Genomic DNA, 56,266 nt, shown 5'->3' with positions numbered 1-56,266 from the left:
CGCCTGATCAGACCCGACGAATGAGCCGAACGTCAATTTTTCCGACGTCGGCCGAGTGAATCACGACCGTCACCACACGACCGGCCAGCACCATTGCAGTACCCGTGAAATCGGAGGCCGTCACGACGATGGCCGGCAGTGCCGTGTCGTCAACGATCAGGTTCGACCGGTGCGCCAGCGCGAGCTCGATCTCCGCCTGCTGTTGCGTGTGCCGTTCAGCCCAGAGTTCAGACCCGAACTCGTAGGGATTCTTGGCATAGTTCATCACGATGTACTGCAAATGCTGGTTGAGCGCGTCACGAATGGGGTCTCCGCCGCGATTCGTTGAACCCGGCACGTCGGTGAAGACGAACCCGCGCAATTCGGCGATTCCAATCGGGCCGACCGGAGAATCTTCGAACCAGAACTTACCCGAGGGATCGGCGAGCCAGTAGTGGGCCTGTGCTTCGAGCGTGCGGCCGTGATTACCGTACCAACTCCAGCCGCGTTCCTGAAGACGCGGCTGTGGCACGAAGCCGAACACCGGCGGGCCGAACAGGGCGAGGCGCGCCGCGTCATCTGGCGGCTTCGACTTGGCTCCCGGCGCGAGGTGCATGTCTGGAGAATACACCGGCGGCCACCGTCGAGGGAGGGCCCGGCGGCAATTCCCTTTTGGGGATTATGCGCCGTGCCGCGTTCTCGTCTGAGTGACCTCGGGATGCCGTCGTGTGACTTTCAGGAACTGGCCGCGATCGTTATTCTCTGTAAATTCAGCGCGAGAAATTTTTGCTCCTCGACGCTCAGGGTCACGATGATGGCGAGCTCGGTCTCTTGGTGTTCCGGCAGAGCCATCTCAATGAGATCGTGCCGGGAATCGGTCAGCGCGACGAGTACGCCACGCCCGTCGCCGTCAGGACCACGTGGCCCGTCCTCGAAGCGGTTCAACCATCCCACGGACCATGACTTCCACCGGCAGTGATGGGCGGCCCCGACCCGACACGAATAATTTCGCGAAGGCGTCGTCGGGCAAGAACTTGTGCCGGTGTTCGGCTAGGAATGCCCCACGACCGATTAGACATCGCAAGTGACCGGTTCACCGTCATCACGTCCGTGCAGCACTAATTCTCAACACGCCTTGGCTCACGGGTGCCGTGTCGAGGCGCAAGCTGTCTGGGATGCTGTTGAGCGGCCGTCAATGTCAACGGTTGACCCGTGGCCGCTCATTAAATACCTTGAGTTCGGCGGGCAATTCGCCTCCGATGACGGTAGAGCCGATTGGGTTGTCAACCTTTACCGCGCGGCGCTCGTACTCTGGAATGCCAGGGTCATACCGCCGGACGTCTCTTTTGATGTTTTGATTGCCATGCGTTCCGCAGTCGTAGCGCTCGAAATGCGTATTTCTCCTCCTGGCACTCTTCCCCACGATCAGCGAGTTCTCGCTGCCTGGGGCTTCGGACTAAAACGTCAGGCGTCGCCACTCCTGGAAGATTCGAGTTATGAGTCGAGCGAATTGCAGCGGGTACTTTCGAAATTGCCCACACGCACAATCACCCCCAGCACTCCGCCTCCGGCCGCGCGCACACGGATGGGCAGGCCGTGTAGGGAGCGCGCGCGGTTGAGGGCATCCACGCCTGACCGCTCAGTGAAATCCACTAGGCCGCGCAGTCGCGTTGGCCTGCCGCGAAGTGATGACACCGAACGATATGGGACTAGATGCGACTGGCCTCATTCGTGGGGGCGTGTTCCGGCGTGTCGGCCGTGATGGCGGCCGGAGCCTTGAGGTTCAGCACGACGGCGGTCATCGCCGCGGCGAGCACGCAGGCGAGCACCATGTGCAGCCCGACGAGCACCGGCGGCAAGCCTAGGTTGGCCTGCAGCAGGCCGACTACAATTTGCGCGAGCTCGATCACAAGTAACGTGACGACGAATTTACGCACGGGCAGCTTGCCTCGAACGGATGCTGCGAGCAGCACGATCGTCAAGACCAGCGTCGCGTAGCCCGGCCAGGCATGCAGGTGCTCGAGCAACTCAGCGTTGAATCCCGTGCGACCCGCCGCGGCGTCACCTGAATGCGGTCCGGAGGCAGTGGTCACGACTCCCATCACCACGGTCAGTGCCACCACGAAGCTCGCGGCATGAGCGAGCCCGGCAAAGCCGACCGGTACGACGTGGGCGCGCGGACCCGACGGGAGGTAAACCCGGTGCACCAGCACGGTGGCGATGCACACCATGATCAGCGAGGCCATGAAATGAAAGCCGACGATGAACGGATTGAGACCGGTCAGCACGGTGACGCCGCCGACCAGCGCCTGTGCGAGGACGCCGAGACCGAGAATTACGGCGAGGATGAACAGGTCTTTGCGTTCCGTGCGTAAGCGCCAGAGCAGCACGACGGCGGCGATGGCAATAATGCCGATCAATCCGGTCATCAGGCGGTTACCGAACTCAATGACACCGTGCAGGCCCATCTCCGCGGTCGGTACGAGCGACCCGGCGACACAGGTCGGCCAGGTCGGGCAGCCAAGTCCGGAACCGGTGAGGCGCACAGCGCCACCGGTGCCGACGATTAAAATTTCGGTCACGAGCGACAGCCAGGCCACCGTCCGAATTCGTATGTCGATAGTGTTCGGTAGCCATTGGTATATCGCATTCACCGGTTCTGCTCCTACTGTCATTCTTACGTGCACGTGCCCTCTGATCGTGCCGGGCTCAGATGTGAATCGACCCGTAAGCACGCCAATCCCGCTGATGAACCTGTAGAATTATGATCTCATGGAGATCTTTCCCACGGTCATCCGATCGTAGGATTTCAATTCGGGCCGTACGGCTCGGGTTCATCGTGATGCTTCATGAATATTCTAGGTACGCAACGTAGCTGTCCACACAACCCGTTCCCCGTGGTCCCCACTGAGTTCACCTCTACTGGGGGTCGCACGGGAATGACCGGACTAATATCCGGGTTGTGCTGGGTAGAGAAGAGGTAAGTATGTCGGATGTCCTGCTTGACCGTCCCGACCTTGAGGGGATTGGTACCTACGAATTTGGATGGGCCGATTCAGACAAGGCCGGCGCATCCGCTCGTCGCGGTATTTCTCCTGAGGTCGTCACCGACATCTCGAATCTGAAATCCGAGCCGGACTGGATGCTGCAGCGACGGCTGAAGGCACTTCAGCTGTTCGAACGCAAGCCCATGCCGACCTGGGGCGCCGATCTTTCCGATATCGATTTCGATAACATCAAGTACTTCGTGCGCTCCACGGAGAAGCAGGCCCAGACTTGGGACGACCTGCCCGACGACATCAAGAACACCTACGAGAAGCTCGGTATCCCCGAAGCTGAGCGTCAGCGTCTCGTCTCCGGTGTCGCGGCCCAATACGAGTCCGAAGTGGTCTATCACCAGATCAACGAAGAGCTCGAAGCTCAGGGCGTCATCTTCATGGACACCGACACGGCGCTCAAGGAACACCCGGAATTTTTCGAGGAGTACTTCGGCACCATCATTCCCTCCGGCGACAACAAGTTCGCCGCGCTCAACACGGCCGTCTGGTCCGGAGGATCCTTCGTGTACGTCCCTCCGGGCGTTCACGTCGAGATTCCCCTCCAGGCGTACTTCCGCATCAACACCGAGAACATGGGCCAGTTCGAGCGCACGCTGATCATCGCCGACGAAGGCAGCTACGTGCACTACATCGAGGGCTGCACGGCCCCGATCTACAAGTCTGATTCGCTGCACTCCGCCGTGGTCGAGATTGTTGTGAAGAAGAACGCCCGGGTTCGTTACACGACCATTCAAAACTGGTCGAACAACGTCTACAACCTCGTCACCAAGCGGGCCACGGCCGGCGAAGGCGCGACGATGGAGTGGATCGATGGAAACATCGGTTCCAAGGTCACCATGAAGTACCCGTCTATCTACCTGATGGGGGAGCACGCCAAGGGCGAGACGCTCTCGGTGGCGTTCGCTGGACCCGGCCAGCACCAGGATGCCGGCGCCAAAATGATCCACATGGCTCCATACACGCAGTCTTCGATCGTCTCCAAGTCCATCGCGCGTGGTGGCGGTCGTAGCGGATATCGCGGTGAGGTTCGAATGGATGCCTCCGCACACCACTCTGCCAACACCGTGCGCTGCGACGCCCTCCTCGTCGACACCCAATCGCGCTCCGATACCTACCCGTCCATCGACATTCGCGTCGACGACGTGCAGCTCGGTCACGAGGCCACAGTCTCCCGCGTCAGTGCCGAGCAGCTCTTCTACCTGATGAGCCGCGGCATGCCCGAAGACGAGGCCATGGCCATGATCGTTCGCGGATTCATCGAACCGATCGCCCGGGAGCTCCCGATGGAGTACGCCCTCGAACTCAACAAGCTCATTGAAATGGGCATGGAAGGATCCGTCGGCTAAATGTCCGCCGCTTCAGCGCTTTCGAAGAGCGCGCCAACAACTGTGCCCGAATCATCCACACCCGCGCCCGAGTCGGTTCTGCCGGCCGGTCAGCACGGAATCAAGAAACACTCCGATGGACGTTTTGGCTACGTACCGGTGCAAACCCGATCGGATCGCTTCAAAAGCGTCAAGGTCGCCGACTTCGAGACCGTCACCGGTCGCGAAGCTGTCTGGAAGCACTCGCCCGTCGCTAAATTCACTGACCTCACCGCCGGTTCGCTCGACGGTTCCCGCTATCAAATCGAGTCGACTCCCTCAGCGGATGTCTCTGTCGAGTGGGTACCCAGAACGGATGACCGGATCGGCACCGCCGGACTGCCGGAAGATCGTGCCGCCGCGAACGCCTGGGGCGTTTTCGACGATGCCCTCGCCATCACGGTGAGCGGTGAAGAAGCCAAAGAGATCACGGTCACGCGGTCCGGTCTCGGCACGTCCGCCCGCGGCGCCCATACCATCATTGAGGCCAAGCCGTTCAGCCAAGCCACGGTCATTCTGGCGAACACCGGTGATGCCCGGCTGAGTGAGAACGTCGAGATCATCCTCGGCGAGTCCGCCAACCTCACGGTCGTCTCGCTGCAGGAATGGAACGACTCGGCGGTGCACCTGGCCAACCATTTCGCATCCATTGGTCGGGACGCCCGCCTGAAGCACGTAGTGGTTTCTCTCGGCGGCAGCATCGTGCGAGTCAACCCGTCCGTACGTCTGGCCGGCCCCGGCTCCGACGCGCTGCTCCTCGGGCTCTACTTCGCAGATGCCGGCCAGCACCTTGAGCAGCAGGTCTATGTCTTCCATGACGCCCCCAAGAGCCGCAGCCGGGTCAACTACAAGGGTGCATTGCAAGGCCAGGACGCGCGCACGGTCTGGATCGGCGACGTGCTGATCGGCAATAAGGCCGCAGGCACCGACAGCTACGAACAGAACCGCAACCTCGTCCTGAGCGAGGGCACCCGCGCCGATTCCATCCCTAACCTGGAAATCGAAACCGGCGATATCGTCGGTGCCGGTCACGCCAGTGCCACCGGACGGTTCGACGATGAGCAGCTGTTCTACCTTCAGTCTCGCGGCATCAGCGAGGCGGAAGCACGGCGCTTGGTCGTGCGCGGATTTCTCACCGAGGTCGTGCAGCAGATTGGTTCTCCCGAACTCGAAGCAAGGTTGCAACTCGCAATCGAAGCCGAACTTATTGGAACGGACGACAAATAAGCATGGCCGCAACGAAGATCTGCGCTCTCGATGAGCTCGAAGTAAACCAGGCCGTCAAGATCGAAATCGATGGCGTCGCCATCGCTCTCGTGCGTGACGCAGCCGGCGACGTGTTCGCCATCGGCGACACCTGTACGCACGGCGACATCTCCCTCTCGGAGGGATTCGTGGAAGGCCAAACACTCGAGTGCTGGGCTCACGGCTCGAGGTTTTCCCTCACCACGGGCAAGCCGCTGTCCCTACCGGCCTACGACCCGGTCCCGGTTTACAACGTTGAACTCATCGACGGTTTCGTCTTCGTCGATCCTTCCGTCACTGTCGCGGTCTGATTCTTTTTCAATCAACCACCGCCTCACCAGATCATTTTTAGAATTTAGAAAGGGATACGACATTCATGTCTGTTCTTGAAATTATCGACCTGCATGTCAGCGTTGAGACCGACCAGGGCACGAAGCAGATTCTGCGCGGCGTCAACCTCACCATCAACGAGGGTGAAATTCACGCCATCATGGGCCCGAACGGCTCCGGCAAGTCCACCCTCGCCTACACGATCGCCGGCCACCCCAAATATCACGTCGAGAGTGGCTCCATTCTCCTCGACGGCGTAGAAGTACTCAAAATGACAGTGGATGCCCGAGCACGAGCTGGCCTGTTCCTCGCCATGCAATACCCGGTCGAGATTCCCGGAGTCACCGTAACCAACTTTCTTCGCACCGCGAAGACGGCCATCGAAGGTGAAGCCCCGCCGATTCGCACCTGGATCAAGGACGTGCGTCAGGCGATGACCAGCCTGCGCATGGACAAGGCATTTGCTGAGCGAAACGTCAACGAGGGCTTCTCCGGTGGCGAGAAGAAGCGCAACGAGATTCTTCAGCTTGAACTCCTCAAGCCTAAGTTCGCCGTGCTCGACGAGACCGACTCCGGCCTCGACGTTGACGCGCTCAAGATTGTCTCCGAGGGCGTCAACCGCGCCAAGGTCAACACCGGTCTCGGCCTGTTGCTGATCACGCACTACACGCGGATCCTGCGCTACATCCACCCGGACTTCGTGCACGTCTTCGTCAACGGCCGTATCGCCGAACAGGGTGGCCCGGAACTTGCCGACCGCCTCGAAGACGAAGGCTACGATCGCTTTCTCGTTCCGTCGAACGTAGGCTAGTCCTATGGCCTCAACACTCAGTCCGGCCCGCTTCGACGAGATTGAAGAGGCCCTCAAGGACGTCATGGACCCGGAACTCGGCATCAACGTCGTCGATCTCGGCCTCATCTATGACCTCGGTTGGGACGATGAGAACAACGCGCTCATCATCCACATGACCCTCACCTCGGCCGGCTGCCCGCTGACCGATGTGCTCGAGGAGCAAACGGCTGAGGCGCTCGATGGCGTCGTCGACCAGTTCCGCATCAACTGGGTCTGGATGCCACCGTGGGGACCCGAGAAGATCACCGACGATGGTCGCGACATGATGCGAGCCCTCGGCTTCGCCATGTAGCTCTAGATCTATGGCGAAGGCCCCGCCTGTATTTACAGGCGGGGCCTTCGGTCTGTCTGCGCTCGGTCCTCGGGTTGGTCCGCAGGTTGGTCCCAGCGCGGTCACCGCAGAGGAACCACTTTAGAAACTATTTCTACTCATTAGAACGATATACTAGTTGTATGGAAACAGGGGAGTACGGGGCAATTCGCCGGCGGACGGCACAGGCGGCGGGCACGCGGGCGGAGATTGTCATGGCAGCCGGGCGACTGATGCTCGAGAGAGGTTATGTGGGCACCTCGGTCGCGGCCATTGCCGCGGAAGCCGGCGTAGTGGTGCAGACCATTTACAACTCCGTAGGGTCAAAGGCGGAATTGCTCGCCGCGGTCCTTGACCGAGTAGCGGCGGAACCGGGAGCACCGGCGCTACTGTCGGGTGCCACACGCGAACGCATTGCCGAGGCGCGTACGGCGACCGGGGTCATCCGCATTTTGGCCCGGTCGAGCGCGCTCGTGAATGAACGCACCTCAGGCATTCTGCGCATTGTCAGCGAAGCAGCCGTGGTCGACCCCGACGTGGGGGAGTTCGAGCAAAAGCGCGACGCGGCCCGGCTGCACGGCTTCGGCGAGGTAGCGGCTGCACTGCGGGAGAAGCGCGGACTTCGCGGGGGCATCAGCGACCACGAGGCGGCGGCGACGATGTGGGCGCTAGCCCACCCGCACACGTTTCGTACCCTTGTCTTATCGCTCGGCTGGTCCACCGAGGCCTACCTGAACTGGCTGGAGAAGTCGCTTCTGGCTGCCCTGCTCTAATGCCCATCCCGCGCCCGTGTGCCAAGCACAGCCTGAAGGCAAATATACTAGTGAGTTGGACCGCTCTGGCCCACTTACACTTCACACCCGTACAAACTCGTCGAATGGACTATTGCTGTGCTCAACGTGCAAGATCTCGAAATCCGCGTTGGAGCCCGCGTGCTCATGGAGGGCGTCAACTTCCGCGTCGCAAGCGGCGACAAGATCGGGCTCGTCGGCCGTAACGGTGCCGGCAAGACGACGCTGACGAAGACCCTCGCCGGGGAGACCAACCCGACCAAGGGTTCGATCAGCCACTCCGGTGAAATCGGCTATCTGCCGCAGGACCCGCGCGCCGGTGACCCGACCATGCTCGCGCGCACCCGCATCCTCGATGCCCGCGGCCTCGGCACCATCGCCCTCGGTATGCAGGAGTCCAGCATGGCGATGGCCGACCCCGATCCCAAGATCGCGGCCGCAGCCATGAAGAAGTACGGGCGCCTGACTGACGAGTTCAACGGCCTCGGCGGCTATTCCGCCGAAGCCGAAGCCGCATCCATTGCCGGCAACCTGAAACTGCCGGATCACATTCTCGACCAGGCTTTGAGTACCCTCTCCGGTGGTCAGCGTCGTCGCATCGAACTCGCCCGTATCCTGTTCTCGGCTGCCGAGATGATGATCCTCGATGAGCCCACCAACCACCTCGACGCCGACTCGGTGGCCTGGCTGCGCGAGTTCGTCAAGAACTACAAGGGCGGCTGCATCATCATCAGCCACGACATTGAACTCGTCGGCGAAACGGTCAACCGCGTATTTTACCTCGATGCGAACCGCATGATGATCGACATCTACAACATGAACTGGAAGAATTACCTCCTCCAGCGCACAGCAGATGCCGACCGCCGCAAAAAGGAACGCGCGAACGCCGAGAAGAAGGCCTCGACCCTGCAGCTGCAGGCCGCAAAGTTCGGGGCCAAGGCCAGCAAGGCCGCCGCAGCCCACCAGATGGTGGCTCGTGCCGAGAAGCTGCTTTCCGGCCTCGACGCCGTGCGTGCCGTTGAACGCGTCGCCAAACTGCGCTTCCCCGAGCCAGCACCGTGTGGTCGCACACCGCTCATGGCCAAGGACCTGTCGAAGAGCTATGGTTCCCTCGAGATCTTCACGGCGGTCGACCTCGCGATCGACCGGGGGTCCAAGGTCGTCATTCTTGGCCTCAACGGTGCAGGAAAGACCACCCTGCTGCGCATGCTCGCCGGCGTCGACGAATCCGACACCGGTTCGATCGAACCCGGTCACGGCCTCCGGATCGGTTACTACGCTCAGGAACACGAAACCATCGACGTAAAGCGTTCGGTGCTCGAGAATATGGTCTCCTCCTCGCCGAGCATCACCGAGATGGAAGCACGTCGGGTGCTCGGGTCGTTCCTATTCACCGGCGATGACTCGAACAAGCCGGCCGGAGTTCTCTCCGGTGGCGAGAAAACTCGTCTGGCCCTAGCCATGATCGTGGTTTCCGGCGCCAACGTGCTGCTGCTCGATGAGCCCACTAACAACCTCGACCCTGCCAGCCGCGAAGAGATCCTTGATGCTCTTGCGCACTACGCCGGCGCCGTCGTTCTGGTCAGCCACGATGAGGGCGCGGTGCAGGCTCTCAATCCCGAGCGCGTCCTGATCATGCCCGAGGGTACAGAGGACCACTGGAACAAGGACTACCTCGACCTGATCGAGTTGTCTTAACCATTTCCGTGACCCGGCCACCTGTCGGCGACCCAGGCAAAAGGACCAGAGCGTGATATCGATGAGAACGCCACTGCGCATCGCGCTGGTCTGCCTGCACACCTCGCCAGGCACTGACCCCGGTTCCGGCGACGCCGGCGGTATGAACGTCGTCGTGCGGCATCAGGCTGAGAAACTGGCCGCCCTTGGACACCGTGTCACGATTCTGACTCGGCGGTCAGCGGCGGATCAGCCCGATTCGCAGCAGCTCGCCGAGGGCCTCACGCTGCGGTTTCTGGCCGCCGGGCCGGCCCGAACGCTGTCCAAGGGCACGCACGAGAGCTACATCGAGGAGTTCTCCGACCGACTCAACGCTCTCGAGCCGGTCGACATTATCCACTCGCATCACTGGTTTTCCGGCATGGCGGCGCTTCCGGTCGCCCGCAACTGGGGCGTCCCGCACGTTCAGAGTTTTCATAGCATTGCAGCGGATGATGCGTCGCCGCTTTCGGCTGGTGAACACGCCGAATCACCGGGACGGATGCGCGGAGAAGCGCGGTTGGCACGCGAATCCGACGCGCTGGTGGCGATCAGTGCGTCGGAGGCCGCCACGATTTCCGGGCGGCTCGGCGGCTCGGCGAGCCGAACCAGCATCGTGCTCCCGGGGGTGGACAGCAACCTGTTCGCGCCCGAGCGCCAGCCCGCTGGTGGCGCGGCCGACCGCGGCTACGCCGTCGTCGCGGCGCGTCTGCAGCCACTGAAGGGTCTTGATCTGGCGATTGAGGCCATCGCGGCATTGCCGAAGGGCCTGCGCCCCGAGCTCGTGATTGCCGGCGATGCCTCGGTCGACTACTCGGGATACGTTGAAGAGCTTGGTCAGCTCGCTGAACGGGCGGGGCTGTCCGGCATCCGCTTTGTTGGCGCGCAGTCCCATGCGCACCTGGCCGAATTGTTTCGCGGTGCCCGCCTGGTGCTCGTGCCTTCGCACTCGGAAACTTACGGCCTGGTGGCACTCGAAGCGGCTGCGAGCGGTGTGCCCGTCGTCGCTTCGGCGGCCGGTGGCCTGCGTGAAGCGGTTGTCGATGGGGTCACCGGACTGGTCTTGGAATCCCGCGATCCGCGGGTTTGGGCCGATGCGATGGCGCAGATCCTGACCGATCCGATCCTTGCGCGCGAACTGTCGCTGGCGGCACGTGAGCATGCCCTCCGGCTGGACTGGACGCGCTCGGCAGCGTCGCTGGTTCGGGTGTACCGCGCGCTCCTCGACGAGGCGACCGAGGCTCGGCAGCACCACCGCGCCGTCGCCTGAGCGGCCGTCTCGACGGGCTCGACCAGCGGCGGAGTGCGCTGGCTCGAGATCGGAGATGACTAGCCCCGTTGCCGGTCGACCAGCTCGTCTTCAATCTCGGCATCGTTGCGTGGCTTCGCTGCGCGTTTGCGGGCGCGTTCCTCGGCGCGTTCGCGCTCCTCGGGGTCCTCGGCATTGACGCTGCGGTATTCTTCGCGCAGGGCCCAGCCGAGACCGATGAAGGCGAGCAGCCCGAATACGAACCACTGGAACGCATAGGACAGGTGCGGGCCCTCGTCGCGGATCGGTTTCAGGACAGCGGTCGGGCGTTTCTCCGTCGCCGCGGCGCTCTCGGTGTCCATCAGGCCGTACGCGCCGGTATAGGTCGGGGCATCGAGTCGTTCGGCGATGGTGATGAGGTTGATCGTCGCGACCTGGTTGCCGCTGGCCGTACGGCCGGGCAGATCGGGTTCGCTGGCTTTGAGCCGGGCCACCACGGTGACCATTCCGACGGGTGCTGCCGGTACGGTATCGGGAGCATCTTGTTCCTGCCCGGTGGGCAGCCAGCCGCGGTCGACAATAAAGATCGTGCCGTCGGTGAGCAGCAATGGGGTCAGGACTTCGAAGCCCGGGTTGACGTTGAGCGGGCGGTTGCGCGCGAGCATCTCGTCAGCGCTGAGATAAGTTCCGGTCAGTTCCACCGGCATCCACTTTTGCGATTCGTCGAAGGCTGTCAGGTCTTTAAGAGCCTCGGCAACGGGCACTGGGTTCGAGTCGAAGTTGGAGTCGATCTTAAACAGTTCGGTCAGGGCCTCATCGCGGCGGGCCAGCTGCCAGACGCCGAGTCCGGCGCATACCGCGGCAAAAAGCATGGTCAGCACGAGATAACCAGCCCAGCGGCGGCTGAAGGCGAACTTCCAGCCAGTCATCGCTGGTTTTCGGGGGAGTCGGGTGCGAACGTGTCGAGCGCGCTCACCGTCAGAGGAAAGTCCCTCGCGGCCAGGAATTCGCGCAGGTACTCGACGTGCTCGTCGCAGGCCAGCCAGGTTTTCACCCGATCAGCAGAGTGGATGCGCGGGTTGCGCCAGTCCAGCCGCCAGCGCCCCGTATTCCGGCAGTCCGCTCGCGAACAGGTCGAGGATTCCAGAGGTCGACCCAGACCGATCATCGGACTGCCGCCGGCAACCGCGTCAGCACTCACTTGACCTCGTCGTTGCCGCGGTACAGCTCGACGCCGCCGGGCCGGAGTACTTCTGCTGCAGGCGGGGAAATTTTCACGTTCGCGACCACGACTGCAAAGTACGGCAGGAGAATGGCGCCGAGCGCGCAGACCACGAGCCACCAGCCGTGTACGAAGAGCATGAGCACAATGCAGACCACGCGCACTCCCATGGCAATCGAGTATTTGATCATTCGGTTGCGGCGTTCAACCTCGGGGGAGGCGGGGAGGGAGGTGATCGACTGCTGCTTCATAGGTCCATCGGGTTCGTCTACGGTGGAAACTCCACCTCTCAAGCCTACGTCTGCACGGCACCTTTGGGGCACGCCTTAAACTTGAATCTGCCGGGTGTTTGCTTGAACCCGATGTACGACACCCAGCGCACCAGGACAGGAACATCATGACAACGACTCGAACAGTGCTCGTCACCGGCGGCAACCGTGGAATCGGCTTCGCCATCGCCGAGGAATTTCTGGCCCAGGGACATCGGGTTGCCGTGACGTCCCGCTCCGGTCATGGACCGTCCGGGAGCCTCACCGTGCGGGCCGACGTGACGGACGCCGCATCCATTGACGCCGCCTTCACCGAGATCGAAGCGACCTACGGCCCGGTCGAGGTTGTCGTGGCGAATGCCGGAATCACCCGCGACACCTTGCTCATGCGCATGTCAGAGGATGATTTCACCTCCGTCATCGATACCAACCTCAGTGGTGCCTTCCGCGTGGTCAAGCGCGCGAGCAAGGGCATGCTCAAGGCACGATTCGGACGCATCGTGCTGATCTCCAGCGTCGTCGGTCTGTACGGCTCGGCCGGGCAGGTGAACTACTCGGCGTCGAAGAGCGGCCTGATCGGCCTGGCCCGGTCAATCACCCGCGAACTCGGTGCCCGCGGAATCACCGCGAACGTGGTCGCTCCCGGCTTCATCGAAACTGATATGACCGCTGCCCTGCCCGAAGCTCAGCAGGCCGAATACAAACGTAATATTCCGGCCGGTCGGTTCGCCACGCCGAGTGAGGTTGCGCGCGTCGTCAGCTGGCTGGCCGGCGATGATGCCGGCTACATTTCCGGTGCGGTCATTCCCCTCGACGGTGGCCTCGGCATGGGGCACTAACCAGAGCACCTGTTCGCGTCCGCGTCGGTTTTCCCGTTCAGCCGCGCAGGCCGAGGAGCGGCAGGACCTGGCTGAGGTTGCACAGGTCGATCACGAGATCGGCCTCACGCTTCACCCGTGGTTTCGCGTTGAATGCGACGGCGAGTCCGGCCGCGTCCATCATGCGCAAGTCGTTGGCGCCGTCGCCGACCGCGATGGTCTGCGCGAGCGCGAGCTGCTCCTGCACGGCCCATTCACGCAGCGCGATGGCCTTGGCCTCGGCGTCAATGATCGGTCCGATCACGCGCCCGGTCAAGTAGCCGGCCTGCACTTCGAGCCGATTGGCCCGCCAGTGATCCAGTCCCAGCTCGGCAGCCAGCGGGTCGAGCAGCTCATGAAAACCGCCGGAAACCACCCCGACTACGCCACCGCCGGTATGAATGCCTGCGATCAGCTCGTGAACGCCGTCGGTCGGGCGGATGCGTCGCCCCACGTCGGTAAAGACGGTCTCTGGCAGCCCTGCCAGGGTCAACACCCGCTCGCGCAGGCTCTCAGCAAAGTCCAGCTCACCGCGCATGGCCCGGTCGGTCACTTCGGCGACGCGTTCGCGCACGCCGGCGGCATCCGCGAGCAGCTCAATCACCTCGTCTTGAATGAGAGTGGAGTCGGCGTCGAGAACGACGAGAAAACGTGCTGCGGTAGCGAGGATCACGGAGTAACGAGCACACCCTTACCGACGACGGTGATGCCGGATTCGGTCACGCTGAAGCCCCGGTCCAGGTCACGATTCCGGTCGACGCCGACGGTGGCGCCAGCTTCGACGATGACTTCCTTATCGAGGACTGCACGCCGCACGATGGCACCGGGGCGAATCTGCACTCGGTCAAAGATGATGGAGTCCACGACCTCGCAGGCGGAACCGATCGACGTCCAGGGGCCGAGCACGCTGCGCTCGATGTGAGCGCCGGAGATGACACAGCCCAACGATACGATCGAGTCGATCATGGTGCCGAGGGCGCCCTGGGCGTCGCGCACAAATTTGGCCGGCGGCGAATTCAACTGCATGCTGAATATCGGCCATTTCTGGTTGTACAGGTTGAACACCGGCAGGGCCGAAATGAGGTCTTGGTGCGCCTCGAAAAACGAGTCGATTGTTCCCACGTCGCGCCAATAGTACCGGTCACGATCGGTCGACCCGGGTACTTCGTTTCGCTTGAGGTCATAGACGCCGGCGTCGCCACGCGACACGAAGTCAGGAATGATGTCGCCGCCCATGTCGTGGCTGGAAGCGGTGCGCTCACCGTCACGCAGCACGGCCTCGATCAGCGCATCGGTGTTGAAGACGTAGTTACCCATCGAAGCGAACACCTCGTGCGGGGCGTCGGTAAGTCCGACAGCATCCTTGGGCTTTTCGCGAAAGTCAGAGATTCGATCCGGGGTGGCGGCATCCACTTCGATGACACCGAACTGGTCGGCGAGGCCGATCGGCTGGCGAATGGCTGCGACGGTGGCGGACAGCCCCGATGCGATGTGGGCGTCGATCATCTGACTGAAGTCCATGCGGTAAACGTGGTCGGCACCGACCACGACGACAATGTCGGGCTTTTCATCATGAATGAGGTTGAGGCTCTGCAGAATAGCATCGGCGGAGCCGCTGAACCAGCGCTTGCCGAGGCGCTGCTGCGCCGGCACCGAGGCGATGTACGAGTTGAACAATCCGCCGGAGACATGCCAGGTCTGCGACACGTGGCGGTCCAGGCTGTGTGACTTGTACTGCGTCAGCACGACGATCTGGGTTACCCCCGAGTTGATCAGATTGGAGAGGGCAAAATCCACCAAGCGGTAATGCCCACCAAAGGGGACGGCAGGCTTCGCCCGGTCTTCGGTCAGCGGCATCAGCCGTTTTCCCTCACCACCCGCGAGCACGATTCCAAAGATCTTCTTGGCCTTCATGTGTACAGAGTAGGGCCTCCCGGCAAGCGGACTGGCAACATGGCTGTGTGCGGTGTCGCCCTGCGCTACCTTTGCTCCATGCGAGTGGATCTGATGACCAAGGAATACCCTCCGGAAATCTATGGGGGAGCCGGAGTGCATGTGACCGAACTGGTGCGAGCCCTGCGACATGACATTGAGGTGTCCGTCCGGTGCTTCGGCGCGCCGCGTGACGACCTCGACACGTTCGCCTACGACGTACCCGCGCAATTGGTCGACGCCAATGCGACTCTGGGTACCCTCGGTGTTGACCTGCAGATGGCGCAGGACGCCGCTGGTGCCGATCTGGTGCACTCGCACACCTGGTACGCGAATGCGGCCGGCTACCTCGCCAAAATGCTGCACGGCATCCCGCACGTGGTTACCGCGCACAGCCTGGAGCCGTTACGACCGTGGAAGGCCGAGCAACTCGGCGGCGGCTATCGGGTGTCGAGTTGGATCGAGAAAACCGCCTTTGAAACAGCGGATGCTGTGATCGCCGTCAGCGACGGTATGCGCCGCGATATCCTGCGCAGCTACCCCGCACTCGACGCCAGCCGGGTGCACACGGTCTACAACGGCATCGATCTCGAGCGATGGAAACCAACCAGGGATGACGATTTTGTGCGCGGTCTGGGAATAGACCCCGACCGCCCCTCCGTCGTCTTCGTGGGGCGTATTACCCGGCAGAAAGGCCTACCCTACCTGTTGCGTGCGGCGCAGTTGCTGCCGCCGGAGGTGCAATTGGTGCTGTGCGCGGGCGCGCCCGATACGCCCGGAATTCTCGCCGAGGTGACGGCCGGCGTCGAATCCCTGCAGCAGGAACGCTCCGGCGTGGTCTGGATCAACCGTCTGCTGGCCCAGCACGAGCTTGCCGCGGTTCTGACGCAGGGCACGGTGTTCGTCTGCCCGTCCATTTATGAGCCCCTCGGAATCGTCAATCTCGAGGCCATGGCTTGCGGCCTCGCCGTGGTCGGTACTGCAACCGGGGGAATCCCCGAGGTCGTCGCAGACGGTGAGACCGGGCGTCTCGTGCCGATCGAACAGCTCACCGACGGCACCGGGATACCCCTGCATCCCGAACAATTCGTCGCCGATCTGGCCCGCACCCTCACCGAGGTAGTGAGCGATCCGGCCCGCGCTGCCGAGATGGGGCGCGCCGGTCGGGTTCGTGCCGAGCAAGTATTCGGGTGGGCCCAGATCGCCACCCGCACTCGGGAGATCTACGCCGCCCTGCTCTAAGCTGGCGTGCCGCTGTTGCCGGGTGTGTCACTCGTGTGACCCGCCCGACCGACACTCGCAGCGTCTGACGGCAGGCGCAGCGCCCGATAACATGGTTGCATGGTCAACGTTTTGCATTTCACCGACGTCTCCGTCGTCCGGGGTGGCACCGCCATCCTCGACTCAGTGAATTGGAGCGTCGACGACGACCAACGCTGGGTGATTCTTGGCCCGAACGGTGCCGGCAAGACCACCCTGCTGCAGATCGCCGCCGCCTTCCTACACCCGTCGACCGGCCAGGCCGAGGTGCTCGATGAGACCCTCGGTGGAACGGATGTCTTCGAGCTGCGGCCCCGCATCGGTTTTGCTTCAACCGCCATGGCGCGCAAGGTTCCTGGCAACGAAAAGGTCATCGACGTCGTCATGACTGCCGCGTACTCTGTGACTGGCCGCTGGAACGAAGAATACGAATCCATCGACGAACGCCGTGCCCAGCGCGTTCTGCAGGAATGGAACCTCGATCACCTTGCCGATCGCAAGTTCGGCACGCTTAGCGACGGCGAGCAGAAGCGGGTGCAAATCGCCCGCTCCGTCATGACCGACCCGGAGATTCTGCTGCTCGACGAGCCCGCCGCGAGCCTCGACCTCGGCGCCCGGGAATCCCTGCTGCAGCTGCTGAGTGGTTACGCCCGCGAGACGAACTCTCCGGCCATCATCATGGTGACCCATCACGTCGAGGAAATTCCCCTCGGATTCACGCACGTACTGCTCTTGTCGGGGGGCAAGATCGTCGCCGCCGGCACGATCGCTGAAGCGCTCACCGCCACGGCGCTCAGCGAGACCTTCGGCCTCAAGGTCGAGCTCACCGAAACTGACGGACGCTACGCGGCACGAGCGATCTAGGCCGGGCGCTGTCGCCGCCCGCCCAGCGCTCTAAAGCCTCGGTATTCTGCTAAAGTAAGTGGCTGGCCATCCGGCCAACCAGCTTGTCGTCGACTTTGGCTGCTAGCCCAACATTCGAACAGCACTGTGACCAGTTACAAGTCTGTTCACCAGAAGTGCAAAAGGAAATTCTCATGAAGTCTGACATCCACCCCGAGTACGCTCCCGTGGTCTTTCGCGACCTGGCTTCCGGTGCGACCTTCCTGACTCGTTCGACGGTCTCCAGCAAGAAGACCATCGAGTGGGAAGACGGAACCACGTACCCGGTCATCGACGTGGAAATCTCCTCCGAGTCACACCCGTTCTACACGGGCAAGCAGCGCATCATGGACTCCGCCGGACGCGTGGAGAAGTTCAACTCACGCTACAAGGGCTTCGGTAAATAGCACCAGTTTTGTAGAACCAGTTCTTCGCAACGAAAAAACGACCAGCTCCGGCTGGTCGCTTTTTCGTTTCTGTACCCGGTTAATCAGCGCTGTGGCCACGCAGTATCGGCCAAAAATTCGGGATCGCGCCCGCGGCGCATGTACTCCTGAAAACTTTCGGCCTGCTGGCGGTACCAGGTGACCTGTAGGGCGTGCAGTTCATCGAGGGTGGTCGGCAGGGCAACTCGGTGCGCACGGTGGATCGCCTGGGCGACTCGCCCGGCCGCGATCGCATCCGCACCGGCATCGTGTGCGTCATCGAGGCTGACACCGTAGAAGGCGCTTGTCACCTCGAGGGTGCGCTTGCCCTTGCGGTACTTATCGACGGCCTTGTCAATGACAAGTGGGTCGACCACCGGGCTGGGGGAGATGAGCGGGGCGATGCCGTAGCGGGCGGCTTCACGATGGAGCAGGGTGAGGTCGTACGGGGCGTTATAAGCTACGACGGGCAGTCCGTCGGCCAAGTGCCGGCGAAGTGCCGCAACGATCTCGGCGACGGCTTCGGTGGCGACGCGACCGTGTTGCACGGCATGCTCGGTGGTGATGCCGTGCACGTTGGTCGCGCCGGCGGGAATATCAATGCCCGGATCGACGAGCCAATCGATGCGTTCGACGGCGGCGCCGCTCGCGTCGAGCACTGCGACGGTGGCCGACACGATACGGCAGGATTCTACGTCGATGCCGGTGGTCTCAAGGTCGAATACGGCGAGGTGATCGCTCCAGGTGCTCATACTCCAACCCTAGAGCTGACCACCGACACTCTTTCACACCGCCTCTCTCGATTGATTCCCAGTCCCCGATGACCGATTTGTCGCCGCGGACGTTGCGTGCCAACTGTTGGATGGCCTGGTGGCCGCGACCCCATTCGAGCGGATGCCAGCGGTCGACGAAGCGCGAGCGTCAACACCACACTGCATAAGTTTGTTTCGGGACGCCCGGCCGGAAAGGCCCTGGTGAAACGTTCGACGGCTTCTGGTCAGAGCTGATGTTGGGCAGGTCACTGAGCTCACCCATATCATCACTCATCGCGGAGCCCGCTTTCCCAACAGTGTCAATGTTGGCTTGACAGTTGATCATGTGTCAATGCAGCCTTGACGCATGAACGCATCAACAAGGATTCGCACTGGGCGAACCGCGCTTCTGATCATCTTGGCTCTCGGTGTCTGCTTGGTGCTGTTCGCCGCGCTGATCGGCGTGGGCTGCCCGGGCTTGTAGTGCGCGTGGCTGGTTGGATAGCTCTGGTTGTTGGCCTGCTTGGTCTTGTCCTTTTTTTGATGCAGAGGTCCAGAGCAGCATCTCGCGCGAATCCCTGGCGTCCGGCGGACGACGAAGAGCGATGACGGGGGAGCTGGCGCTGACTTGTCGGTGCAGCTGTCCAAACTTGCAGCCGACAGGGGAGTAGCCCCCGGCGACCCGGACGGAGATCAATCCGCAGACATCCTCTTGCACTCGGTCACTGTTTCGGTGATCTAGCTCGCGTTAGTGCGCAGTTCCAGTCACAGGCGGCGTCGGTCTAACCAAAGCACCCAATTCGGCGGAACGCGGCTCGTGGTGGTGTCAAGCTGACGACTTTGAGCTTTGCGGCCGCGACGGCATTCTTTGACTTTGACCCACCAGACGACATCGCGGCACGGCTAGGCCAGCTGGCAGCCCCTGTGCTGATAGTTGCCGGTGCCGAGGACTGCGTTGTCGGCCCCGCACCCGTGAGAGCTATGGCACGTTTGTTCACTTCGAGGGTCTGAGTAGTAATGGAACGAAATCGTCCGCTAAGGATTGGAAAGGGGTTACGTGGGTTGCGGTTTTCTGCCGATGCTTTCTTTGTTGAGGCGTCCGTAGATCGTTGATCGTGGCATTTTGAGTAGGTCCGCGATCTGTTGGACGGTGTAATTGGGCTCAGTTCACGAAACGGACAAATTTGCACGTTAGCCGGCGGCGGTTGGAAGCTGGTAGCCACCCATACAGCGTGGGGTAGGTATGGCACAAAGAAGCCCAGTCTCCTGGACAGATGCCGGGCCATGATTGGTGAGGGAGGGTCCACACAATAGAGACCCGGTTTCATCTTAAAATGAGAGCCTGTGAAGTGGGAGGGTCGAGATTTATGAATGCTCATCTATTGTCGGTCAGAGACGAGGTCTTTCGCCGGAATCCGGGGGAGGCTGAGTTCCATCAGGCGGTGAATGAGGTGTTTGAGAGCCTCGAGCCGGTATTTCGAAAGCACCCACACTATGCCGAGGCCGCGATTTTGTCGCGCATCTGTGAACCGGAACGGCAGATTATCTTTCGCGTGCCCTGGGTCGACGACGCCAACGCAGTGCAGATCAATCGCGGCTTTCGAGTGGAGTTCAACTCTGCCCTCGGGCCATTTAAAGGTGGGTTGCGGTTTCATCCATCCGTCTATCTGGGGATCATCAAATTTCTGGGGTTCGAGCAGGTCTTCAAGAACGCGCTGACTGGAATGCCCATCGGCGGCGGCAAAGGCGGAGCTGACTTCGACCCGCGCGGCAAGTCGGACGGTGAGGTTATGCGTTTCTGTCAGTCCTTCATGACCGAGCTTTATCGGCACATCGGCGAATATACCGACGTTCCGGCAGGTGATATCGGGGTGGGCGGGCGAGAGATCGGTTACCTCTTCGGGCAATATAAGCGCATCACGAACCGCTATGAGTCCGGCGTCCTCACCGGCAAGGGTGTCGGCTGGGGTGGTTCCCTTGTACGACCGGAAGCCACGGGCTACGGCGTCGTACTGTTCGCGCAGGAGATGCTGAAGACTAAGGGTCAGAGCTTCGATGGTCAACGCGTGGTGGTGTCCGGTGCGGGTAACGTCGCCATTAATGCTATCGAGAAGGCACAGAGCCTCGGCGCCCGCGTGGTGACTGCATCCGATTCTGCAGGTTACGTCGTTGACGAAACCGGAATTGACGTCGAGTTACTCCGCCAGGTCAAGGAGGTGGAGCGTGGGCGGGTCTCTGATTACGCACAACGTCGCGGCTCCGCAGCGAACTATGTGGGGGGCGGTTCGATCTGGGATGTGGACGCAACGGTCGCCCTGCCCTGCGCGACACAGAATGAGCTCGACGAGGATGCTGCGGCCAAGCTCATAAAGTCCGGCCTAGTGGCGGTCGCGGAGGGCGCCAACATGCCGTGCACTCGTGAAGCCACCGCGTTGTTCCAGGAAGCGGGTGTGCTCTTCGGCCCTGGCAAGGCCGCGAACGCGGGCGGTGTGGCGACCTCCGCCCTGGAGATGCAACAGAACGCGCGGCGTGACGCGTGGACATTCGAGTACACCGAACGGCGACTGACCGAAATCATGGTGAATATCCACGACCGCTGTGCACAAACGGCCGACGAATACGAGATGCCCGGCAACTACGTTGCCGGAGCTAATATCAGCGGCTTCGTCCAAGTCGCCAACGCCATGCTCGCACAGGGGGTCATCTAGCCACAAACGTGCGTGACCGTGTGCATCCGATACGGCAAACCAAGCTGCTGCTCATATCGACTTTCAGCAACCCCTCATTTTAAGAGGACCCACTATCCGAAACATCCCCAGCAGCTCACAGACCACCCGGCTTCGACTCCGATAGCACCGCAGCTGCAACGTTATCGAGCGAAGCTTCTGCTCACTAAAGCACTGGCGAGGAGTGTCACCCGAGAACATCAATAAGGCCTTCAAGCGCAATGTCGGTGCCCGCCCCGCGTCGACAATTCTCAATCGCTTTCGAACGGGCAACCGAGATTTGATCGTCTGAAATAGATCGGACGGGCAGCGCTGCCGGTTCCGGTCATAGTCGTCGGCGAGTCTGTCAAATTTCTGCTTACTGCTCATGTTGTCCGGCGTTGTCCGACAACCGGCGCTAACCGGTCGGATATGACCCACGGAAGAATCAGGAGAGCCGCAAAAACCGGCTTATGATACGCTCCTGAACTGTGAAGTCGATCACTTGATTACTCAGCCGCATATTTGAGAGGCGTTATCTCTGATGAATTGGAATGACATCGAATCATTTCTGGGCGACGTCAGCGGTGTTGTGTGGGGGCCCTTCCTACTGATCCCGCTGCTGCTTGGCACCGGCCTGTACCTGACCATCCGGCTGGGCGGGCTGCAGTTCCTCAAGCTCGGTGCCGCTCTCCGGCTCGGCCTGCTCAAGCGCAAGGATGTCGGCGCCGAGGGCGATATCTCACAATTTCAGGCGCTGACCACCGCCCTGGCGGCGACCGTTGGCACCGGCAACATCGTCGGCGTGGCGACGGCCATCGGCATTGGCGGCCCCGGCGCACTGTTCTGGATGTGGGTGACCGGTCTGCTCGGCATGGCCTCGAAGTACTCGGAGGCGTTCCTGGGCGTCCGTTTCCGCGGGACGGACTCCGCTGGCGAGAAATCCGGCGGACCGCAGTATTACCTGGAACGTGGCATCCGGGGCCCGCTGGGCAAAGTGCTGGGACTCTCGTTCGCGATCTTTGCTGTCATCGCGTGCTTCGGCATCGGCAACATGACCCAGGGCAACGCGATCTCCTCCAACGTTGAGAACAGCTGGAACGTGCCCGTTTGGGTCACCGGCCTGGTGCTGACCCTCCTATCCATGGTGGTGTTGGTCGGCGGTATCAAGTCGATTGGCCGAGTCACCGCCCGACTGGTCCCGGTGATGATCATCTTCTATGTTGCCGGTGCCATCTACATCCTGCTGGCCAACGTCACCCAGATTCCGGCGGCCTTCGGCCAGATATTCTCCGAGGCCTTCACCGGAACCTCCGCGATCGGTGGATTCGCCGGATCGGCGATCATCATCGCCGTGCAGTTCGGTGTTGCCCGCGGCATCTTCTCCAACGAGTCCGGCATGGGATCGGCGGCCATCGCCGCGGCGGCCGCGCAGACCACCCACCCGGTCCGCCAGGGCCTGGTCTCCATGACACAAACATTCATCGACACGATCATCGTAGTGAGCTGCACGGGTCTGGTCATCGTCACGACGGGCGTTTGGAACCAGATCAACCCGGGCACGGGGGAACAGCTCTCCGCGGCGCTGATGACGGGGGAGGCCTTCACCACTGGGCTGCCCGGGGAGTGGGGCCACTGGATCGTGACCATCGGGTTGGTGCTCTTCGCCTTCTCTACCATCCTGAGCTGGTCGTATTATGGCGAGCGGAACATTGAGCGCCTGCTCGGACGCCGGGCCGTCATGCCTTTCCGCGTGTTGTTCTCCCTGGTCGTGTTCGTGGGCTGCACCGTCCAGCTCGGTGTTGTTTGGGCGTTCTCCGACGTCATGAACGGGCTGATGGCGCTGCCGAACCTGATAGGCCTGCTGTTGCTCTCGGGTCTGATCGTCCGCGAGACCCGGCACTACCTCAAGCACGATCCAAAGCTGGAGGCAACCAAGGAGGAAATCGAGGTCTTCATGAAGGACCAACCGGGGTGGGAACAGTGGAAGTCGGGCGACGTCATCGGCTCCACGCATAGCTACGGCGGCACAAAACCCGCCGGGAGGGTCATCGACTGATCCGATAGGCTCTTCTGCGCTCGAGACTGGCGATTTCAAGCGGTGGAAGCAACAGGGGTTATTTCCTTCTTCGAGACTAGCTCGCTGAGCAGGTTAGCTGGGGTGTTGCGTTTGAGGGTTTTGCGGGGCCGCTCGTTGAGTTCAGTGGCGACTTCGAGGAGGCGTTTGGCGCTGTGAGCGTTCAGATCGGTGCCTTTCGGGAAGTACTGGCGCAGCAGGCCGTTGGTGTTCTCGTTCGAGCCGCGCTGCCAGGGTGAACCTGGATCACAGAAGAAGATCGGAACCCCGGTTGCTTTGGTGATCTCCACGTGCCGGGCAAGCTCGGTTCCCTGATCCCACGTCAATGACCGCCGCAGAAAGGCCGGCAGACCTTCCAGCACACGGATGAGTCCATCGCGGAGTTCAGCGGAGCTGTGGCCGTTGGGCAGGTGCACCAAGATGACGAACCGGGTCGTGCGTTCAACCAAAGTCGCGATCGCCGATCCCGACGCCGAACCGACGATCAGATCACCTTCCTTACGTTGTTGTGGTGGGTGATTTCGGGACTGTCGTAGTGTGTCGATCACCCTCGGGTGGCGGGTATGGCTGAGATCGCCTTGCCGCATAAACGGCTCACTGGGAATGGCCGCCTGTTGCCCGCAGATGACTCGACCGCTGATTGAGAATTGCGACATTGATCGCTGGGTAAGGACGTGCCGGCGTGGTTATCGACAGGGAAACTGCTATCAACGAGACGGAAGGAACATTCAGATGCCAGCAGTATGGGCGGGAATCGATTCAGGAAAGCGGGCGCATCACTGCGTCGTGATCGACCAGACCGGGGAGATACTTCTCTCCCAACGGATAGATAACGACGAGACCGTGCTGCTCGAAATCATCGCCACGGTCACCGAGATTGCCGATAGGCACGAGGTCGTATGGGCGACGGATCTGAACTCAGGCGGCGCAGCTCTCCTGATTTCCCTGCTGGTCGATCACGGCCAGCAGCTGCTCTATATCCCGGGCAGAATCATTCACCATGCGGCTGCGACCTACCGCGGTGACGGCAAGACAGACGCGAAAGATGCCCGAATCATCGCCGACCAGGCACGGATGCGCACCGACCTCCAACCCGTTAGCGATGGAGATCAGATCAGCGTTGACCTGACACTCCTGACCGCTCGACGCCTGGACATCATCCACGATAGGGTGCGCGCAATCAACCGGCTCCGCGCGACCATGCTGGAGTACTTCCCCGCGCTGGAGCGCGCGTTCGACTACTCCATAAGCACAGCCGCTCTCACCCTCTTATCGACCTACCAGACGCCCGGAGCGCTTCGCCGGATGGGAGTAACGCGTCTGGCGGCAGGGTTGAAAACCCGCGGCTGCCGCAACAGCGCCACCGTCGCCCAGAAAGCAATCGACGCCGCGCGTGAGCAAGAAACGATGGTTGCGCACCGAGATTGTCGCCGCCACCCTCGTGTCGCGCCTGGCCGCCGTAATCACCGCAATCGACGCAGACCTCGTCGACCTCGACAAAACCATCACTGCCCGATTCAACGAGCACGAGAACGCTGAGATCTTGGAAAGCATGCCAGGATTCGGGCCCATCCTCGCCGCCACGTTCCTTGCCAACACTGGAGGCGACCTGCGCAGCTTCGAAAGCCCGGACCGACTTGCCAGCGTCGCCGGCGTCGCACCAGCCCCCAGAGACTCCGGCCGCATCAGCGGCAACCACCACCGACCCCGCCGATTCAACCGACGACTCCTGCGCACCTGCTACCTCGCCGCCTTGTCGAGCCTGAAAAACAGCCCCGCCTCGAGAATCTATTACGACCGGAAACGGGCGAAGGGAAAAACCACAAACAAGCCCTCCTCGCTCTTTCCCGACGCCGCATCGACGTCATCTGGGCCATGCTGCACGACCACACCCCCTACCAAGAACCTGCCATCCACCGGCCCCGCGCCGCTTGACAAAAACTGTGAGTCTTGGGGTGGCTGGTCCGGGACTGGCTGGCAGAGTTGGTGTTGGTCGCTCCGCCGTGGTCGTGACTGATGACAAAACTGGCCCTCGCGGGTGCCTTGCCTATGAACTGTCCGGCCGTGGTGGGTGACCGACGCCGGCCCGGCCCACCTCAGTGGCTTAATAAGAAGCATGCCCGATCCGTGCGGATCGTGGCTCATGACAGGTATGCCCCGAAGTGATTCCTCTCCGGATCGGCGCCGGTCGTCAGCGACTGGATCATCGCCCATCTCAAAGACAGGAACCCGGACACTATGGACACCATAGTTGCGCACACTCATCCGTTCGTTATCGGCGTGGACACGCACGCCAGAACCCACACCTACGCTGTCCTCACGGCGGCAGGTCAGCACCTCGGAACCGAAACGTTCCCCAATACCGCCGCTGGTCGATCCCGCGCAATCAACTGGGCCGGGCGTCGCTCTGGCGGCGTCACCGATGCGCTCTGGGTGATCGAGGGAGCCGGGAGCTACGGCGCCCAGCTGGCCCGCAACGTAGCGGACACCGGCTACCGTGTTGTTGAGGCCGCACGCATGGGCCGGACGGGCCGGCGCGGCATTGGGAAGTCCGACCCCCTCGACGCACGTCGGATCGCCGCCGCTGTGCTGTCCTTACCGGTCAATCAACTCCGCACCCCGCGGTAGGATGAGGGCGTGCGGGCAGCAGCGCAAATCCTCCTGACTGCCCGCGATGGACTCGCCGCTGAGCGCACCCGCGCGGTGAACGCACACGAGAAGAAGCCCTCGCCGCGACCACCGCGCGCACAGAAGCAATACGTCTAGCCAAACGCATCCTCGAGTTAGACACCGAGCTCGGCCAAAACATGACGCGTATTAGTGACCTCGTCGCAGCGAGCCCTGCAGCCGAGCTGCTGGAAAAAACCGGTATCGGTCCCGTCACCGCAGCCAGAACACTCGTCGCGTGGTCCCACCCGGGCCGGGTCAAGAGCGAAGCCGCTTTCGCCGCGATCGCCGGCGTGAATCCAATTCCCGCATCATCAGGCAACACCACACGGCATCGACTAAACCGTGGCGGAGACCGCCAACTCAACCGTGCCTTGAACATCATCGCAATGGTCCGAATGGTCCACGACCCGGGAACACACGACTACGTCGAACGCCGACGCGCTGAGGGAAAGACCGACCGAGAGATCCGCCGCATCCTCAAACGCTACCTGGCCAGAAGCATCTACCGGCACCTCAACACCGCGTCAGCCACAAAATTGGGGGTTGACGAGATATAGAAGCCTCATTGAGATTCCCAATGCCCGGGGACGAGCCGGTCGTCGACCTCGGCAGGCCGCTGGTCCAGGAGCGGACCCGAGAAGCGTGAACGCCTCGCGGTGCTACTGCGCCGGGGTAGCCGCCCGCGTCGGCCCGTGCGCAGGTGACGGGTCATCTCCCGCGTGAGACCATGTTTCTGCGGCGAATACAGGGCCTGGTAGATGCTCTCGTGCACGACCTGCATCTCCGGCTGGTCGGGAAAGTCGATGCTCAGCTGGTGGCTGATCTGACGCGGGCTCCACTGCTTCGTCAACAACTTCTGGATCGCATCACGAAGAGGCGTGCTCGTGGCGATCTTGCCTTGTCGTGGACGTTTCCGGGCAGCGTTCGCGAAGGTTTGGGCAGCCCGTGGAGCGTATCGTTTCGATCGCGGGGACCGATTGCGGCGCACCTCACGGCTGATCGTGGATGGGCTTCGACCTAACGCCACGGCGATCCCCCGCAGAGACGTCCCTGCCTGGAGCGCATCGGCGATCTGGACCCGCTCGTCCTCGGACAGATACCGCGGGGAGATTACGGTGGGGGCGATTCGAGAGATTGGGGCGTAGGTCGTCTCGCGGCCGTGCGCTTTTTTCACGGTCCGGCCGTGGCGCCAGCGCATCCCTGTTCGCCGATTGATTTTCAGTGTTCGACACGCCTCGGCGTTGCTGATTCCCTGCCTCATGAACCGAGCATATTCAACACGTGTCTCGGTCATTGGCAGCGCGCCGGTAACCTTCTTACGGGTTCGGGAACTGTCTGTCATCGCTACTCCTAGAACTCAGGTGTTGCGACGTTGGCTAGAATACGCCCCTGCGGGTATGGCCACCCGTGGCCCCGCGGCGCGGCATGTGCTTGACTGGGTCGCATGGCTCATACCGTTGCGGATCAGCTCATCGCACAGCTCTCAGACGCCGGGGTGCGGCGCATCTACGACATCGTCGGCGACAGCCTTAACCCGATCGTCGACGCGGTGCGGCGCAGTGGCGGGTCGAGGAAGGGCGGCATCGACTGGATCCATGTGCGCAACGAAGAGGCGGGAGCGTTCGCTGCCGGCGCCGAAGCTCAGCTCACCGGCGAACTCGCCGTGTGTGCGGGCAGCTCGGGCCCCGGCAACCTGCACCTGATCAACGGACTGTACGACGCTCATCGCTCCGGCGCACCCGTGCTCGCGATCGCGAGCCACCTGCCGACCAACCAGATCGGCACGTCGTTTTTCCAGGAGACGCACCCCGACCGGCTTTTCGTCGAATGTTCCCACTACTGCGAGCTCATCTCGACCGCCAAGCAGGCGCCTCGGGTGATCAACGCCGCGATGCGGCATGCGATCGGTCTCCGCGGCGTCGCGGTCGTCACGATTCCCGGCGACCTCGCCGAGCTCGACGCCGACCGCCCAGCGCCGACGCTCGTGCTGCCGTCGCGGGCCGCGCTGGTTCCGGATGAGGCGGACATCCGCGCGCTTGCGTCGGCGATCGACTCGGCGAAGACGGTCGCGATCTTCGCGGGCATCGGTGTCGCGGGCGCCCACGACGAGGTCGTCGACTTTGCGGACCTCCTCGCCGCTCCCATCGGACACTCGATCCGCGGCAAGGAGTACATCCAGTACGACAACCCCTTCGACGTCGGTATGACGGGACTTCTCGGGTACGGTGCCGCTCACGCCGGCATCCACGATACCGAGCTGCTCATCCTGCTCGGCACCGACTTTCCATACGACCAGTTCCTGCCCGACGGGCGCAAGGTCATGATCGCCCAGGTCGACAGTGCACCTGACCACATCGGACGGCGGGCGAACGTCGAGTATCCGATCCACGGCGACGTACGCTCCACGATCGCGGCGCTCACCGCGCTCGTTGCTCCAAAGACCAATCGCAGGTTCCTCGAGAAGACCCTCGATCGCCACCACAGGCTGCTCGACTCGGTCGTCGGTCAGTACACCGACGTTGAGACGACGATTCCGATCCATCCGGAGTTTGCGGCATCCGTTCTCGACGAGCTGATGTCGAATGACGCGATTGTCACGGCCGACACCGGAATGTGCAACGTCTGGCAGGCCCGCTACATCACCCCGAACGGACGCCGTCGGCTCATCGGCAGCTACCTGCACGGGTCGATGGCGAACGCTCTGCCGCAAGCGATCGGTGCGCAGCTCGCCCACCCGGGGCGACAGGCCGTCGCGATGGCGGGCGACGGCGGGCTGTCGATGCTCATGGGTGAGCTCATCACGGCGGTCGCCTACAAGCTGCCGGTGAAGGTCGTCGTCTTCAACAATTCGACCCTCGGCCTCGTGAAGCTCGAGATGCTCGTGGACGGGCTGCCTGACTTCGGTGTCGACGTTCCCGCTGTCGACTTTGCGACGATCGCGAAGGCGGTCGGATTCCATGCGGTGCGTGTCGATGACCCGCGAATGCTCCGCAGCGCCCTCGCGGAGGCACTCGCGCACGACGGTCCCGCGCTCGTCGACATCATCACCGACCCGAACGCGCTGTCGCTGCCTCCGACGATCACCGCTGACCAGGTGAAGGGCTTCGGACTCGCGCTGTCGAAGGTCGTCCTGAACGGCGGCGTGGGGGAGACGGTGCGGATGGCGCGGTCGAACATCCGCCATTTGCCTGGCCTGTAGCGGCCGTCGCGCTGTCTGCGAGCGAGTCGGTCAGTACACGAACACCTGCAGCCACTCGCGATTGTGCGCATGCACGCGGAACACGACGAGGTCGAACAACAGGTGCACGCAGACGACGTAGGTGAGTGCCTTAGTGCGGCTGAAGATGTGGCCCTGCAGCAGTGCGAACGGGATCGCGGGTGCGCTCGTGAGTGAGGTTCGACCGGGTGCGGTTCGGGTCCCGCAGCTGGCGGATCGGCTCTGGTGGCACGAAACTGGCCCGCAGCAGGTTGTGGGCGGCGAGCTAGGCTAACCACCTCGCTTCTGAGACAACGGATTGACGTCCCGGGATATTGCGCGCAGTTTTTGCATTGGCCAGTTCCACGTTCAGCGACTCGGCCAGCAGAAAATTGAACGGTTTCCAGTAGTCGCCGGTGGCCTCCACCACCACCACCGTCGCCGCGGACTCCTCCAGGTCACGGCGCAGGCGCACGATCTCGTTCGTCGTCGACCCATACGTGGCCGCGGTCTTGCTGAATGTTCCCGCGCGTGTCCCCGATATTCGGATACAGACCTTCGCGTCGCGTTTGGAGATCTCCATCCCCGCGGCACGTTCGTGCACGATGTCCATCATCTACTCCTTCGCATCTGCTTCTAACGGCACCGCCGGCCGGTGGTGCCAGGTGCCGCGGGAAGGGCGGGGAAAATGATTCAGGAATCTACTAACCGGGCTCATGAAACCCCATGCTGCTGGGCTTGCGGCACCAATCCACGGTTCCCGTGGAAGCCCTCCACACCACGCTCGTAAAAAGGATCGAAGGGCTAAGACACACCGGCGTCGACCGCGACACCATCATCATCCGCCGCTGCCCAACCGGGGTCGCCTCAGAAAAAGGAATAAAACGTACGCTAACGGAGCCGGCCCGTAGAGCACCTGTCGTGAAATTGCTTGTTGCAACAGCGTGATCGTACGAGACGGATTTCCGTACTCCGCGATAGGGCCGTGGGCGCAAGTGCCCCTTTACGACCATTCGCATCGGTCAGGAAGGAAGCCGTCCTTTGGATTCGCCGCTATGAGAGACTGACCGTGATGACAATGCTTAGGGCGAGGTGGGGAGCAGCCCTCGTCTGCGCCATCGTGCCGGCTGTGGCCTTGGCCGGTTGCAGTACTGAGTATCACGGTTACGACAGCAGCATTGATGGTGTCCTCTGGCGACAAGTTGCCAGTTTCGAAGATCCCCTGTCTCGAAGTATCTACGCGCCGTTGGTAAACGAGCCGACGGCGTACCTCGATTCTGTCGACAGCGCACTCTGGGACAGAGCAGCAGCCTCGGTGGCAGACCTCGGAGTCGAGGACGGCGGGGTCGTCTTGTACGATATCTCCTCAACCGAGTCGACTGCGGAGTTCTCTGTGTTCATTAGCTCTGGACCTCGATCCGATGATTCCGCCGATGAGGTGCTCTATTACAACGGTCCGAGCTCTGTCTTCACCTGCTACGGAATCACGGCGCGTTTTTATCCGGAAGCGACGCCGTTAGTGGATCGGGTCATTTTCGCGGAGTGTCCAGCAGCTCTGGTGAAGGCGGCGCCACTGGACGCGGCCTTCGCTAGTGGGGAAGTGTTCGATGGGTAGGGCGGAAGCCGCCGCGGGCGGTTGACCAGCTGATGGGTGGAGTCGAGGAGTCGGGGTGAACGCGGAGACTGATGTAGCCGGCGGACTAGAGGATATGACCACCGATACCGCTCTTGCCCTTCCTGTCGGAGTGGTCGCGTAAAGCGCTGATGAATCAGATCATCAACCGCACTCGCGAACGAATCGGATCCGCTCCCACCAACTTCACGCGGCAGCTGCCCTTGCCGATTGGGAACTTGGGCGTCGGGCAGCCAAAGACTCGTACGTGTTCGAGTTCTTTGAGCTCACTGACCAGGTGTCTGGTCGTCTCGCTACGCCTTACCCACCGGTCGGGTGGAATCTTTGGTGGTGGGCTTGCGTGGGGTGCGGTTCTCGGCGCTCACCATCCATACGTACTGCTCGAGTTTCTCTATGAAGCCGTGCAGGATGTCGGCGCTGGTCGGGTCTTCCTCATCGACCTCGTCGTGCACGGCACGGATGTTGTCGACAGTGGTGTTCAGTAGCGCCGTGATCAGGGTCACCGTCTCAGTCGTATCAACTTCTCCCTCGGGAAATGCGGGTAGGTGTGTGGTCATTGTCACAGTGCCGGAGCGGCCGTCGGGCAGGGCGTCAAGGGCGCGCATTCGTTCGGCGAGCTCGTCAGAGAACAGACGCGCGTCGGTGATGATCTCGTCGAGCTGGAGGTGTAAGTCGCGGAAGTTCTTGCCCACCACGCTCCAGTGCGCCTGCTTGCCTTGGATGTGAAGCTCGATCATGTCAACCAGAACTGACTGCAAGTTGCTGCCGAGTTGTGCGGATGCTTTCATGGAGTTCCTTTCATCACGAGCGGGAAGCAGGTCGGCCTAATGATCAGCCGGCTCCCCGCCTACTGGACCGTCCCAGTTCTTATGCCGCCGTTTGCCGGCGGCTTCGCTTTTTCATGGGCCGTTTTCATCAGCGTAATAGTTGCACTTGTACTTTTCAGATGCACGTTACCGAGAGAGCTATGCAACCGTCGATCATTGCACCAGTCGGGCCAGTCGGAGGTGGGTTTCTCAGCATCGCGGGGTCTGAAACATACCTGGTGCAATCGGTGAATTTTGGCGTGGTGCGGTCATGCTGATCTTTAGTTTTAGGAGAGCATCACTCCACAATGCCCCATTGGTCGAATATTCCGTCGCAGACCGGTGCCGAGTGCTGAGGGACAAAAGAATTGTGACGACACAAAACGTCGATGAGGGTAGGCGGAGAACGGGCACAGAGGGAGCAGATGCGTGCTTGGCTCTGGCATTTTCTTCTCGCGAGTGGCAACGTGGGTACTGCGCAAGACGAGACGGAAGGATGCCGATAATGTCAGAGTCGCAGCGAGTGCGCGATCAACGATCGCTGACTACGTCGATGGGCGCTATCTGGCTTGTGGTGGGTGGCGCTCTTACGCTCATCTGCGCCGGGCTACTTTTCGCTATGCAGTGGCTCAGCCCAGCCGGGGTCGCGACCACAGGATTGGTTATCGTATTGGTTCTGTATGCGGCGATGGTGGTCATCCGTTTTGCCGTGAGTCGTAGGCGACTGCGGCTCGGCCTCCTTGCAACGTTTACCCTGCTGATCGTGATTATTTTTCTCATCTGTGCGGTGGTCGTCACGGCAATGGAGTGGGGCGCGGTCAGCCCGTCGTAATTGTGTTGACTTTGCCATCCCTGTTTGATTCCTGTGGATTTTTTCCGCGCGGTCACAGAGGCATCGAATTTTCCTCGGATGCGAGTCCGTCATGTTCATAGGCGTGGTGTTGTTGCAGCGAGCCGATAGGTAGCAGCTTGTCGGGTCACGTCCGGCTGGATGGGCGCCAGCGTCAAGGCTCACCGGCGCAGGCGCCATGACACGTCCATGGCGGTGCGTTCGATTGGGTGCCGTCAGGGCCGGTTCGGCTTGTGCGCAGACGATTACCGGGAGGCTTCATGGTCCGGCCCATACGGTTGCGAGGCAACGAGCGGCTCGTTAGCACTGTGATCGGGTGGAACACAATGAGAGGTATCACGCTGGCAACAGCGAAAAGAACGGTGTGGCGGGTGAAATCGCAGATAACCAGGTCACGTAGCCTGCAGGCGGTCAAAGCCGCCATCGCCGTCGGTATAGCTTGGTCTGTCGCGCCGTACTCGCCCGGAGTGGCCGATGATTACCCCTATTACGCACCACGGGTGCCCTCGTGAGCATGTATCCTACGCTCATGGGCTCGATGAGGAATGCCCTGCACACGCTGGGTAGCCTTGTCGTTGGGATTCTGCTCGCCGCAGCAGTGCTCGGTTTCAGTCAGCTAAATGCAGTGACCCTTTCGGTCGCCGTCGGTGTTGGCGCTCTGATCGCTGCCGCTGGATGGTTCGGCAATAACCGCGAATATATCCCGGTTACGGTTGTGTTCGGCTCGTCGTGGGCGGCCCACACGCCGATGCCTACTCCATCGGATACGTCGTGCAAATCAGCCTCGGCATTGTGATTGGGCTCTTTGTTAACATGCTGGTCTTTCCCGCGGTAAACCTCAATGATGTGGGCCGGCAGCTCTCGAAATATCGCTCGGTGCTGGCAGATCATTTGTCCGAAGTCGCCGGGGCACTGACCGAGAGCTGGCCGCCGGAGCGCGACGGCTGGGCATCCCGCAGTGACGCGCTCGTCAGTATTTCTGGCGACCTGCGCGCTGCGTTGCACCAGGCCGATGACACTCGCAAAGTCAATCCGCGGGATCGGATCCACCATCGAGACCTGAGCGCTGATTTCAAGGACCTGGTTGCCCTTGAAACCATCGCCTTTCACGTGCGGGACCTCACGGAGGTCCTTGCCGGGGCGGCGTGGGGCACCCCGGTAGACGTCGAGCTGAAACCGGAGTTGCGCCCGTCACCGAGTTTGGCTCTTGACGCGGTGGCTGCGGTGTTCCGCGACTGGGATTCGGGAAATACGGATCGAACGTCGTATTCCGCTGCAGCGGACACGCTTGCGTCCCTCATGACCGAACTGGACGAAAGGCGAGACTCGGCGCCTGCGACATCGATGGGTGCCGCGACAGGCATCGCCATGGATATCGCTCGCATCCTCGCAGCCCTGCGCTCCCGGCTCGAACAGCCCCCGAACCGCACAACTGATGCGTAGGGTCTCACCATTCTGGTAGCACGCTCTGATACCGGAGTGGAGCGGTGTGTAGACCTCATGCGGTCCGGCATGTACTTAGTCATAGAGCTCCTTACCGGAGGCATGTTGCGCGCTAAATTGCGAGTGCGCAAAATACCAGTGCGGGAAGTCGTGGAGATCAGGAAATACCTGGCCGAGAGGAATGAATATAGTCACGAGAAAGGCGTAGTCCATCGTGACATGATGCCGCCGAACGTCCTTATGGCGGTCTACCCGGGAGGCGATGACCGGTCGAGAGCGAAACTCTTCGATTTCGGTGTTGCATCTGTGCGTGCCCACGAAGCGTCGGAAACCTCGACGGGCGGTACCGCTGCCTAACTCAGCCCGGAGCAAATCCGCCAAGAGGAAGTCGGACCGGTGAGCGACATTTATTCGCTTGGGCTCATGCTCCAGGAGCGTTTCTCCAGTCACTTAGAAGTCCCGGGACGTGACCCGATTCGTTCGTACTCGGGTGGAATTCATGTGACAGGCATACGTTTATCAAGACCCCGTGACGCAATAGTTGCGCCGTCTCGTCGGGCGGCCACCACAGACGTAGTTCACGTTGCGGCTGCAAACAAAGGAAAAATCCATGACAGTTCAAAACAAGGTCGCTCTCGTTACTGGCGCAGGTCAGGGAATAGGCCGGGGGATTGCGCTTCGATGAGCACAAGATGGCTTCGATTTTGCGATTGCAGACCTCGACTTTCAAAAGGGCAAGGCTGACAGCGTTGTGGCTGAAATTGAGGCGATCGGCCGCAAGGCTATTTTCGTGGCTGCGGACGTTTCTCAGCGCGAAGATGTCGTGGCTGCGGTAGATACAACGGCTAAAGAGCTGGGCGGGTTCGACGTGATCGTCAACAACGCAGGTATCGCCCAAGTGAAGCCGATTCTAGAAATCACCGAAGACGAGCTAAGCAGCATCTTTCGCATCAATGTTCATAACGTGGTCTGGGGCATTCAGGCAGCTGCCGCCAAGTTTGAAGAACTCGGCCATGCAGGCAAGATCATTTCAGCTGCCTCGATCGCTGCGATCCAGGGCTTCCCCATTCTGGGCGCTTACTCGGCTTCCAAGTTCGCCGTACGCGGCCTCACGCAAGCTGCCGCTCAAGAGCTCGCGCCAAAGGGCATCACGTTAAACGCCTACGCTCCCGGCATCGTCGGCACGGGAATGTGGGAGTTGATCGACGTGGAGCTCAGCAAGATCAATGGCAAGCCTCTCGGTCAAAACCTCAAGGAAAACGTGGAGGGCATCGCACTTGGCCGGATTGAAACGCCCGATGATGTCGCCAGAGTCGTCTCATTCTTTGCGGGCCCTGATTCGGACTATGTTACAGGTCAGGTCTTCCTGGTCGATGGGGGGATGCTCTACAATTAACCTCGGGCCGACAGGTCCGATGCCTTCGTGGCCAACTTGGCTGCGGCGAATGTTCCAGATAGAAGCCCTCTTCACGTGAGGGTCTGCTGAAAGTAGAGATCCGCAGCAGCCCAGGGTGTGAGCGATGGCATTCCAGCGCCGGTAATTTCCACAGTATTCGTGAGACGCAGGGTGGGTTCACGTGGTGGAAGCAAGAACTCTCTCGTGTCGATGACATGCGGGATGTCCGAAGAAGTTGGAAGGCCATTGACAGTTGGGTGCCTGTGCTCGTGCCTCTGCCGGTGCGGCATGGGCACGGGTTCTTAGAGTCTGGGGGCTGCGGGTACGTCGAGGTCGGTCTCGACGAGGTGGTTGAAGTAGTTGGTGAAAAGGTTCACTGCGATGTGGGCCGAGAGCTCGGTGAGTTCGGCATCGGTCCATCCGGCGTCGAGGGCGGCCGGGACTGCTGGAGCGACACCGGTCGGTCTTGGTTAGCTCGAACAACTGGCTTCCCCGCCGCTATCAGAAGGTGCGCCCGATCTAGATCCAGCCTCGTGAGACCCAGTTCTGGCCAGAGCACACGGCTTGGGGCCGATAGGTGCATGTAGCGTAGATCATGTTCCGTCGACAGCGAGCACACTTGCTTCGATCGTCATTTATGAGCACAATCTCAAGCCGGTACGGCGAGGCCGCAGTGAGCTATGAAACGAGTGCCGTGAGCAGTGCGGCGGCGCCCGTGTCGCCCGTGTTGGTCTGCTCGCCGACCGTGGTGAAACCGAGACGTGAGTGGAAGGCCAGCAACTGCGGATTGGGCGGAAAGGTATTCACTTCGCACACCACTTCGGTGGCGTGGGCCTCGCGAGCAGCCTGAAAGACGGAGGCGTAGAGCAATTCGCCGAGGCCCTGGCTTCGTGCGTTTGGCGCCACGACGATGCGGTCTACATAGAGGAAGTCGCTCGATCGGGCTTCAAACCAACGGTAGCTTTCACTTGCATATTCGGCGGACGGGGCAAAGCCGATCACGAAACCAGCCACGGTGTGCACATCCTCCACCGTCGTGACCACGACTGAGTGAGTAGCAGTAGCTACGAGGGTGGCAAGCAAATCAACGTCAAGGGCGTAGACGGCGGGAACTGCCTCATTGTTGAGCGTGAGCACCTGGGGGAGATCGAGAGGGTTGAGGGAGCGAAGCGCATACGTCATGGTGTAGACGATATCCCGAAGAGCTGAACGTGGCCTTACTGCGCACGTCAAGTTTTTGAGACAGTCTGTTGTGTTTTTCTTCTATGCCGCAGCCAGTTGGCGGCGGTCTTGGTACGCGGCTAGAGCTGCGGCCGGTTGTAATCCTCCGTTGTGGGAGTGGGGCCGCCGCCGGTTGTACCAGGATTCGATGTATTCCATCACCGCGGTGCGTGCGGCGAGGTGGTTGTCGAAGTGCTGCTGGTAATACATCTCCGTTTTCATATGGGAGAAAAACGACTCTGCCACGGCATTGATTGAGCTGCCGCGGGTATTTCGGACAGCGGAATTAGTGGATTCTTCTACGCTGCCAATGCTTGGGTTTCATCTGTCGTTGCAACACCGCGCTGATTAAGTCCTGATTAGTAGATCACGGAATCGCTCTGCCGGGGTGTCCCAGCCGAGCGTTTTACGGGGTCGGCCGTTCAGTTCCTGCGCGACCCGTTCCAGATCCTCGAGGCCATAAACCGACAGGTCGCTTCCCTTCGGGAAATACTGGCGCAGGAGCCCGTTGGTGTTCTCGTTCGAGCCCCGCTGCCAGGAGCTGGCCGGGTCGCAGAAATACACCGGTATGTCTGTCGCGGTGGTGAATGACTTGTGGGTCGACATCTCTGATCCCTGGTCCCAAGTCAGCGACCCGCGAAGGTGTGCCGGCAGCGTGCCGATCGTGGCCACCAAACCGTCACGGACGGCGTCGGCTGTGTGGGCGCCCGGTTCGTGGACATGCTCGCTTGTCGTGGCTCGACGATCCTCGACATTGGCTGTGGGCACGGATCGGCCGTGAACGGACTGCGTGCTCGGGGCTACGCCGCCTTTGGGATCGACCCCACGCCCGAAGTGTTGGGCGTGGCACTCGACTACTTCGACTCAGACTGGTTCCGAGAACTCGGCGTGGGGGGACTGGCGCCGGAACGACTTGCTGGGCTGGGAATTCCAGACACCTACGACGTGATTCTGATAACGGGAAACGTTCCGGCGTTTTTCTCAGGCGAGGCACTGCGTCAGGCTTTTGCCCAGGTGAGCGCACTACTGAAACCCGGCGGTATTTTCGTTGTGGGAACGTCGAGCCATAGTCGTGGCGGTCCGCAGGACCAAGATGAAGCTGTTGGCAGGACTGCCCTGGGGCTCATGCATCGATTCTCGGATTGGCACCTTGGCCAGTATTCACGCGATTCCGCCTGGTCCGTGAGCGTGTACGCCGCACTCGGCGAATCGAGCTGGCCAGAGACCCCCGACGGGATCTTCATCTTGACGTAGGCGTGGCATCTCCCTTTTAGCCGGTCACGACACGCGGGGGAGCCTCCGCTCTGAAATGTGCGCGGCACTTTCGCCTGCGGGCATCAGGTTCTACAGTGTTGGTAGGCAACCTTTATTACTCGCTGTCGCTCGGTGCGACGGTATGACTTTCAGTCCTTCAGGTTCTTGTTGCCGAACATCTGAAAGGGCGCGTCATGTTCGACATTATTCTTGCCACCACCGCCCGCTGCTACTTCTTCTTGCGCCGGTTCATGCCGATGGCGATCGTGATCGACGCGATCAATACCCGGCGCGGGCTGAAGTGGGGCGTGCCGGCGATGCTGCTCGCCGTTCCCTATGCGATTGCTGCGGTCTATTTCCGAGCTCAGGTAGGTGAGGGTGGGCCAGGTTGGCTGAACCTACTCGTGATCTTGTGTCTCTGGAATACCTTGAAGCTTCTTCATATCGGGCCGATCAGCCTGCTGAAGTTGATGGTGGTGCGCATTCGTGAAGCGCGAGCTCGGCGTCGAATGACTCGGGTGTTGCTTGGCGACGGTGTCGAGAGCTTCGACGAGCCGGTACACATGACTACTCAAAGATGAATGCTTGTTCAGGACCGACCTGCGGACCGCTGAGTCGCGGCCGGATCGGAGTCCAGACTTGCGACTGGACGAGCCTTCGTATGCGGACCTCGCGGGTGATCTCTAGATCCTGGGGAAGCTAGAAGAGGCGAGCTTTAGTCGGACCGATCTCTCGCCATCCGGCCGCACACCCACTCTTCATGCTCATCGAGGTCGAACTGGGCAAGGGTGAGGCTTTCATCGATCCACTCCTCGGACTTGATTGCAGTTTTTTCCTGGTCGACGTCGAGGTCCGGCTGGCTCACAGTAGTAACACCCAACCAGACGGGCAATGCCTGTGTATCGAGAATGATGCTGAGCAGCTTCAGCTGGATTGAAAGCGCCTCCTTCGTATCGTCCGGCAACGTCGCCCAAGCAATAGTGTGCCCGCCCCTAGCGACTACATCGCGGGCAGACACGATTGGCTCAACATGTCGAAACTGGATGGTGCGGCCAAGGAGCTCAGCGCGCTGGATGATGGACTGCCGGGCTTCATTCCACAGCTCAGCGCGTGGCAAGGCGGCCCGTAAGTCCTCTAGCGCCTGCTGTGCAGCATCAAGCTTCTCCGCCTCGGCCTCTTTTCGAAGTTGGTGTCCTTTCCAGACGAGTACGCCGCCCACGGCAAGGAGTGCGGGCAAAGCAACAATGCCAGACAGGACCGCGGTGCCGCCGGCGATGCCCATGCCGCCAGCTGCGAGGGATCCGCCACCGAGCCAGGCAAGTGTGGCGCTTGAAGCAGCAGCACCGGACAGAGAGGCAATCGCAGTCCCAGTTGATGCCGTCGCCGCTGCCGAGACTGCGGCAAAGGCTCCAGCTGCTGTTCCTGCCCCTACGCCGACTCCGGCGATCATACCTGCAGCGCTCTCTGTGACCGTTCTAAGAAGAGTGACCTGAGTCTGCTCCCGCAGCCTCCGAATTTCGAACTCTTGCGATCCCGAAGAGGTCGCGTCCAGTGATCCAACGTCATGCACATCATGCAGCGGCGGCCAGTCGACCTTTGCCGCCGTCTCGATGAAAGGCAGGATGAACCCGGTACGTGCTCGTTCAAGAGTCTCAGCGGAATTCTCGAGAAGAAAGGTAAACCGCTCAGTGAGAAGATTTGATGCCGCGACGATTTGGAGGTTTTGGCCCGCTTTATGTCGTTACCGAATGTCTCCGAAAACCCGCGGATTCCCTTGTGTTTACAGGGAACCGGGCGGTTCGCTGCCTCCAATTGTACGTCATCGTTTTGAGTCATTTAGTGATGAATGTGATGGGTAAATGATGACCTTGTGAACCGCTTTTGGCGGGCGCACAGTCGTGGAATGACCGCGGCCCTGACGCGGTCCATGACGCTGACCGGCGCACCGCGCATCGCCTCGGCAGCCGAGTTACAAACCCCGCCCACGCGCTCGTTGCCGGCCGAGCCGTTTCATGAAAGAAGCCCCGGTTCGCCGCCGCTGAGGAGAACCCCGAGCTCGGGCAACTCGCAATCTAAACTTGGCCTAGTACGAGCGAAAGGAACCACCATGAGCATGGAAGGCGCGGCCTGGAGCTCGCTGCACAAGATCTCGAGCGCTAGGGACAGCAAACACGGCTTCTCCCGTGAGTCCGTGTGGCGGATCATGACGTTCGCGGTGCCCTACCGGTCTAAGCTGCTGATCTTCATCACCCTCTCCACCGTGGGAGCTTTCCTCGCGGTCGCGACGCCGGTACTCGCCGGCCAGGTGGTCGACGTCATCGTCGCCCAGGGCGCGGTCACCACGATTGTGTGGCTCGCCGTCGTCATCGCGCTCGTGGCCGTGGCCGACGCCGCCGTGTCACTCGTGACGCGCTGGTACTCGGCGCGGATCGGTGAAGGCGTGATCCTCGACCTCCGCACCGCCGTCTTCAACCACGTGCAGAAGATGCCGATCGCGTTCTTCACCCGCACACGAACGGGCGCCCTCGTGAGCCGCCTCAACAACGATGTGATCGGCGCTCAGCAGGCCTTCAGCGGCACGCTGTCCGGCGTGGTCACGAACGTCGTGGCGCTGATCCTCACCCTGATCGTCATGCTCAGCACGTCCTGGCTCGTGACGGTTCTCGCCGTGATCATGCTCCCCATCTTCCTGGTACCCGCCCGCCGCATGGGAAGCCGCCTCGCCGCGCTCCGCCGCGAGGCCGCCGACCACAATTCCGCCATGAGCACGCAGATGACCGAGCGCTTCTCAGCGCCCGGCGCCACCCTCGTCAAGCTGTTCGGCCGGCCCGACGAGGAGGCCGAGGAGTTCCGCGTCCGCGCCGCCCGTGTCCGCGACATCGGGGTGCGCACCGCGATGCTGCAGTTCGTCTTCTACACCGCACTGATGCTCGTCTCCGCTCTCGCCCTCGCGCTCGTGTACGGGCTCGGCGGCTTCCTCGCACTAGCCGGCCAGCTGAACACCGGTGACGTGGTCACCCTGGCGCTCCTCCTCACCCGCCTCTACGCGCCGCTCACCGGCCTCGCAAACGCACGGGTGGAGATCATGAGCGCGGTGGTCAGCTTCGAGCGCGTCTTCGAGGTGCTCGACCTTGACCCGCTCATCAAGGAGAAGCCCGACGCCGTCGCCGTGCCCGAAGGCCCGGTGTCCGTCGAGTTCGACAACGTGCGCTTCGCCTACCCGTCCGCGGACAAGGTATCTCTCGCGTCTCTCGAGGAGGTTTCCACATTGGACACCCGCGGCGGCGAGGAGGTGCTGCACGGCGTGTCCTTCAGGATCGAGCCGGGTCAGACCGTTGCCCTCGTTGGTTCGTCCGGTGCCGGCAAATCCACGATTGCGCAGCTCCTCTCGCGCCTGTACGACGTCGACAGCGGCGCCGTGCGCGTCGCGGGGACGGATGTCCGCGATGTCACGTTCGCCTCCATGCGCCACACCCTGGGCATGGTGACCCAAGACGGTCACCTGTTCCACGAGACCATCCTCTCCAATCTGCGCCTCGCGAGGCCGGAAGCGTCCGACGATGAGGTGTGGGACGCCGTCCGCCGTGCGCGGCTCGAGCCGCTCATCCGGTCCCTGCCGGACCAGCTGAACACCCTGGTGGGCGAACGTGGCTACCGACTGTCCGGGGGTGAGCGCCAGCGGATGACCATCGCGAGGCTCCTGCTCGCCCAGCCGCGCGTCGTCATCCTCGACGAGGCGACGGCGGCGCTGGACTCGACGTCTGAGGCCGCCGTGCAGGCGGCGCTCAGCGAGGCGCTCAAGGGACGAACAGCGATGGTGATCGCACACCGCCTCTCCACCATCCGCAGCGCGGACCTGATCCTCGTGGTTGAGGACGGCTCGATCGTGGAGCGCGGTACGCACGAGGAACTGCTGGCTGTGCGTGGGCGGTACGAGGAATTGCACCGGACCCAGTTCGCCGTGCAGAAGAATGTTGCGGCGGATGCGGATGCGGATGCGGATGCGGAAGCGCTAAGCGGCTCCGGCACACTGCGCGCATCGAGCTGACCCCCTGCAATGCGCGGGGCACTTGCCGGGTGGGAGCCGAGACTGTCACCGCCCGGGCGCTGGTGCACAGCGACGCCGACACTCTCGCCGCCCTGGACGCGGCGCTGCTGGCGAAGTACGGCCTGAAGTACCGGGCCTTCCATGCGGTCCGGCGCCTGAGCCGGACGACCGACGAGTCGGTGGCGCTGGTAATCACGGCCGCGTAACCGACTCCGGCCCGGTGGCCTCACGTCAAGCGCGGGCGGAGCGCGACGTGAGTTGGCGAAGGGTGGCTTCGATGCCGGCGGCGTTCTGCCGAGGAAAGCCGAGCAGCTCGTAGACCTTTCCCTGAACGGCTGGGACGGTGCTGTAGTCAAACGTCTCAGTAACGCGCGTAGACGTGGGCGTGAGCGGCGTGAGTTCCCAGCGCCACCGGTGTCCCGCGGGGTGACGCCACTCTACAAGCCGACCGTCTTCGATGCGCGTCACCGTGCTGGTGATGCGATACGGGACGCCGAACTGCTTCATCGCTACCGAGAATTTTGCGCCCTGGGTGAGCCGCCGCGGTCCCGACACCGTACCGCCGACGGTGCCCGAGCCGTCCAGCTCACCGTGACGGTGCGGATCAGCCACCAACGCGAAGATGTCTTCGGCCGAAGCCGGCACCTCAACAGTGCGCGCGATTTGGCGAGGCCCTTGCTCAACCTGTTCGACCGTCATACTGCTCAGCCTAGGTGGGGGCTGTCTCTTAGACGGTGTTTCCGGCCTGACGCGCTGCACGTGGGTTTTTCGGGAGCGGCGTCGATGCAACGAATTGCCGCTACGCGGGGTCGACACGGGCGCCGTCATCCTCGTCGCCCCAAGACTCAACAAGCGTGATTCGCCCGCGCGAATCGCGAATCGAAAGCACGAGCGCAATGATCGCGGTCGCGATTCCGATAACGCCCAGGGGGTTCGCGATACCAATAGCGATATCCAACGCAGGCTGTGTGGGTCCGCTGATGATTGTCTGCAAACCGCGAGGTGTTGAATCTGGAAGCGTGAGTCCCAACAAGAGTCCGCTAACGCCGGATGCAAGGAAAAACGCGTATGTTATCGCGCGAGTTTCGAACCCTCGACGTGCCGTGCGTCGTACCGCGAGCCCCGTGAACACCAGCAAGGCGGCAAAAATCACACCCAGCGTCGCCGCGTAGATGATGGTGAGGTCGCCACCGATCCCGAAGAGGTGGCGGCCGAAAGAGATCCACGCGGCCACCGCGATACCAGCAACCACGACCACGCCACCCATGTGCCCTGAGCGCGAGGCACTAGGCGTCGCGCGAACTCGAATTACGCTGTACGTCATCACGCGCTCTCAATCACTGTGCTCCTTACAACCGTAGCCATGGAAGTGCTTGCGCGTGCGCACCTCCACAGATGGACAAGCCCGCGAACCGCGAAATAAATGCGACGCTATCCAACAACACACCCCTACGCCACTTGGAACTGCGGCCGGTTCGATCGACTCATCTAGCCATATTGTTCGCCGGATGATGGCTCCCGCGACGGGGAATGCGGTCAGCAGCAAGCTGGCCATGTGGCCGCCGACGACACGGACATCCTCGAGGTGCTCGGTGATGCGAACCACGTCCTCCAACGCCCGGTAGGCGGCGTCGTCGGCATTGGAGGTCGCAACCGTCTCCACCGAGCGTCGCATCATCAAGATGCTCCTCGTGCAAGCACCAAATCACGGATCCGTTGAACAGCCTCATCCGCGTCCGCGCCACCCGTCTGCCTGACATCCCACGCCGCGATGACCGGATCGACGGTCGGCGTGGTGGTTCGTTGCGAACACGAGGCTGCGGTTGCCCAAATCGTTTGGTCGGCCGGAACGGTAAACGCGAGCGTGGCATGCGCCTTAGTGGTCTGCGCGAAGCCAAGCATGCTCAGGGCGATCCCCGACGTGGCGTAGATGACAGCACGCGTGGGCACCCGCCACGGCGCCAACTGGTCAGCTGCGGAATCTCCAGAGACCAAAACCTGCACTCCAGCAGATGCGCCGGCGGCCACAACCGCATTCGACTGGTCAGTGACAGCATCCAGCCCGTACCAGTGTGTTGTGATTCCACCCGGGCCCGCGTACTCAGCCATGAACCTCTCCCAGAGCGCTAAGCGATCTGTCGCACTCCAACCAGAAGCTGATCTCACAATAAGGCCATCGAGTGCGCTGTTTGACTTGGACACCGCAGACTGCGTCACGCCGGTTTCCTTAGCCAGCTCGACTTGGGATCGAGGCTCCCCGTCGAGGAGGTACGCACGCATGATTGCCCAGCGACCCCACGGGTTGCGTCGGCGCCCAGGCACAGCCTCTGACGCATGCGCCGCCACGATCGCGTCTGGCGAGTGAATCTCCTCGCGGTCCCAGACAAGGAGTCGATCCCTGAGCGATACAACGCCCAACCGCCGATTGCGCTTCGCGGCATCGATGAGGCCTCGGCTTGCGACGGGCACGACGACCAAGACACGCTCGTGGGCATTCTCCAGCAAATGCAGGGCGTCCCATTCATAGATCGTCTTTTGCCGCAGCTTCACTTGCACGGCAGCGGTTTCGCCGTCGCGGCTCACGAGAAGGCCAACGCCCCGACGCTGGTCGGAACGCACGGACACGTCGAAGCCGGCCGCGATGAGCAGGTCAACTGCGTCAGATTCAGAAATCGTCGAAGCCGGCACTGTGATCCTCATATTCTTTCTAGTGAGTTATTTCACTAAAACTACTAGTGGGTATTTTCTCTAGACGGAATCCGGCAGGATGCCGCGAGCCTGAATTTTGATCCTTTCCGTGGTCCAGTCCCGCGACGATCTCAGCCTCGACGGCGCCGGCTTGCGCGCTCAGCAGCATTCTGAATGGCGCGGTTCAAGTCGACGATCAAACGCAGTGCGGGAGCCCACTTGTTGTCCAGCAGCAATGTGTCCGAGCGGACCAACCCATTCAGAGCGACGAGGACATTCGCAATCGCCCGGGGTGATCCGCAGACCTGTCGGACGCACTCGGTGATGTCGTGCCCTTCATCGATGGTCCGAATCTTCTCAACCGTCTTCACGACAGTACGGTCAACAATTCGCACGTGAAATGCCTCCGGTTTACGAGCCCGTCTGTCGTCGTACGCTGCTTTGCGGCAGCCGGGTCCACAAAAGACGCGCGGTCGTCCGGTGCCCGCGGCCGGCGGCAGCGCCGCGCCACACCGGACGCACTGGGTCGAGGTTATCCGTCGGATGGTGAATTTCTGCAGGTCGCTCATACTCAGGAGGAGCGCCAGGCTGCACCGTTTCGTCACCGACGAAACAGCCGGGTCCTCGATCTGCAAGAGGCGTGGCAATTGATTACGGGGCCGAGGCAGGCGCTCATGGCGCCCGGGCCCAGGCAAGCTGGTGTCGGCGAGCAGGCGGCCGGATTGGATTGTCGTGATAGGGACCGGTCGATGGTGGAGCGCGCTGGCCAGACTAGCGAAATAGGGGGACGCGACGCCCTAATCCGGGTCTACCAAGCAGCCTTGGCCTGTTTTCACTCGATGCTCGCCGCGATGTTCAACGTCTGATTCTCACGAAGATCGGCGGCAATCTCTTCATCCGAACACGGCGCGATAGTTTCGAGTTCAAGCGAGGCCAGCCGGCTGATCCGAAGAGGGACTGGGTCTCAGACAAAGCGTGTTCGACTGATCGTCCAGCGGTGACGTCCCGTACGACGAGAGCGGCACCGCCCTGCCAGCTTGGATGCACGAACACAATCGCCACTGGCCGCACACCGCCATCGGCACCCGCCCACCCATCAGTCGCTTGACCAACGTCCCTGGGCAGTACAGCTAGCTCATGCGATCAGTATTCATTTCGAATTTTCTTCAAACGTTTGTCGAGTGTGTCTATGTGCTCGTCAAGCGCCGAGAGTGTACTTCCTCGTATCCACTCTCGCCAACCACCGCGTTCTCGGAAATCTGCTGCGTACGCAGTGCGCTCATCATCAGCTTCACGCGGGCGCCAAGAAGCCAAGAATTCACCACCTGCCGCTCCGTGTTGGCCGACCCCCAGTGTATGAAAGATTTGATCCGCCAGAGCCATCCGATATTCCATACGGCTGAGGAGCGACTTAGCGCTTTCGGCACCACCAGTGAGTTCGACCGCAAGGGACTGTAGATGAGAACGCACGAGGTGACTAGCGGGATAGGGAAATGTCCTTCCATTCCATCGTGGCAACTCTTTTACGAGTGGAGGGTCTAGGACACTCCAGAGGTGAATAACTGCGTGAGCCGGTCGCTCCTCTCCACCTTGCACTAAAACGGTGCTCCACGTCGGTTCGCTCGCGATACGGACGATGACATCTTCGTGACCGACGACTACCGAGGCCATAGTTCCTGCACGAAGTAGAAGGAGTGCGGGGTAATGTGCCAAATTGTCTCACTCTCGTGTGAACGCACCACTAGGGTCGTTGTTCCTTACGTTCAGCGCTTGCTGCACTACCCAAACCCACAAATCTGAGTGCTGGCGGTCGCGGTCGAGGAGAATCCCCGTGGCAAAGAGTTTGAAAAGAGACTGGAAGCGGACGGCTATAGCATCGAGCTCGAGATCATAGCCGGCGATGGTGTTATCAAAAGGCGACCGAGGTCGTTCCGTAACCCATGTGCGAAGTGCGAGCATCTCCGCTTCGAAGAGATCTCTGACTTCTAGGTGCCGGATGGGGTTGGGTAATTCCCGTTTTAGACGAGCGAGCTTCAGGTCTAATGATGCCGGCGGCTCCGTCAGGCTTTCTACAGCCTCAACACGAGCGAGAAGATCCGGGAAACAATCATCAGCTGTAACCGAGGAAACCGTTTGAACGCCACCCCGCGCCGTTAATCGTTTAGCCACAGCACCTAACTCACTGCGTGCCGTCCAGTAGAACGGGTAGCGGCGGTTCGAACTCGCTTCAATTGCAGCAACGAGAGCATGATCCCATTCTCCTGACCACCCTGACACGACCAGCCCGTACTCGTCGAGAACACGCCCGAGCTGGGCTGATGTGGCTTTGGGATACTTGCTGAGCTCCTCGACTGTGTTGCGCTGTTCGAGGTTGGCGTAATCCCCGTGGAGCTTTATCACTGTGGCCTTTGTATGCTGCAACGGCTCCATATTGGCGAACGCAGCATCTGTGCTGATCACTTGAGGCATGACCCCTTCGGCCTCCAACGCCTGCTCAATAAGTCGATCAAAATTTGTGGTGATGATGACACGAATGGTGCCGCGCACAACCAGTTCTGCAATCGCCCTATGAGCAGGTCCCGGCACTTTGAGGCCATCTTCGCGATCATCAGCGGATGGTTCAAAGAAGCCTTTTAACAGTGCTTGACGGGCTGGTGCAGTGGACGCGAGTTGCTTCAAGAGGCTGGAGTAGCCCAGCTCTTCGCCTTTGGAATAAGAATGCCACCAAGCCTCCCAGTCTCCCGTTGGTTCCAAATTCTCGTTAGCAGCTGCGGCGACTTTCCGAACAAGGTTTTCCACCACGCCCCAACCGGTAGGAATGCCGGCGCCTGTGGATGCGCCTGAACCAAGAAGTAACGCATACACACCGGGTTGAGCCGCGAGCCCGGTCGCCAACGTGATTCTTGGATCAAGCGCGAAATTCATTTTGCCCCGGTTGACGTCATACCCTCACGTTATCGTCCCGCACACCCACGTCTATACGGACAACACACGGCACGGAGGTTTTCTATTGAGGCTGTGAATTTCGCTACACGGAGATTTTCTATGAGTCAACGCGGACCATTGCGCATGCTCAAATTTCGGTGTATCACTGAGGATAGTTCTAGCAGGCGCCCAAGGTGCCGGGCCGAACGTGAACAGGGGATTCGACAAAACTCCAGATCAGACGGTGGGGCCACCGTGGCACCACCGCATTCCAGTCGGCAACCCTTGCCAAGCCCCGGTCGAAAAGTGCGGCGGCGGTCGGGCAGCTTGTGGCATGACTTGCAGAAAAACCCAGATCACACGGTGCTGCCACCGTGGCAGCACCGTGTTCACTCCTGGTCGCGCGCAAACGCGCGGTCGAGCAGCGCGGCGGTGGCGGGGTTCACCAGCTCGCTGCGTTGGATGTAATGCATCACCGTGACCCTCGTGTCCGTGTGGCCAAGCAGCTCCGCGGCGAGTTCGATGCTGGCGTTGGTGTTGACCGCGGTCGCCACCGTGCGGCGGAACATGTGCGGTGTCACTCCGTTGATGCCCGCTCCCTCGAGTACCTGTCGCAACTGACGACGCACGTTCGCGGTCGTCAACGGAGTGCCGTCGCGGGACTGAAACAGCAGCCCATCCAGGCCCAGACTCCCGAATTTGGCGAGCCGCCGGCGCACGGCGTCTGCGGTGAATGTGGGCAGTGCCACAACACGGGTGGACTTCGCGGTTTTGGGATGGTCTTGCCGGAAGGTCAGTTCGCCGTTGCGACTGACGATGGTTCCGGCCAGCCGAATCGAGGGCACGGCACTGGTGATGTCAATGTCCCGGCGTCGGATGGCGAGCACCTCACCGATCCGGGCCGAGGTTCCGAGCATCACCTCGATGATCGCGCCGAGCTGGCCATCGGGTTTGGGGCCAGAGATATGGTTGACGGCGCTCTCCCATTGCGCGATCGCCGCGCGGATGACGTTCACCTCTGGGGCGGTGAGGGCATTTGGCACGTGCGGCTCGCGGTGCAGGCGGGAGACATGGTCCATTGGGTTGCGGGGGAGTACCTCGTGCCGCACGGCCAGTTCCAATGCCAGCCGCAGCACGACTCGGGCCTGTTTGGCTCGGCTGTAAGAGAGCTTCGCGAGTTGCTTGATGAATTTGTCGCACCGGGCCACGCCGATCTCCCGCAGCGCCAAGTTGTCGAAGCTCGGTGAGACCAGGGTGCGCATGTTGCGCTCGTACAGGTTGCGGGTGGTCCGGGAGATCCGATCCTCCAGGTCGATGTCTTCCAGCCAGTACGTCACCAAGTCTTTGAACAGGCTGTCGGGCGTCAGCGCAGTGTCGGCGGGTTGGAACAGGTCCCGGTCGGCGAGCTTGGCCTTCAACGCCCGCTCGGCGGCGTTGGCCGTGGCGCCGGTGGCCTGCACGAGGCGCGCGTGGCCATCCCAGTCCCGGTAGCGGGTTCTCGCCTCGTACCGGCCGGTCGGCGACTGGCGGGTGCTGATGTCGCCGAAGGTGCCGATCGTCAACCGTTGCCGGGCCATCTCAGCTCACCGCCGATCGGTGCGCCTGGGCTCGCTGGGGGAGGGCTCCCGCTGCTGGGCGATCCATTCCCGCACGTCGGAGATCGCGAACTTCAGGTGCTTGCCGAACCGGTAGGCCGTGGGGCCTTTGCCGTGCACCCGCCAGTCGTAGACGGTGGAGATGGGGATGCCCAGGTAGGCGGCCAGCTCGGCAACGTCCATCAGGGGTTCGAGCCCCCAGCCGTCGGTGGGAGTCGAGGTTGGCTTGTCGTCGTGGATACTCATGCCCAGAAGGTGTGCACGACGATCCCGGACGACCGGGAGGTACCGAAACCGACGATGGCGACTCGCACGACAGGGCCGAATAACCGGCTCTAGAACGCTGAAAGTGATGGGGTAGTGATGGCTTAATCAAATCCTCAACCTAAAAAGTCCCGGAAACCCTTGAGTTTCCGGGACTTTTGGTCGGGCTGACAGGATTCGAACCTGCGACCCCTTGACCCCCAGTCAAGTGCGCTACCAAGCTGCGCCACAGCCCGCTGCTTCCAAAACACAATTTCAAGATTCGAAACCTGCGGAAGACAACTGTAAGAGCTTACCGCTTTCTAAGAGGACCCAGAAACACATGGCTAGCGATCATCCTGAGGGCGAACCGTGTCGTTATGGCGGGGTTGTCGTCCACTGGTGGCGCGAAATCACCGTGAAGGTAATAAGACCGTCAATGAGGTGTCTGTCGTGGCAGCGCGGGGAGAAGTGAAAAGCATCGAAGCTCTCGGTCATCTTCTGCAGCAAGGGCGCCTGATTAGCGGGCTCACGCAACGACAACTCGCTGACACGCTCGAGACCGACCAGAAATACATCTGGGCTGTGGAATCGGGTAAGAACACCATCATTCATGCTGCATTTGCCCGACGGCACCACGCGGATTGCCCCGGCATACGATGTTGCGCCGCAAGCTCACCGCGACAGCGGCCGCAAAATGGCGCTGGCCATCAATCGCACGTATCTGCGCGCCGCAATCACGATAGACGATCTCGTTGTAGAAGGTGAAGCGTGGAATGTGCGGGCACCGCGGGCGGTCATTACCTCAGCGCATGAGGCCACCGACCTGATCGTTCACATGGCACATCCCGTCGAGAACGGTTAGGCCGGGCTCAGCATGACGTCGCCAAGTCCACTAGAAATCTGCTTGAAGGCCGTGCGAGCGGCGGCGGCGAGTAGTTCGTGCACAACCAAGCCGCTCGCTAGGCTGAACGGCATCATGCACATTCGAGAGATCGGTGTGTCGCCACTCAAGGGCGGCCGCCACCAGCCACTTGAAACCGTTTCGCTTGCGGTCGACGGTCCCATCGGTGACCGCGAATTCGCCATCGTCGATCGAAACACCGGCACCATTTTGAAGACGGTTGAGCATCCACTTTTGGTGAGGTGCGAGGCTCGCTGGGCTGACGGCGTGCTCGCCGTGGCGTTTGATGGCCGCCGAGTTGCGGCGGCACCCAAACTGACGGGGGAGTACCTTGATCTGGACTACTGGGGTCGATCCACCGCCATGGAGGTGATCGACGGGCCGTGGGCTGCAGAATTCTCCCAGCTGCTGGGGCGCAGCGTCATCCTCACGCGAAGCACTGTCAAGGGATCTGTGGTTTACGGCGACTCCGTCACGATCAGCACGACGGGTGCGCTCGACCGACTGGCCCGCGAATCGAAAATGGCGGTCGATCCGCGCCGCTTCCGCGCCACTTTCACGATTGACACCGGCGACGCCGACGAGCACGTCGAAGACTTCTGGGCTGGCCGCGAACTCGAGCTCGGGGGAGCCCGCCTCCTCGTGAAGGCCGGTATTCCGCGGTGCGCGGTCATCGACATTGACCCCGACACCGGCGTTCCTGGAACACATTTGCTGAAAATGCTCGCCGGCTACCGGCTGCAGGCCAGCCACATCATGTTCGGTGTTTATGCCGAGGTGATCCGCCAGGGAACCGTGTCGGTCGGCGATGATGTGCGACTGTCGGCAGTTGCAGCCCAATAAAATCAACCACTGTTCGTCTAGCCGACGCAACGGCGTTGCTACTATGAGCGCATGGTAGCCATCGCTTACCTCGATAACCGCACCCAGCGCGCTCTCTCCAATCTCTCTTCGGCCTGTTGGTCGCTCACTGCGGCCGGGCTTTTTCTCGGCTCTGCACTGCTGCAGCTCGTTGCCTCGCTGGAGCGATGGGGCGTGCTCATGGGCTCCTCGACGAGCGCAGACACGTCGATCGAAGATCACCGCTTCGACTACTCCTACCCCGCGGACCCGTGGGAAAACCTCGGATCGACGGCACAACTTTTCGGTCTCAGCCTTCTTCTTGTGGCCCTCGGCATACTGGCGATGGCACGTGTGGCCGGCAATAGTCGTGTTAAACGGATGCTTTCCCTCATTACCGCCGCATCCTTCGGCGTCGCCGGTCTGCATGCCCTCGTCTCCGGGCTGCTGGGTGTTCCGTCTCCGCTGCAATTTCTACCGGTTCAGGTGTCGCTAAACCTGGTCGGGGTCGTCGGCCTGATCATTCTGGCTGCGTGCTGGCTGAATACGTCGCGCGCGGCATCCGCTTCGTGCCTGTTGTTGCTCGGCGTCACCTTGCCGGGATATCTCCTGGTCACCTTTCAGATCGCGCCCGCGATAGTCGGCTACCAGTCACACGACACGACCCCCTTCACGGAGACGATCGTCGCCGTGTCGACGGCGGCTGCGGGAGTTGCGATGCTCGTCGCGGCTGGGGTGACAGCTCGCTCGCGTCGCCGAAAGGTTTAGCGCCGAATTTCTGCGTCGGCACGCAGCCGAATCAGCCGCTGCGGGCCATCCTCTTTCAGCTCGGACAGGTCGCTGCGTGAGGAGAGAAAATCGGTGAAGGAGCGAAAGCCGAGCGGCTTCTCGTTGAAGGACGGGTCCATGCGGCGCATCTGGTTCTTGACGGTGCCCGTGTTGAGCCACTCGTCGTCGTCGCCCTTGGCGTGACCGATCTGCAGCGCGCGCACCAGGAGCTCGGTTGCCAGCGTCTGCGGGTCGATGTCTTCGGCCTCGGGCTCGTCGAATTGTGCGTCATCGGTGTGCGAGAACATGGGAATCGTGGTGAACTTGCGAGCCTCGATAGGAGCAGGGTCGGGTGCAATTTCGGCAGGTTCCGTCGCCCGCCTGCTTGACTTGGGCCTCTCTGCAGCGGTCGCGGTGGCTTTGCCGATTCCAGGTAGCGAATCGTAGTCCTCGAACTCATCGCACGCCGCCGCGAGCGAAGTGCTCGTCGAGCCCGCGACGCCAATGCCCACGACGAAGCGACCCAGCCGCTTCGACTTCTGGGCGAGAGCAATGTAGTCGGAATCGCCGGCGATGATGATGACGTGGGTCAGATCGGGCAGCCGAAAGAGGTCTTCAACCACGTCGACAGCCAAACGGATGTCCGCACCGTTCTTGGTTCCGCGCGTCGTCGTGGTGAATAGCTGGGTCAGGTCCACCGCTCGCGACATGAGCTGGCGCTGGTAACTTGCATTGACCGGCACCGACCAGTCGGCGTAGGCACGATTGACGACCAGGGTGCCAAATGACGCGGCGAAGTCGATGATGGCGTTGAAGTCCACCGTCGCCGCGGCGAGCCGGGCGGCGATCTCGGGGTCGGCATCCGGACTCGATTTATTGAAATCGCGGATGCCGTCGCGCTGAAAGGCATTGCGCCCGTGCAACTGCTGATAGCGGGAGATGACGATGTTGTCAAAGTCGATATAGAGGCCGACGCGGGCGTCGTTCGGTTCAGTGATGGTGAGCTCCTTAGCCACGGGCGGAAGACTCAGTTGCGATCCGGTATGTATAGTCTGCGCTGAGCCGCGGGCAGAGGGCAACTCGGTGCGTGGTCAAGCAGCCGGCCCTGGGCACTCAACGAGATCACCGGCACGGTACCAAGGCACTGGACTGGCGGCAGGCGGGAGATACTGGAGGGATGGACGACAAAGATACCCTCGCTGATTTTTTGCGCTCAGCCCGGGCTCGGCTAACGCCAACTAATGTCGGGCTGCCGGTCAACCCGCTGGCGACGGCCCGTCGGGTGCCAGGCCTGCGCCGTGACGAAGTGGCTGCGCTCGCCGGCGTGAGCGTGGACTACTACGCGCGCATGGAACAGGGGCGGGTGACGCAGGCATCCGATGCGGTGGTGAATGCGCTCGCCGGGGCGCTGCACCTGAATGAGGCGGAGCGCTCTTATCTGTTCTCCCTGCTGTCGGCGTCGACCGGTGGGCGCACCCAGCAGCGACAGCGCACCAACACTGTTCGGCCGTCGGTGCGCACAATCATGGACTCGTTCCCCGCGCAGCCAGCGTTCGTGCTCGGCGTTGGCATGGACGTGCTTGCCATGAACGACCTCGCCAAGCTGTTGCTAAAGGACTTCACGAAGGGCTCGAGGCTCGGGCGCAGCATGGCCCGATGGACGTTCCTCGACCCGGCGGCGCGCACTCTGTACCTGGACTGGGACATTGTGGCCTGCGACGTGGCGGCCATGCTCCGTCACGACGCTCGATCGCACCCGAACGACCGGGCACTCAACGAGCTGATCGGCGAGTTGACCGTGAAGAGCGACGAATTTCGTGCGTGGTGGAGTCAACACCGGGTGTGGGAGTGCACGTTCGGAGTCAAGCGTTTCGTGCACCCGATCGTCGGTCGGGTCGACGTGGACTACGAAACCTTCCCGGTTCCGGGCGAACCCGACCAACAACTCTTCGTCTACAGCACGCAACCCGGGTCCGCCTCGAACGACGCCCTGCGCATTTTGGCCTCGTGGCGCACCGATCAAACGGATGCCGCCACGCTCGAGTTGATTCGCTGAAGCTTTAGAACCCTTCGGGCAGACGCGGCAGGTACGGTGCCTCGAGACGGGCGCGCTCCTCGGCGCTGAGCTCGAGGTCGAGCGAGGCGATGGCATCGTCGAGGTGCTGCTGCTTCGTCGCCCCGACGATCGGCGCCGTTACGGCGGGGTTGCCCGACACCCAGGCCAGAGCTACCTGAGCCCGCGGTACCCCGCGTTCGGCGGCAATGTCGGCCACAACGGATGCAACAGCGCGATCGCCATCCTCCGCCTGCGAGTAGAGGGCCTGGCTGACCAGGTCCGTCTCGGTGCGGGCGGTCGTGTCGTCCCAGTCGCGGGTGAGCTTTCCACGCGCGAGGGGACTCCACGGGGTGAGGCCGATGCCGGCATCCGTTACGAGCGGGATCATCTCGCGCTCCTCTTCGCGGCTGATCAGGTTGTACTGGCTCTGCATCGACACGAACGGTGTCCAGCCGTTCACCTGCTGCAGACGCAGGGCCTTCGCAAACTGCCAGGCAAACATTGAGGAGGCGCCCAGGTAGCGCGCCTTACCCGAGCGCACCACGTCATGCAGGGCTTCAAGCGTCTCCTCAAGCGGGGTGAAGGGGTCGAAGCGGTGCACGATGTAGAGATCCACGTAGTCGAGGTTGAGGCGACGCAGGCTGTTGTCGATTTCCTGCAGCACCGCCTTGCGTGACAGGCCGCGCTGGTTGGGTCCTTCACCGACCGGCGAGTAGACCTTGGTGGCCACGACGATCTCGTCGCGGTTGGTGTGCTCCGCGAGTGCGCGGCCGAGGATTTCCTCGCTCGACCCGGCTGAGTAAGCATTTGCGGTGTCGAAGAAGTTGATGCCCGCCTCAACGGCTTGCCGAATGAATGGCCGACTGGTCTCCTCGGTCAGCGTCCAGGCGTGGTTTCCGCGCTCCGGCTCGCCATAGCTCATACAGCCCAGGGCGAGCGCCGAGACATCCAGACCGGTGGTTCCGAGCTTCACGTACTTCATGGGACTCCTTTAATAACGGATGCCCCGGGCCGCGGTGAAAGCTGCGGCCCGGGGCGGTTCGTGCCTGGGTTTTTATCGACTCGCGCGGCTTATGCCGCGCCGGTCGGAGCGCCTACGCGTCGACGCGGGTCTCGTTTGCAAAAGTGGCAACGTCGATAACGAAACGGTAGCGCACGTCGCTGCGGATAACACGCTCGTATGCCTCGTTCACCTGATCGACCGAGATGATCTCAATGTCGGCGCCGATTCCGTGGGCGGCGCAGAAATCAAGCATTTCCTGGGTCTGGCGAATGCCACCGATCTTGGAGGCGCCGATGGAGCGACGCTGGGCGGCGAGCCAAACCATCTTCACACTGTCAGGCTCGGTGGGGATTCCCACGTGCACGAGCGTGCCGTTGAGGGCGAGCAGCTTCAGGTAGCCCTCCAGGTCGAGGTTCGCGGCCACGGTGTTCACGATGAGGTCGAAGTGGTTCTCGAGCTCGGTGAAGGTGGCCGGGTCGCTGGTGGCGTAGTAATGATCTGCGCCGAAACGCAGGCCGTCTTCCTTCTTGCTCAGGGTCTGGCTGAGCACGGTGACCTCGGCGCCGAGCGCGTGGGCGATCTTCACGCCCATGTGTCCGAGACCGCCCATGCCGAGGATGGCGACCTTCTTGCCGGGGCCGGCCTTCCAGTTCGTGAGGGGGGAGAAGAGCGTGATACCGGCGCAGAGCAAGGGAGCGGCTTCGGAGAGCTCGATGCCGTCGGGAATGCCGAGTACGTAGTTTTCGTCGACGACGATCGCGGTGCTGTAGCCGCCGTTGGTGGGGGTGCCGTCGTGGTTGCGGTCATTGTAGGTACCGACCTCGCCCTTCAGGCAGTACTGCTCTTCGCCGGCGAGGCAGTTCGCGCACTCGCGGCAAGAGTCGACGAAGCAGCCGACGCCGACTCGGTCGCCCACCTGGTAGCGGGTGACATCGCTGCCGATGGCAGAGACGATGCCGGCGATTTCGTGGCCGGGAACCATGGGGAACAATCCAACGCCCCACTCGTCCCGAGCCTGGTGGATGTCGGAGTGGCAGATCCCGGCGAACTTGATGTCGATCGCGACATCGTGGGCGCCGGGGGTGCGCAACTCGATCGTGGTGCGAACGAGGGGCTGGTTGGCCGCGGGGGCGGCGAGGGCAGAAACGGTGGTCGTCATAAAAAAATCTTTCGGTACCGGTGGTGGAATGCGGGGGAACCCCGTGCCGTGGCACGTGTCGGCGGTGACATCCGCTCGCACAACGTTACGCGGTGCCACCGACGTAGTCGGGGCCGGAGCGTGGCACTGTCTGACCTACCCATGGCATCCGCTGCTGGCGTCGGCGCGGCCAGCCTGAGCCGGCTGACCGCGCTGCAGCGGCGTTAAGCCTTTTGAACGGTGATGGTCCAAGCGGCGTCGCCGACGCGGTCGAAATTGGTGACCGGGTAGCCTTCCTCCGCGGCCCAGCGT

52 protein-coding genes, 1 tRNA gene and 7 pseudogenes are annotated in these 56,266 nt (G+C 61.8%); 31 read left to right on the top strand and 29 right to left on the bottom strand.

The window, feature by feature from the left end; genetic code table 11:
- Window positions 1-7: 7 nt before the first annotated feature.
- The 3 genes from CXY73_RS05730 to CXY73_RS05720 form a co-directional block, all read right to left on the bottom strand.
- Entirely contained in the window at window positions 8-610 is a 603-nt protein-coding gene (locus CXY73_RS05730) for a hypothetical protein (protein WP_158254037.1), read from the bottom strand.
- A 104-nt stretch (window positions 611-714) separates the two neighbouring features.
- Window positions 715-933, bottom strand: a complete 219-nt coding sequence (locus CXY73_RS05725; protein ID WP_104134172.1) for a hypothetical protein — start codon at window positions 931-933, stop codon at window positions 715-717.
- 755 nt (window positions 934-1,688) lie between these two features.
- On the bottom strand, window positions 1,689-2,654 hold the full coding sequence (locus tag CXY73_RS05720) for a heme A synthase (protein ID WP_104134171.1): 966 nt from the start codon (window positions 2,652-2,654) through the stop codon (window positions 1,689-1,691).
- A gap of 311 nt (window positions 2,655-2,965) precedes the next feature.
- Between CXY73_RS05720 and sufB the strand changes: the two genes are divergently transcribed.
- From sufB to CXY73_RS05680, 8 genes are all read left to right on the top strand, one after another.
- Window positions 2,966-4,384 (top strand): Fe-S cluster assembly protein SufB, encoded by a 1,419-nt coding sequence (gene sufB / locus CXY73_RS05715; protein WP_104134170.1) that lies wholly within the window; start codon window positions 2,966-2,968, stop codon window positions 4,382-4,384.
- Complete coding sequence (sufD, locus tag CXY73_RS05710; protein ID WP_104134169.1) at window positions 4,385-5,629, top strand: Fe-S cluster assembly protein SufD; 1,245 nt, start codon at window positions 4,385-4,387, stop codon at window positions 5,627-5,629.
- Window positions 5,630-5,631: 2 nt separating this feature from the next.
- Window positions 5,632-5,958 (top strand): non-heme iron oxygenase ferredoxin subunit, encoded by a 327-nt coding sequence (locus CXY73_RS05705; RefSeq protein ID WP_104177109.1) that lies wholly within the window; start codon window positions 5,632-5,634, stop codon window positions 5,956-5,958.
- Between the two features lie 65 nt (window positions 5,959-6,023).
- On the top strand, window positions 6,024-6,788 hold the full coding sequence (sufC, locus tag CXY73_RS05700; protein WP_104134167.1) for a Fe-S cluster assembly ATPase SufC: 765 nt from the start codon (window positions 6,024-6,026) through the stop codon (window positions 6,786-6,788).
- A 4-nt stretch (window positions 6,789-6,792) separates the two neighbouring features.
- Window positions 6,793-7,122, top strand: a complete 330-nt coding sequence (locus CXY73_RS05695) for a metal-sulfur cluster assembly factor (RefSeq protein ID WP_092107875.1) — start codon at window positions 6,793-6,795, stop codon at window positions 7,120-7,122.
- Between the two features lie 233 nt (window positions 7,123-7,355).
- Window positions 7,356-7,913, top strand: coding sequence for a TetR/AcrR family transcriptional regulator (locus CXY73_RS05690; RefSeq protein WP_233198158.1), 558 nt, complete (start codon window positions 7,356-7,358; stop codon window positions 7,911-7,913).
- A 117-nt stretch (window positions 7,914-8,030) separates the two neighbouring features.
- On the top strand, window positions 8,031-9,629 hold the full coding sequence (locus CXY73_RS05685) for an ABC-F family ATP-binding cassette domain-containing protein (protein WP_104177107.1): 1,599 nt from the start codon (window positions 8,031-8,033) through the stop codon (window positions 9,627-9,629).
- Between the two features lie 61 nt (window positions 9,630-9,690).
- Window positions 9,691-10,917, top strand: a complete 1,227-nt coding sequence (locus tag CXY73_RS05680) for a glycosyltransferase (protein WP_104134164.1) — start codon at window positions 9,691-9,693, stop codon at window positions 10,915-10,917.
- Window positions 10,918-10,976: 59 nt separating this feature from the next.
- Here CXY73_RS05680 and CXY73_RS05675 read toward each other — a convergent pair whose 3' ends face one another.
- Genes CXY73_RS05675 through CXY73_RS05665 form a run of 3 tightly spaced genes read right to left on the bottom strand, consistent with a single transcriptional unit; the run spans window position 10,977 to window position 12,369 of the window.
- Window positions 10,977-11,825: an SURF1 family protein gene (locus tag CXY73_RS05675; protein ID WP_104177106.1), complete on the bottom strand. Its 849-nt coding sequence runs from the start codon at window positions 11,823-11,825 to the stop codon at window positions 10,977-10,979.
- On the bottom strand, window positions 11,822-12,064 hold the full coding sequence (locus tag CXY73_RS05670; RefSeq protein WP_104134176.1) for a hypothetical protein: 243 nt from the start codon (window positions 12,062-12,064) through the stop codon (window positions 11,822-11,824). The genes CXY73_RS05675 and CXY73_RS05670 overlap by 4 nt, the downstream gene beginning before the upstream one ends.
- Window positions 12,065-12,093: 29 nt before the next feature.
- On the bottom strand, window positions 12,094-12,369 hold the full coding sequence (locus tag CXY73_RS05665; protein WP_104134162.1) for a DUF3099 domain-containing protein: 276 nt from the start codon (window positions 12,367-12,369) through the stop codon (window positions 12,094-12,096).
- 146 nt (window positions 12,370-12,515) lie between these two features.
- Between CXY73_RS05665 and CXY73_RS05660 the strand changes: the two genes are divergently transcribed.
- A complete protein-coding gene (locus CXY73_RS05660; protein WP_104134161.1) occupies window positions 12,516-13,226 on the top strand; it encodes a beta-ketoacyl-ACP reductase in 711 nt (236 codons plus the stop codon).
- A 37-nt stretch (window positions 13,227-13,263) separates the two neighbouring features.
- Here the strand turns inward: CXY73_RS05660 and serB are convergent, their stop codons facing one another.
- The gene (gene serB / locus CXY73_RS05655; protein WP_104134160.1) at window positions 13,264-13,917 is read right to left on the bottom strand and encodes a phosphoserine phosphatase SerB; all 654 of its coding nucleotides are present in this window, start codon (window positions 13,915-13,917) and stop codon (window positions 13,264-13,266) included.
- Window positions 13,914-15,158: a glucose-1-phosphate adenylyltransferase gene (locus tag CXY73_RS05650; RefSeq protein ID WP_104177105.1), complete on the bottom strand. Its 1,245-nt coding sequence runs from the start codon at window positions 15,156-15,158 to the stop codon at window positions 13,914-13,916. Before CXY73_RS05650 ends, serB begins: the two co-directional genes overlap by 4 nt.
- A 78-nt stretch (window positions 15,159-15,236) precedes the next feature.
- On the opposite strand from CXY73_RS05650, the gene glgA reads away from it, so the two are divergent.
- The 3 genes from glgA (at window position 15,237) to CXY73_RS05635 (ending at window position 17,725) form a co-directional block, all read left to right on the top strand.
- Window positions 15,237-16,418, top strand: coding sequence for a glycogen synthase (gene glgA, locus CXY73_RS05645; protein WP_104177111.1), 1,182 nt, complete (start codon window positions 15,237-15,239; stop codon window positions 16,416-16,418).
- 99 nt (window positions 16,419-16,517) lie between these two features.
- Window positions 16,518-17,300 (top strand): ABC transporter ATP-binding protein, encoded by a 783-nt coding sequence (locus tag CXY73_RS05640; protein ID WP_104177104.1) that lies wholly within the window; start codon window positions 16,518-16,520, stop codon window positions 17,298-17,300.
- A gap of 173 nt (window positions 17,301-17,473) precedes the next feature.
- A complete protein-coding gene (locus CXY73_RS05635; protein ID WP_092448573.1) occupies window positions 17,474-17,725 on the top strand; it encodes a type B 50S ribosomal protein L31 in 252 nt (83 codons plus the stop codon).
- A gap of 83 nt (window positions 17,726-17,808) precedes the next feature.
- Here CXY73_RS05635 and CXY73_RS05630 read toward each other — a convergent pair whose 3' ends face one another.
- Window positions 17,809-18,495 (bottom strand): exonuclease domain-containing protein, encoded by a 687-nt coding sequence (locus CXY73_RS05630; protein ID WP_104134157.1) that lies wholly within the window; start codon window positions 18,493-18,495, stop codon window positions 17,809-17,811.
- Window positions 18,496-19,862: 1,367 nt separating this feature from the next.
- On the opposite strand from CXY73_RS05630, the gene gdhA reads away from it, so the two are divergent.
- Complete coding sequence (gene gdhA / locus CXY73_RS05620; RefSeq protein WP_104177103.1) at window positions 19,863-21,203, top strand: NADP-specific glutamate dehydrogenase; 1,341 nt, start codon at window positions 19,863-19,865, stop codon at window positions 21,201-21,203.
- 541 nt (window positions 21,204-21,744) lie between these two features.
- Window positions 21,745-23,259: a sodium:alanine symporter family protein gene (locus tag CXY73_RS05615; RefSeq protein WP_104134155.1), complete on the top strand. Its 1,515-nt coding sequence runs from the start codon at window positions 21,745-21,747 to the stop codon at window positions 23,257-23,259.
- A 35-nt stretch (window positions 23,260-23,294) separates the two neighbouring features.
- Here the strand turns inward: CXY73_RS05615 and CXY73_RS05610 are convergent, their stop codons facing one another.
- Window positions 23,295-23,864, bottom strand: a complete 570-nt coding sequence (locus CXY73_RS05610; RefSeq protein ID WP_199185294.1) for an IS30 family transposase — start codon at window positions 23,862-23,864, stop codon at window positions 23,295-23,297.
- 145 nt (window positions 23,865-24,009) lie between these two features.
- On the opposite strand from CXY73_RS05610, the pseudogene CXY73_RS05605 reads away from it, so the two are divergent.
- A pseudogene (locus CXY73_RS05605) lies at window positions 24,010-25,212 on the top strand (IS110 family transposase).
- 303 nt (window positions 25,213-25,515) lie between these two features.
- Window positions 25,516-26,504, top strand: a pseudogene (locus tag CXY73_RS05600) (IS110 family transposase).
- A 5-nt stretch (window positions 26,505-26,509) separates the two neighbouring features.
- On the opposite strand, the gene CXY73_RS05595 reads toward CXY73_RS05600, so the two are convergent.
- Window positions 26,510-27,289, bottom strand: coding sequence for an IS30 family transposase (locus tag CXY73_RS05595; protein ID WP_104177101.1), 780 nt, complete (start codon window positions 27,287-27,289; stop codon window positions 26,510-26,512).
- Between the two features lie 102 nt (window positions 27,290-27,391).
- On the opposite strand from CXY73_RS05595, the gene CXY73_RS05590 reads away from it, so the two are divergent.
- The gene (locus tag CXY73_RS05590) at window positions 27,392-29,146 is read left to right on the top strand and encodes a pyruvate dehydrogenase (protein WP_104177100.1); all 1,755 of its coding nucleotides are present in this window, start codon (window positions 27,392-27,394) and stop codon (window positions 29,144-29,146) included.
- Window positions 29,147-29,176: 30 nt separating this feature from the next.
- On the opposite strand, the pseudogene CXY73_RS22615 reads toward CXY73_RS05590, so the two are convergent.
- Window positions 29,177-29,317, bottom strand: a pseudogene (locus tag CXY73_RS22615) (CPBP family intramembrane glutamate endopeptidase); the annotation flags it as partial.
- 112 nt (window positions 29,318-29,429) lie between these two features.
- On the bottom strand, window positions 29,430-29,756 hold the full coding sequence (locus tag CXY73_RS05585; protein ID WP_104177099.1) for a hypothetical protein: 327 nt from the start codon (window positions 29,754-29,756) through the stop codon (window positions 29,430-29,432).
- 456 nt (window positions 29,757-30,212) lie between these two features.
- Here CXY73_RS05585 and CXY73_RS05580 point away from each other — a divergent pair, with 456 nt between their 5' ends.
- Window positions 30,213-30,758: a hypothetical protein gene (locus CXY73_RS05580; RefSeq protein WP_146071642.1), complete on the top strand. Its 546-nt coding sequence runs from the start codon at window positions 30,213-30,215 to the stop codon at window positions 30,756-30,758.
- A 311-nt stretch (window positions 30,759-31,069) separates the two neighbouring features.
- Here the strand turns inward: CXY73_RS05580 and CXY73_RS05575 are convergent, their stop codons facing one another.
- Entirely contained in the window at window positions 31,070-31,564 is a 495-nt protein-coding gene (locus CXY73_RS05575) for a Dps family protein (RefSeq protein ID WP_104177097.1), read from the bottom strand.
- Between the two features lie 523 nt (window positions 31,565-32,087).
- Between CXY73_RS05575 and CXY73_RS05570 the strand changes: the two genes are divergently transcribed.
- The 4 genes and pseudogenes from CXY73_RS05570 to CXY73_RS05555 all read left to right on the top strand — a co-directional run.
- Window positions 32,088-32,414 carry a hypothetical protein gene (locus CXY73_RS05570; RefSeq protein ID WP_092453158.1) on the top strand — a complete coding sequence of 109 codons (327 nt, stop codon included), beginning with the start codon at window positions 32,088-32,090 and terminating at the stop codon, window positions 32,412-32,414.
- Between the two features lie 747 nt (window positions 32,415-33,161).
- The gene (locus CXY73_RS22265) at window positions 33,162-33,875 is read left to right on the top strand and encodes a hypothetical protein (RefSeq protein ID WP_199185293.1); all 714 of its coding nucleotides are present in this window, start codon (window positions 33,162-33,164) and stop codon (window positions 33,873-33,875) included.
- A gap of 57 nt (window positions 33,876-33,932) precedes the next feature.
- The gene (locus CXY73_RS23460) at window positions 33,933-34,232 is read left to right on the top strand and encodes a protein kinase (RefSeq protein ID WP_104177096.1); all 300 of its coding nucleotides are present in this window, start codon (window positions 33,933-33,935) and stop codon (window positions 34,230-34,232) included.
- Between the two features lie 340 nt (window positions 34,233-34,572).
- Window positions 34,573-35,271 (top strand): annotated as a pseudogene (locus CXY73_RS05555) (acetoin reductase); the annotation flags it as partial.
- Window positions 35,272-35,949: 678 nt separating this feature from the next.
- On the opposite strand, the gene CXY73_RS05545 reads toward CXY73_RS05555, so the two are convergent.
- From CXY73_RS05545 to CXY73_RS05535, 3 genes and pseudogenes are all read right to left on the bottom strand, one after another.
- Window positions 35,950-36,453: a GNAT family N-acetyltransferase gene (locus tag CXY73_RS05545; protein WP_104177095.1), complete on the bottom strand. Its 504-nt coding sequence runs from the start codon at window positions 36,451-36,453 to the stop codon at window positions 35,950-35,952.
- 81 nt (window positions 36,454-36,534) lie between these two features.
- Window positions 36,535-36,744 (bottom strand): annotated as a pseudogene (locus CXY73_RS05540) (IS3 family transposase); the annotation flags it as partial.
- A gap of 96 nt (window positions 36,745-36,840) precedes the next feature.
- Window positions 36,841-37,212 (bottom strand): annotated as a pseudogene (locus tag CXY73_RS05535) (IS30 family transposase); the annotation flags it as partial.
- 57 nt (window positions 37,213-37,269) lie between these two features.
- Between CXY73_RS05535 and CXY73_RS05530 the strand changes: the two are divergent.
- Entirely contained in the window at window positions 37,270-37,746 is a 477-nt protein-coding gene (locus tag CXY73_RS05530) for a class I SAM-dependent methyltransferase (RefSeq protein ID WP_233198157.1), read from the top strand.
- A 194-nt stretch (window positions 37,747-37,940) separates the two neighbouring features.
- Entirely contained in the window at window positions 37,941-38,327 is a 387-nt protein-coding gene (locus tag CXY73_RS05525) for a sulfate permease (protein WP_104177093.1), read from the top strand.
- 134 nt (window positions 38,328-38,461) lie between these two features.
- Here CXY73_RS05525 and CXY73_RS22260 read toward each other — a convergent pair whose 3' ends face one another.
- Window positions 38,462-39,196: a hypothetical protein gene (locus CXY73_RS22260; RefSeq protein ID WP_199185292.1), complete on the bottom strand. Its 735-nt coding sequence runs from the start codon at window positions 39,194-39,196 to the stop codon at window positions 38,462-38,464.
- Window positions 39,197-39,853: 657 nt separating this feature from the next.
- Between CXY73_RS22260 and CXY73_RS05510 the strand changes: the two genes are divergently transcribed.
- On the top strand, window positions 39,854-41,794 hold the full coding sequence (locus CXY73_RS05510; protein ID WP_104177092.1) for an ABC transporter ATP-binding protein: 1,941 nt from the start codon (window positions 39,854-39,856) through the stop codon (window positions 41,792-41,794).
- A gap of 29 nt (window positions 41,795-41,823) precedes the next feature.
- On the top strand, window positions 41,824-42,000 hold the full coding sequence (locus CXY73_RS21870; RefSeq protein WP_158254036.1) for a hypothetical protein: 177 nt from the start codon (window positions 41,824-41,826) through the stop codon (window positions 41,998-42,000).
- Between the two features lie 25 nt (window positions 42,001-42,025).
- On the opposite strand, the gene CXY73_RS05505 is transcribed toward CXY73_RS21870, so the two are convergent.
- From CXY73_RS05505 to CXY73_RS05490, 3 genes are all read right to left on the bottom strand, one after another.
- Window positions 42,026-42,493 (bottom strand): SRPBCC family protein, encoded by a 468-nt coding sequence (locus tag CXY73_RS05505; protein ID WP_092339545.1) that lies wholly within the window; start codon window positions 42,491-42,493, stop codon window positions 42,026-42,028.
- A gap of 100 nt (window positions 42,494-42,593) precedes the next feature.
- Window positions 42,594-43,118, bottom strand: coding sequence for a hypothetical protein (locus CXY73_RS05500; protein ID WP_104177091.1), 525 nt, complete (start codon window positions 43,116-43,118; stop codon window positions 42,594-42,596).
- 353 nt (window positions 43,119-43,471) lie between these two features.
- On the bottom strand, window positions 43,472-44,494 hold the full coding sequence (locus CXY73_RS05490) for a hypothetical protein (RefSeq protein WP_104177089.1): 1,023 nt from the start codon (window positions 44,492-44,494) through the stop codon (window positions 43,472-43,474).
- 1,002 nt (window positions 44,495-45,496) lie between these two features.
- Between CXY73_RS05490 and CXY73_RS05475 the strand changes: the two are divergent.
- Window positions 45,497-45,616, top strand: a pseudogene (locus tag CXY73_RS05475) (IS481 family transposase); the annotation flags it as partial.
- 585 nt (window positions 45,617-46,201) lie between these two features.
- On the opposite strand, the gene CXY73_RS05465 reads toward CXY73_RS05475, so the two are convergent.
- The 5 genes from CXY73_RS05465 to CXY73_RS05445 form a co-directional block, all read right to left on the bottom strand.
- Window positions 46,202-47,407 carry an SIR2 family protein gene (locus CXY73_RS05465; protein ID WP_104177085.1) on the bottom strand — a complete coding sequence of 402 codons (1,206 nt, stop codon included), beginning with the start codon at window positions 47,405-47,407 and terminating at the stop codon, window positions 46,202-46,204.
- Window positions 47,408-47,796: 389 nt separating this feature from the next.
- Window positions 47,797-48,984: a tyrosine-type recombinase/integrase gene (locus CXY73_RS05460; protein WP_104177084.1), complete on the bottom strand. Its 1,188-nt coding sequence runs from the start codon at window positions 48,982-48,984 to the stop codon at window positions 47,797-47,799.
- Window positions 48,985-48,990: 6 nt separating this feature from the next.
- Window positions 48,991-49,248: a helix-turn-helix domain-containing protein gene (locus tag CXY73_RS05455; RefSeq protein ID WP_233198156.1), complete on the bottom strand. Its 258-nt coding sequence runs from the start codon at window positions 49,246-49,248 to the stop codon at window positions 48,991-48,993.
- Window positions 49,249-49,425: 177 nt separating this feature from the next.
- A tRNA-Pro gene (locus tag CXY73_RS05450) sits at window positions 49,426-49,502 on the bottom strand.
- Between the two features lie 121 nt (window positions 49,503-49,623).
- Window positions 49,624-49,860, bottom strand: a complete 237-nt coding sequence (locus CXY73_RS05445; RefSeq protein ID WP_104177083.1) for a hypothetical protein — start codon at window positions 49,858-49,860, stop codon at window positions 49,624-49,626.
- On the opposite strand from CXY73_RS05445, the gene CXY73_RS05440 reads away from it, so the two are divergent.
- From CXY73_RS05440 to CXY73_RS05430, 3 genes are all read left to right on the top strand, one after another.
- Complete coding sequence (locus CXY73_RS05440) at window positions 49,859-50,110, top strand: hypothetical protein (protein ID WP_104133957.1); 252 nt, start codon at window positions 49,859-49,861, stop codon at window positions 50,108-50,110. The two genes, CXY73_RS05445 and CXY73_RS05440, sit on opposite strands and share 2 nt — an antisense overlap.
- 114 nt (window positions 50,111-50,224) lie before the next feature.
- Window positions 50,225-50,992, top strand: coding sequence for an MOSC domain-containing protein (locus tag CXY73_RS05435; protein WP_104177082.1), 768 nt, complete (start codon window positions 50,225-50,227; stop codon window positions 50,990-50,992).
- Between the two features lie 51 nt (window positions 50,993-51,043).
- Window positions 51,044-51,757: a hypothetical protein gene (locus CXY73_RS05430; protein ID WP_104177081.1), complete on the top strand. Its 714-nt coding sequence runs from the start codon at window positions 51,044-51,046 to the stop codon at window positions 51,755-51,757.
- On the opposite strand, the gene CXY73_RS05425 is transcribed toward CXY73_RS05430, so the two are convergent.
- Window positions 51,754-52,773, bottom strand: coding sequence for an NYN domain-containing protein (locus tag CXY73_RS05425; RefSeq protein WP_233198155.1), 1,020 nt, complete (start codon window positions 52,771-52,773; stop codon window positions 51,754-51,756). The genes CXY73_RS05430 and CXY73_RS05425 overlap by 4 nt on opposite strands.
- Before the next feature lie 161 nt (window positions 52,774-52,934).
- Between CXY73_RS05425 and CXY73_RS05420 the strand changes: the two genes are divergently transcribed.
- On the top strand, window positions 52,935-53,813 hold the full coding sequence (locus tag CXY73_RS05420; protein WP_104133960.1) for a helix-turn-helix transcriptional regulator: 879 nt from the start codon (window positions 52,935-52,937) through the stop codon (window positions 53,811-53,813).
- A gap of 4 nt (window positions 53,814-53,817) precedes the next feature.
- On the opposite strand, the gene CXY73_RS05415 is transcribed toward CXY73_RS05420, so the two are convergent.
- Together CXY73_RS05415 and CXY73_RS05410 are read right to left on the bottom strand one after the other, a co-directional pair.
- Complete coding sequence (locus tag CXY73_RS05415; protein ID WP_104133961.1) at window positions 53,818-54,795, bottom strand: aldo/keto reductase; 978 nt, start codon at window positions 54,793-54,795, stop codon at window positions 53,818-53,820.
- Window positions 54,796-54,907: 112 nt separating this feature from the next.
- A complete protein-coding gene (locus CXY73_RS05410; protein ID WP_104133962.1) occupies window positions 54,908-55,975 on the bottom strand; it encodes an NAD(P)-dependent alcohol dehydrogenase in 1,068 nt (355 codons plus the stop codon).
- Between the last annotated feature and the right edge of the window lie 291 nt (window positions 55,976-56,266).

The sequence above is a fragment of the Cryobacterium sp. Y50 genome, from assembly GCF_002929805.1.
GTDB lineage: Bacteria > Actinomycetota > Actinomycetes > Actinomycetales > Microbacteriaceae > Cryobacterium.
This window is presented reverse-complemented; position numbering and strand designations above follow the sequence as displayed.

Coding starts and splice junctions, on each gene's coding strand:
- CXY73_RS05690 (WP_233198158.1), top strand. CDS start 7,356: ATGGCAGCCGGGCGACTGATGCTCGAGAGAGGTTATGTGGGCACCTCG.
- CXY73_RS05435 (WP_104177082.1), top strand. CDS start 50,225: ATGCACATTCGAGAGATCGGTGTGTCGCCACTCAAGGGCGGCCGCCAC.
- CXY73_RS05615 (WP_104134155.1), top strand. CDS start 21,745: ATGAATTGGAATGACATCGAATCATTTCTGGGCGACGTCAGCGGTGTT.
- CXY73_RS05650 (WP_104177105.1), bottom strand. CDS start 15,158: ATGAAGGCCAAGAAGATCTTTGGAATCGTGCTCGCGGGTGGTGAGGGA.
- gdhA (WP_104177103.1), top strand. CDS start 19,863: ATGAATGCTCATCTATTGTCGGTCAGAGACGAGGTCTTTCGCCGGAAT.
- CXY73_RS05440 (WP_104133957.1), top strand. CDS start 49,859: ATGCTGCATTTGCCCGACGGCACCACGCGGATTGCCCCGGCATACGAT.
- CXY73_RS05445 (WP_104177083.1), bottom strand. CDS start 49,860: ATGAATGATGGTGTTCTTACCCGATTCCACAGCCCAGATGTATTTCTG.
- CXY73_RS05695 (WP_092107875.1), top strand. CDS start 6,793: ATGGCCTCAACACTCAGTCCGGCCCGCTTCGACGAGATTGAAGAGGCC.
- CXY73_RS05410 (WP_104133962.1), bottom strand. CDS start 55,975: ATGACGACCACCGTTTCTGCCCTCGCCGCCCCCGCGGCCAACCAGCCC.
- CXY73_RS22260 (WP_199185292.1), bottom strand. CDS start 39,196: ATGATCGCCGGAGTCGGCGTAGGGGCAGGAACAGCAGCTGGAGCCTTT.
- sufC (WP_104134167.1), top strand. CDS start 6,024: ATGTCTGTTCTTGAAATTATCGACCTGCATGTCAGCGTTGAGACCGAC.
- CXY73_RS05455 (WP_233198156.1), bottom strand. CDS start 49,248: ATGAGTATCCACGACGACAAGCCAACCTCGACTCCCACCGACGGCTGG.
- CXY73_RS05720 (WP_104134171.1), bottom strand. CDS start 2,654: ATGACAGTAGGAGCAGAACCGGTGAATGCGATATACCAATGGCTACCG.
- glgA (WP_104177111.1), top strand. CDS start 15,237: ATGCGAGTGGATCTGATGACCAAGGAATACCCTCCGGAAATCTATGGG.
- CXY73_RS23460 (WP_104177096.1), top strand. CDS start 33,933: ATGCGGTCCGGCATGTACTTAGTCATAGAGCTCCTTACCGGAGGCATG.
- CXY73_RS05665 (WP_104134162.1), bottom strand. CDS start 12,369: ATGAAGCAGCAGTCGATCACCTCCCTCCCCGCCTCCCCCGAGGTTGAA.
- CXY73_RS05490 (WP_104177089.1), bottom strand. CDS start 44,494: ATGAGGATCACAGTGCCGGCTTCGACGATTTCTGAATCTGACGCAGTT.
- CXY73_RS05610 (WP_199185294.1), bottom strand. CDS start 23,864: ATGCGGCAAGGCGATCTCAGCCATACCCGCCACCCGAGGGTGATCGAC.
- CXY73_RS05500 (WP_104177091.1), bottom strand. CDS start 43,118: ATGACGTACAGCGTAATTCGAGTTCGCGCGACGCCTAGTGCCTCGCGC.
- sufB (WP_104134170.1), top strand. CDS start 2,966: ATGTCGGATGTCCTGCTTGACCGTCCCGACCTTGAGGGGATTGGTACC.
- CXY73_RS05680 (WP_104134164.1), top strand. CDS start 9,691: ATGAGAACGCCACTGCGCATCGCGCTGGTCTGCCTGCACACCTCGCCA.
- CXY73_RS05460 (WP_104177084.1), bottom strand. CDS start 48,984: ATGGCCCGGCAACGGTTGACGATCGGCACCTTCGGCGACATCAGCACC.
- CXY73_RS05585 (WP_104177099.1), bottom strand. CDS start 29,756: ATGGACATCGTGCACGAACGTGCCGCGGGGATGGAGATCTCCAAACGC.
- CXY73_RS05510 (WP_104177092.1), top strand. CDS start 39,854: ATGAGCATGGAAGGCGCGGCCTGGAGCTCGCTGCACAAGATCTCGAGC.
- sufD (WP_104134169.1), top strand. CDS start 4,385: ATGTCCGCCGCTTCAGCGCTTTCGAAGAGCGCGCCAACAACTGTGCCC.
- CXY73_RS05430 (WP_104177081.1), top strand. CDS start 51,044: ATGGTAGCCATCGCTTACCTCGATAACCGCACCCAGCGCGCTCTCTCC.
- CXY73_RS05505 (WP_092339545.1), bottom strand. CDS start 42,493: ATGACGGTCGAACAGGTTGAGCAAGGGCCTCGCCAAATCGCGCGCACT.
- CXY73_RS05630 (WP_104134157.1), bottom strand. CDS start 18,495: ATGAGCACCTGGAGCGATCACCTCGCCGTATTCGACCTTGAGACCACC.
- CXY73_RS05415 (WP_104133961.1), bottom strand. CDS start 54,795: ATGAAGTACGTGAAGCTCGGAACCACCGGTCTGGATGTCTCGGCGCTC.
- CXY73_RS05575 (WP_104177097.1), bottom strand. CDS start 31,564: ATGAAAGCATCCGCACAACTCGGCAGCAACTTGCAGTCAGTTCTGGTT.
- CXY73_RS05670 (WP_104134176.1), bottom strand. CDS start 12,064: ATGATCGGTCTGGGTCGACCTCTGGAATCCTCGACCTGTTCGCGAGCG.
- CXY73_RS05660 (WP_104134161.1), top strand. CDS start 12,516: ATGACAACGACTCGAACAGTGCTCGTCACCGGCGGCAACCGTGGAATC.
- CXY73_RS05465 (WP_104177085.1), bottom strand. CDS start 47,407: ATGAATTTCGCGCTTGATCCAAGAATCACGTTGGCGACCGGGCTCGCG.
- CXY73_RS05675 (WP_104177106.1), bottom strand. CDS start 11,825: ATGACTGGCTGGAAGTTCGCCTTCAGCCGCCGCTGGGCTGGTTATCTC.
- CXY73_RS05635 (WP_092448573.1), top strand. CDS start 17,474: ATGAAGTCTGACATCCACCCCGAGTACGCTCCCGTGGTCTTTCGCGAC.
- CXY73_RS05545 (WP_104177095.1), bottom strand. CDS start 36,453: ATGACGTATGCGCTTCGCTCCCTCAACCCTCTCGATCTCCCCCAGGTG.
- CXY73_RS05570 (WP_092453158.1), top strand. CDS start 32,088: ATGTCAGAGTCGCAGCGAGTGCGCGATCAACGATCGCTGACTACGTCG.
- CXY73_RS05705 (WP_104177109.1), top strand. CDS start 5,632: ATGGCCGCAACGAAGATCTGCGCTCTCGATGAGCTCGAAGTAAACCAG.
- CXY73_RS05640 (WP_104177104.1), top strand. CDS start 16,518: ATGGTCAACGTTTTGCATTTCACCGACGTCTCCGTCGTCCGGGGTGGC.
- CXY73_RS05595 (WP_104177101.1), bottom strand. CDS start 27,289: ATGACAGACAGTTCCCGAACCCGTAAGAAGGTTACCGGCGCGCTGCCA.
- CXY73_RS05525 (WP_104177093.1), top strand. CDS start 37,941: ATGTTCGACATTATTCTTGCCACCACCGCCCGCTGCTACTTCTTCTTG.
- CXY73_RS05590 (WP_104177100.1), top strand. CDS start 27,392: ATGGCTCATACCGTTGCGGATCAGCTCATCGCACAGCTCTCAGACGCC.
- CXY73_RS05420 (WP_104133960.1), top strand. CDS start 52,935: ATGGACGACAAAGATACCCTCGCTGATTTTTTGCGCTCAGCCCGGGCT.